Source organism: Agrobacterium sp. ST15.13.013, assembly GCF_027956525.1.
In the GTDB taxonomy this organism is placed as follows: domain Bacteria; phylum Pseudomonadota; class Alphaproteobacteria; order Rhizobiales; family Rhizobiaceae; genus Agrobacterium; species Agrobacterium salinitolerans.
On record NZ_JAQKGP010000012.1, the window covers coordinates 113,892 to 165,854 of the forward strand.

The 51,963-nt window shown below is 58.4% G+C and carries 48 protein-coding genes and 2 pseudogenes (1 of these 50 cut by a window edge); 27 read left to right on the top strand and 23 right to left on the bottom strand.

The genetic code is table 11. The features are described from left to right. Together PL597_RS14145 and PL597_RS14150 are read left to right on the top strand one after the other, a co-directional pair. Positions 1–828: the 3' portion of a glucarate dehydratase family protein gene (locus tag PL597_RS14145; protein ID WP_271365481.1), read on the top strand. 420 nt of this gene lie to the left of the window's left edge; 828 of the gene's 1,248 nt are visible here — the last part of the coding sequence; its start codon lies off the left edge, out of view; its stop codon occupies positions 826–828. A 163-nt stretch (positions 829–991) separates the two neighbouring features. Further along, entirely contained in the window at positions 992–1,690 is a 699-nt protein-coding gene (locus PL597_RS14150) for a glutathione S-transferase (protein ID WP_271365482.1), read from the top strand. Here PL597_RS14150 and PL597_RS14155 read toward each other — a convergent pair. Then, complete coding sequence (locus PL597_RS14155; RefSeq protein WP_271365483.1) at positions 1,642–2,298, bottom strand: helix-turn-helix transcriptional regulator; 657 nt, start codon at positions 2,296–2,298, stop codon at positions 1,642–1,644. The two genes, PL597_RS14150 and PL597_RS14155, sit on opposite strands and share 49 nt — an antisense overlap. A gap of 104 nt (positions 2,299–2,402) precedes the next feature. On the opposite strand from PL597_RS14155, the gene PL597_RS14160 reads away from it, so the two are divergent. Continuing rightward, positions 2,403–2,822: a DUF1761 domain-containing protein gene (locus PL597_RS14160; RefSeq protein ID WP_271365484.1), complete on the top strand. Its 420-nt coding sequence runs from the start codon at positions 2,403–2,405 to the stop codon at positions 2,820–2,822. Positions 2,823–2,912: 90 nt separating this feature from the next. Here PL597_RS14160 and PL597_RS14165 read toward each other — a convergent pair whose 3' ends face one another. After that, positions 2,913–3,620 carry a helix-turn-helix transcriptional regulator gene (locus PL597_RS14165; protein WP_271365485.1) on the bottom strand — a complete coding sequence of 236 codons (708 nt, stop codon included), beginning with the start codon at positions 3,618–3,620 and terminating at the stop codon, positions 2,913–2,915. An 88-nt stretch (positions 3,621–3,708) separates the two neighbouring features. Here PL597_RS14165 and PL597_RS14170 point away from each other — a divergent pair, with 88 nt between their 5' ends. Then, entirely contained in the window at positions 3,709–4,107 is a 399-nt protein-coding gene (locus tag PL597_RS14170) for a VOC family protein (RefSeq protein WP_271365488.1), read from the top strand. Positions 4,108–4,384: 277 nt separating this feature from the next. Here PL597_RS14170 and PL597_RS14175 read toward each other — a convergent pair whose 3' ends face one another. Together PL597_RS14175 and PL597_RS14180 are read right to left on the bottom strand one after the other, a co-directional pair. Next, positions 4,385–4,738, bottom strand: coding sequence for a hypothetical protein (locus PL597_RS14175; RefSeq protein ID WP_271365489.1), 354 nt, complete (start codon positions 4,736–4,738; stop codon positions 4,385–4,387). 30 nt (positions 4,739–4,768) lie between these two features. After that, positions 4,769–5,743 (bottom strand): LysR family transcriptional regulator, encoded by a 975-nt coding sequence (locus tag PL597_RS14180; RefSeq protein ID WP_271365491.1) that lies wholly within the window; start codon positions 5,741–5,743, stop codon positions 4,769–4,771. Between the two features lie 120 nt (positions 5,744–5,863). Between PL597_RS14180 and PL597_RS14185 the strand changes: the two genes are divergently transcribed. From PL597_RS14185 to dld, 6 genes are all read left to right on the top strand, one after another. Continuing rightward, the gene (locus PL597_RS14185) at positions 5,864–7,000 is read left to right on the top strand and encodes an iron-containing alcohol dehydrogenase (protein ID WP_271365492.1); all 1,137 of its coding nucleotides are present in this window, start codon (positions 5,864–5,866) and stop codon (positions 6,998–7,000) included. A 28-nt stretch (positions 7,001–7,028) separates the two neighbouring features. Continuing rightward, positions 7,029–8,543 (top strand): aldehyde dehydrogenase (NADP(+)), encoded by a 1,515-nt coding sequence (locus PL597_RS14190; RefSeq protein WP_271365493.1) that lies wholly within the window; start codon positions 7,029–7,031, stop codon positions 8,541–8,543. Between the two features lie 55 nt (positions 8,544–8,598). Next, entirely contained in the window at positions 8,599–9,579 is a 981-nt protein-coding gene (gene dctP, locus PL597_RS14195; protein ID WP_271365494.1) for a TRAP transporter substrate-binding protein DctP, read from the top strand. Then, positions 9,576–10,067 carry a TRAP transporter small permease gene (locus tag PL597_RS14200; protein ID WP_191218525.1) on the top strand — a complete coding sequence of 164 codons (492 nt, stop codon included), beginning with the start codon at positions 9,576–9,578 and terminating at the stop codon, positions 10,065–10,067. The genes dctP and PL597_RS14200 overlap by 4 nt, the downstream gene beginning before the upstream one ends. Beyond that, positions 10,064–11,341: a TRAP transporter large permease gene (locus PL597_RS14205; RefSeq protein WP_191218524.1), complete on the top strand. Its 1,278-nt coding sequence runs from the start codon at positions 10,064–10,066 to the stop codon at positions 11,339–11,341. Before PL597_RS14200 ends, PL597_RS14205 begins: the two co-directional genes overlap by 4 nt. A 70-nt stretch (positions 11,342–11,411) precedes the next feature. Continuing rightward, on the top strand, positions 11,412–13,106 hold the full coding sequence (dld, locus tag PL597_RS14210) for a D-lactate dehydrogenase (protein WP_271365498.1): 1,695 nt from the start codon (positions 11,412–11,414) through the stop codon (positions 13,104–13,106). Positions 13,107–13,316: 210 nt separating this feature from the next. Here the strand turns inward: dld and PL597_RS14215 are convergent, their stop codons facing one another. Both PL597_RS14215 and PL597_RS14220 read right to left on the bottom strand, forming a co-directional pair. Further along, the gene (locus PL597_RS14215; protein WP_271365499.1) at positions 13,317–14,570 is read right to left on the bottom strand and encodes a type II toxin-antitoxin system HipA family toxin; all 1,254 of its coding nucleotides are present in this window, start codon (positions 14,568–14,570) and stop codon (positions 13,317–13,319) included. Next, positions 14,563–14,877 carry a helix-turn-helix domain-containing protein gene (locus tag PL597_RS14220; RefSeq protein WP_020808313.1) on the bottom strand — a complete coding sequence of 105 codons (315 nt, stop codon included), beginning with the start codon at positions 14,875–14,877 and terminating at the stop codon, positions 14,563–14,565. The genes PL597_RS14215 and PL597_RS14220 overlap by 8 nt, the downstream gene beginning before the upstream one ends. Positions 14,878–15,114: 237 nt before the next feature. Between PL597_RS14220 and PL597_RS14225 the strand changes: the two are divergent. After that, a pseudogene (locus PL597_RS14225) lies at positions 15,115–17,474 on the top strand (hypothetical protein). Positions 17,475–17,616: 142 nt separating this feature from the next. Here the strand turns inward: PL597_RS14225 and PL597_RS14230 are convergent. Then, entirely contained in the window at positions 17,617–18,303 is a 687-nt protein-coding gene (locus PL597_RS14230) for a glutathione S-transferase family protein (RefSeq protein WP_271365500.1), read from the bottom strand. Positions 18,304–18,343: 40 nt separating this feature from the next. Continuing rightward, complete coding sequence (locus tag PL597_RS14235) at positions 18,344–19,021, bottom strand: class I SAM-dependent methyltransferase (RefSeq protein ID WP_217005787.1); 678 nt, start codon at positions 19,019–19,021, stop codon at positions 18,344–18,346. Between the two features lie 109 nt (positions 19,022–19,130). Here PL597_RS14235 and PL597_RS14240 point away from each other — a divergent pair, with 109 nt between their 5' ends. Next, entirely contained in the window at positions 19,131–19,601 is a 471-nt protein-coding gene (locus PL597_RS14240) for an RrF2 family transcriptional regulator (RefSeq protein WP_217005785.1), read from the top strand. A gap of 74 nt (positions 19,602–19,675) precedes the next feature. On the opposite strand, the pseudogene PL597_RS14245 reads toward PL597_RS14240, so the two are convergent. The 4 genes and pseudogenes from PL597_RS14245 to PL597_RS14260 form a co-directional block, all read right to left on the bottom strand. After that, positions 19,676–20,407 (bottom strand): annotated as a pseudogene (locus PL597_RS14245) (SDR family oxidoreductase). Positions 20,408–20,461: 54 nt separating this feature from the next. Beyond that, a complete protein-coding gene (locus PL597_RS14250) occupies positions 20,462–21,010 on the bottom strand; it encodes a flavin reductase family protein (RefSeq protein WP_217005781.1) in 549 nt (182 codons plus the stop codon). Between the two features lie 53 nt (positions 21,011–21,063). After that, positions 21,064–21,813 carry an SDR family oxidoreductase gene (locus PL597_RS14255; protein ID WP_217005779.1) on the bottom strand — a complete coding sequence of 250 codons (750 nt, stop codon included), beginning with the start codon at positions 21,811–21,813 and terminating at the stop codon, positions 21,064–21,066. A gap of 237 nt (positions 21,814–22,050) precedes the next feature. Further along, positions 22,051–22,899, bottom strand: a complete 849-nt coding sequence (locus tag PL597_RS14260; protein ID WP_217005777.1) for an alpha/beta fold hydrolase — start codon at positions 22,897–22,899, stop codon at positions 22,051–22,053. Between the two features lie 110 nt (positions 22,900–23,009). Between PL597_RS14260 and PL597_RS14265 the strand changes: the two genes are divergently transcribed. Beyond that, on the top strand, positions 23,010–23,939 hold the full coding sequence (locus tag PL597_RS14265; RefSeq protein ID WP_217005775.1) for a hypothetical protein: 930 nt from the start codon (positions 23,010–23,012) through the stop codon (positions 23,937–23,939). A 19-nt stretch (positions 23,940–23,958) separates the two neighbouring features. Here the strand turns inward: PL597_RS14265 and PL597_RS14270 are convergent, their stop codons facing one another. Beyond that, positions 23,959–24,867 (bottom strand): helix-turn-helix domain-containing protein, encoded by a 909-nt coding sequence (locus PL597_RS14270; protein WP_254229254.1) that lies wholly within the window; start codon positions 24,865–24,867, stop codon positions 23,959–23,961. 204 nt (positions 24,868–25,071) lie between these two features. Beyond that, a complete protein-coding gene (locus PL597_RS14275) occupies positions 25,072–25,803 on the bottom strand; it encodes an SDR family oxidoreductase (RefSeq protein WP_165225552.1) in 732 nt (243 codons plus the stop codon). A 72-nt stretch (positions 25,804–25,875) separates the two neighbouring features. On the opposite strand from PL597_RS14275, the gene PL597_RS14280 reads away from it, so the two are divergent. From PL597_RS14280 to PL597_RS14300, 5 genes are all read left to right on the top strand, one after another. Further along, complete coding sequence (locus tag PL597_RS14280; RefSeq protein WP_217005475.1) at positions 25,876–26,532, top strand: TetR/AcrR family transcriptional regulator; 657 nt, start codon at positions 25,876–25,878, stop codon at positions 26,530–26,532. A 25-nt stretch (positions 26,533–26,557) separates the two neighbouring features. Beyond that, on the top strand, positions 26,558–27,460 hold the full coding sequence (locus tag PL597_RS14285; protein ID WP_254229202.1) for a LysR family transcriptional regulator: 903 nt from the start codon (positions 26,558–26,560) through the stop codon (positions 27,458–27,460). Positions 27,461–27,618: 158 nt separating this feature from the next. Continuing rightward, complete coding sequence (locus PL597_RS14290) at positions 27,619–28,611, top strand: MBL fold metallo-hydrolase (RefSeq protein ID WP_271365508.1); 993 nt, start codon at positions 27,619–27,621, stop codon at positions 28,609–28,611. Between the two features lie 330 nt (positions 28,612–28,941). Then, positions 28,942–30,882 (top strand): acid phosphatase, encoded by a 1,941-nt coding sequence (locus tag PL597_RS14295; RefSeq protein WP_254229204.1) that lies wholly within the window; start codon positions 28,942–28,944, stop codon positions 30,880–30,882. A gap of 226 nt (positions 30,883–31,108) precedes the next feature. Next, positions 31,109–31,969 (top strand): MipA/OmpV family protein, encoded by an 861-nt coding sequence (locus PL597_RS14300; protein ID WP_271365511.1) that lies wholly within the window; start codon positions 31,109–31,111, stop codon positions 31,967–31,969. Between the two features lie 204 nt (positions 31,970–32,173). Here the strand turns inward: PL597_RS14300 and PL597_RS14305 are convergent, their stop codons facing one another. Further along, on the bottom strand, positions 32,174–33,061 hold the full coding sequence (locus PL597_RS14305) for a LysR family transcriptional regulator (protein WP_217005479.1): 888 nt from the start codon (positions 33,059–33,061) through the stop codon (positions 32,174–32,176). A 156-nt stretch (positions 33,062–33,217) separates the two neighbouring features. On the opposite strand from PL597_RS14305, the gene PL597_RS14310 reads away from it, so the two are divergent. Beyond that, positions 33,218–34,114 carry a DMT family transporter gene (locus tag PL597_RS14310; RefSeq protein WP_217005481.1) on the top strand — a complete coding sequence of 299 codons (897 nt, stop codon included), beginning with the start codon at positions 33,218–33,220 and terminating at the stop codon, positions 34,112–34,114. Positions 34,115–34,266: 152 nt separating this feature from the next. On the opposite strand, the gene PL597_RS14315 is transcribed toward PL597_RS14310, so the two are convergent. Continuing rightward, positions 34,267–34,884 carry a methyltransferase family protein gene (locus tag PL597_RS14315; protein ID WP_217005483.1) on the bottom strand — a complete coding sequence of 206 codons (618 nt, stop codon included), beginning with the start codon at positions 34,882–34,884 and terminating at the stop codon, positions 34,267–34,269. Positions 34,885–35,313: 429 nt separating this feature from the next. Between PL597_RS14315 and PL597_RS14320 the strand changes: the two genes are divergently transcribed. Beyond that, positions 35,314–36,237 carry a hypothetical protein gene (locus PL597_RS14320; protein WP_217005485.1) on the top strand — a complete coding sequence of 308 codons (924 nt, stop codon included), beginning with the start codon at positions 35,314–35,316 and terminating at the stop codon, positions 36,235–36,237. A 152-nt stretch (positions 36,238–36,389) separates the two neighbouring features. Then, complete coding sequence (locus tag PL597_RS14325; RefSeq protein ID WP_217005487.1) at positions 36,390–37,352, top strand: NAD(P)/FAD-dependent oxidoreductase; 963 nt, start codon at positions 36,390–36,392, stop codon at positions 37,350–37,352. Positions 37,353–37,437: 85 nt separating this feature from the next. Here PL597_RS14325 and PL597_RS14330 read toward each other — a convergent pair whose 3' ends face one another. The 5 genes from PL597_RS14330 to PL597_RS14350 form a co-directional block, all read right to left on the bottom strand. Continuing rightward, on the bottom strand, positions 37,438–38,763 hold the full coding sequence (locus PL597_RS14330; protein ID WP_271365515.1) for an ATP-binding protein: 1,326 nt from the start codon (positions 38,761–38,763) through the stop codon (positions 37,438–37,440). 64 nt (positions 38,764–38,827) lie between these two features. Continuing rightward, a complete protein-coding gene (locus PL597_RS14335; RefSeq protein ID WP_217005491.1) occupies positions 38,828–39,550 on the bottom strand; it encodes a response regulator transcription factor in 723 nt (240 codons plus the stop codon). A gap of 162 nt (positions 39,551–39,712) precedes the next feature. After that, entirely contained in the window at positions 39,713–42,775 is a 3,063-nt protein-coding gene (locus PL597_RS14340) for an efflux RND transporter permease subunit (protein WP_217005493.1), read from the bottom strand. Next, positions 42,772–43,911, bottom strand: coding sequence for an efflux RND transporter periplasmic adaptor subunit (locus PL597_RS14345; RefSeq protein ID WP_271365517.1), 1,140 nt, complete (start codon positions 43,909–43,911; stop codon positions 42,772–42,774). Before PL597_RS14345 ends, PL597_RS14340 begins: the two co-directional genes overlap by 4 nt. A 377-nt stretch (positions 43,912–44,288) precedes the next feature. Beyond that, positions 44,289–45,338: a Fic family protein gene (locus tag PL597_RS14350; protein WP_271365518.1), complete on the bottom strand. Its 1,050-nt coding sequence runs from the start codon at positions 45,336–45,338 to the stop codon at positions 44,289–44,291. Between the two features lie 77 nt (positions 45,339–45,415). Here PL597_RS14350 and tnpA point away from each other — a divergent pair, with 77 nt between their 5' ends. The 3 genes from tnpA to tnpC are packed head-to-tail and all read left to right on the top strand — an operon-like array spanning position 45,416 to position 47,883. After that, positions 45,416–45,787 (top strand): IS66-like element accessory protein TnpA, encoded by a 372-nt coding sequence (gene tnpA, locus PL597_RS14355; RefSeq protein WP_137411258.1) that lies wholly within the window; start codon positions 45,416–45,418, stop codon positions 45,785–45,787. Beyond that, on the top strand, positions 45,784–46,137 hold the full coding sequence (gene tnpB, locus PL597_RS14360; protein ID WP_065785967.1) for an IS66 family insertion sequence element accessory protein TnpB: 354 nt from the start codon (positions 45,784–45,786) through the stop codon (positions 46,135–46,137). The genes tnpA and tnpB overlap by 4 nt, the downstream gene beginning before the upstream one ends. Positions 46,138–46,182: 45 nt before the next feature. Beyond that, entirely contained in the window at positions 46,183–47,883 is a 1,701-nt protein-coding gene (tnpC, locus tag PL597_RS14365; protein ID WP_271365522.1) for an IS66 family transposase, read from the top strand. Here tnpC and PL597_RS14370 read toward each other — a convergent pair. Continuing rightward, positions 47,864–48,097 carry a DUF6429 family protein gene (locus PL597_RS14370; protein WP_137411260.1) on the bottom strand — a complete coding sequence of 78 codons (234 nt, stop codon included), beginning with the start codon at positions 48,095–48,097 and terminating at the stop codon, positions 47,864–47,866. The genes tnpC and PL597_RS14370 overlap by 20 nt on opposite strands. A gap of 339 nt (positions 48,098–48,436) precedes the next feature. Between PL597_RS14370 and PL597_RS14375 the strand changes: the two genes are divergently transcribed. From PL597_RS14375 to PL597_RS14385, 3 genes are all read left to right on the top strand, one after another. Beyond that, positions 48,437–50,794, top strand: coding sequence for a hypothetical protein (locus PL597_RS14375; RefSeq protein WP_271365534.1), 2,358 nt, complete (start codon positions 48,437–48,439; stop codon positions 50,792–50,794). 179 nt (positions 50,795–50,973) lie between these two features. Continuing rightward, positions 50,974–51,174, top strand: a complete 201-nt coding sequence (locus PL597_RS14380) for a type II toxin-antitoxin system VapB family antitoxin (RefSeq protein WP_006699143.1) — start codon at positions 50,974–50,976, stop codon at positions 51,172–51,174. Next, complete coding sequence (locus PL597_RS14385; protein WP_271365525.1) at positions 51,171–51,554, top strand: type II toxin-antitoxin system VapC family toxin; 384 nt, start codon at positions 51,171–51,173, stop codon at positions 51,552–51,554. Before PL597_RS14380 ends, PL597_RS14385 begins: the two co-directional genes overlap by 4 nt. 145 nt (positions 51,555–51,699) lie before the next feature. Here the strand turns inward: PL597_RS14385 and PL597_RS14390 are convergent. Continuing rightward, on the bottom strand, positions 51,700–51,963 hold a 264-nt coding region (locus PL597_RS14390; protein WP_271365527.1), incomplete at its 5' end, for a diguanylate cyclase domain-containing protein.

Genomic DNA, 51,963 nt, shown 5'->3' on the forward strand with positions numbered 1-51,963 from the left:
GCCTATCTGTTTTTCAAATTCGCCTCGCATATCGGCGAGGATCCGGACGAATGGGGGGAAATTCTGACACCTGACCAGATGGTTGGCGAAGCGCGCAGGATGGTTGCAAAATACGGTTTCCAGTCGCTGAAAATAAAAGGAGGTGTGCTCCACCCCGACCTTGAAATAGAAACAGTGCTGAAACTTCGGGAAGCTTTCCCGCGCCATCCTTTGCGCATTGACCCAAACGGCGCCTGGACCGTCGAGACTGCAATCTATGTGGCGCGCAAGCTCGAAAACGTTCTGGAATATTTGGAGGATCCTGTCCTGGGCATGGACCAGATGGCGCAGGTAGCCGCCGCAACCTCAATCCCCCTCGCAACAAACATGATCGTACTCGAGTTCGATCACATTGCCACTGCCTTCAAGAAAAAGGCAGTGAATATTGTTCTTTCTGACCATCATTACTGGGGTGGACTTCGGGCCTCGTCTCATCTTGCCAAAATCTGCGAAGTGATGGACCTTGGCCTTTCCATGCATTCGAACTCACATCTGGGGATCACCCTCGCCGCGATGGTCCACACCGCTGCCGCGACACCAAACCTTACCTTCGACTGCGATACGCACTACCCATGGACCGCTACCGACGTAACCGAGGGAACGCCCTTCACTTTCCACAACGGGAAACTTGACTTGCCGGCAAACCCCGGGCTTGGCGTATCACTGGACAGAAAAAAACTCGCGTCTCTTGCTGCACTTTATGAGAAAAGCAGTTCGAAGGAACGCGACGACACGGCATACATGAAGCTGTTTGATCCGCGATATGAGAGACTTGTGCCACGCTGGTGAGGTTGCCTCGGGCTTGCCAGCGTCACGCATCGCAACGAGACATGTCTTTGGTCGCGAACATACAACCATGCTTTTGTGAAACCTGGTGGTTGATTTGACTTTATCTCATCGGAACTGGCGACCGCCTGCTCCGTTAGTGCTTCGCATGAGAGGGGTCCAAGACATGAACAACTTCGAGCTCTATTATTGGCCCGTTCCGTTTCGAGGCCAGTTCATTCGGGGAATTCTGGCGTATCGCGGGTACTCCTGGGTCGAACACGCTGTTGATGCGGTCGAAGAGATGATGGGCCGTGAGCCGGGAAAACAGCCGGTCGCCTTCATGGGGCCGCCGGTATTGATTGACCGCGAACGACGTTTTGCAGTTTCCCAGATGCCTGCGATCGCCATGTATCTCGGTGAGCGGCTGAATCTCCTGCCGAAAACTTTCGAGGGCCGCGCAATCACGGCCAAACTCGTGAATGATGCCAACGATGTTCTTGACGAATTGACGCTCGACGGCGGGCGCGAGATGTGGACGCCGGAAAAGTGGGAGAAGTTTGTTCCGCGTTTGCAGAAGTGGGTGCGCATTTTCGAGGATACCGGAACAAGGCACGGCCTGAGGGCGGATACCGGCTTTTTCCTTGGAACCGAAAGCCTTGGCGTCGCAGATATTGTGACCGCAATTCTCTGGGGGACGATGGCTGCTCGCTTCCCGACTATCGAACGAATTATAGAGGATACTTCGCCAATCATTCGGAGCTTTGCAACACGGGTGGGTAGTACCACGCCTCTCGACGACCTGAGCCGCCGGAGCTTTGAGGACTATGGTGAAGCCTATTGCGGCGGCGAGATTGAGCAATCGCTTCGAAGAGTGGCTGGCTGACTTTCGTATGGCGACGTTGAGCAGACAAGGAACCAGGTTCCATGTCTGCTGGCAATTCTGGGATTGCGGTCTTGCAGGTCACCATCGTTAGAAGGTTTGACCTGTTGGAACTCGATGGACTTGCTGTCTGGATAGTCATTCACGAACGCGGAAAATACGTGCTGCGACCGTGTGGCACCCTGCCGTATCGTTTGCAGATGCGGATGCGAGCCGTAGCGACCACTCAGCCGATAAACATGGGATATTGCATGCAGCAATTGCTGCTCGCGATCATCCGGCAAGGTTGCGGCGACTTTGGCGAGCACAGACTCGGCGGCATGCGCCAGGTCCGGATCGCCCATCTGGCGCACTTCGCCTAGTCCCGCGGTAATCGCCTCGGTTTCCAGACGATCGAATGTTTGCGGCGGCAGAGCATAGTCCTCGATCAACCGATAGCCATAGCCGCGTTCCCCCTCAATTCTGGCGCCCGACAACCGTAACAGGTCGATATCGCGGTAGATCGATCGTACGGACACACCGTGTTCGACCGCCAGGCGTTCCGCCGTGATCGGGGGTGCCATGACGCGCATAAGCTGAAGAAGGCGCAGCAATCTATCGGGTCCGCTCATCGTACAACTGCCGTGAAGTGTCAGTTGAGTGCATCTATACCCGTTTCATTTGTTTCATAAAGCCGCTGGGCGTCCAGCGACGACATTGAGAAAGACAGTGAACCATGGTTTTCAGTGCATTTGCCCAGATCAGTCTCTGGGGCGTTCTTGCGGCTTCCGCGTTCGGCTTCGTGTTCGGGGGCGTTTATTTTGGCGCCTTGGTCCCCAAATATTACGCAATCGCGCTGGGACGTGAGACCATGCCGGCCGCCAATGTGGACATGCTGACCATCCTCGGACCCTTCCTGTGCAATGTTGTTATGATCGTCACCACGGCCGCAATCATGCGCATGATCGGCATTGTCTCCCTTGCCGATGCCCTGTTGCTCGGGCTGGTGATCGGCGTCGGTTATCTCCTGGCGATGTGCATGACGATCGCGATCAATCCCAATTTCCCCAGGCCGTTTTACTACACGATGGTGAACGCGCCCTATTTTCTGGTCGGCAGTCTGATGACAAGCGCCATGCTGTTTCTGTTGCGGTAGACCCATAGCGGCCTTTCCGCTTGTAGGGGCACTACACGAAAGCCGACATCGAAGTTTGTGACGATAAGGTCCGGGATTGGCCCACCGCAGTCATGGAGTGGGGCGCGACCGGGTGAGTTCGGCTTCACGCCACTGCAGCCATTGCTGTCTGAGCTTGCTCTTGGAAACGCCGATACTGTCTTCGAGAACCTCAAGATTGAGAATGCGTTCGGTGCGAAAATGACGAAAATCTTGCTTCGATTCACACCAGGCAATCAAGAGACTATGCGCGTCCGTATAGCCCAAAAGCAGGGGCCAGACGATACGGTGGGTGACCTCGTCATTCGCCGCGCAGTATTCGAGCTTGATCTTTCGCCCCTCCCTGATCGCCCGCCTGAGCGGACGGGTGTCGAAGGTCGAGCCGTCGGTGATCTCGCCGGGTTTCAGGCTGACTCCGGGTTCGTCCATGAAGGGAAGAAGGTCGCTCGGGATTGCGGACGCCATCTTTGCGAGGACATCTCTGGCGGCATTCGTGATGGCGGGGTCCCCCAGCTTTGCCACCATTTGAACGCCGAGCAAAACGGCCTCTATTTCCTCAGGCGTGAGCATCAGGGGCGGCATGTCATATCGCGGATCGAGGACGTAACCGAACCCAGCTTGCCCGTCGATGGGAACGCGCTGCCCAATCAGGTGCGCGATGTCACGGTAGATGGTTCGTCGCGCCACCTCGAGTTCATCCGCAAGCTGCGCCGAGGTGACCGAGCGGCCCGACCTTCGAAGGATCTGGATGATCTGAAAAAGCCGTTCGGCTTTTCGCATAACTGCTGACTCCTGCTGCCACAACGTTGTCAGCAGGACTGTGTCACAAAAGCAGGGAAAGAGATCGTACCGACTGAAGGAAAAGATTATGAAATTTGCATCCACCCGTCTCGTCGCCACAGATGTTAAGAAGATGGTGGCCTTCTACGAACTGGTAACGGGCTTCCGCGCGGACTGGCTTGCTCCCGTTTTTGCTGAAATCGTCACGCCAGGTGCTGCCTTGGCAATAGGGAGCGCGGAGACGGTCGCTCTCTTCAAGGAGGGTAGTGCGGAGCCCGGCGCCAATAAAACGGCCATTCTCGAATTCATGGTATCCGACGTCGATGCGGAATTCGCACGGCTTAAAGACCAGGTCGAGGTGGTTCATGAGCCTAAGGATTTGCCATGGGGAAATCGCACGGCCCAGTTCTCGGACCCAGAGGGAACCCGCGTCGCCCTTTATACACCGGTTACCGAGGCGGCGAAACAACGCTTCAGTGATCGTTGATGGGCTGACACGGTCTGCCAAGGTTCATTGATCGGTCAGGGCCTGCCAGCATGTGGCCGCAGGTGGAGCCCAGGGGACGAGGCCGTATCCGTGACGATGTCCCCTTTACGCGGGTCCGCCGCACCCTGCATGATCGATAACAAGGCACAAAAGCGCTCCAACTTCCGACGAGAGGCCGCTCTCGGCCTCTCGTCGCGTTGAGAAGAATCGGCCTTGCAAGCTTTGGCGACAGAAAAGGTGTCTATGGCAACCTGGCGGTCACACCGCCAGAGACTGTTCAGATCAAAGAAGACAGCATTTCCTCCAGCTTCCTCTCGCCCTCACGCGTTTGCGCTCCTGCTTCCAGGGCGGCGAGAGTGAGTGTCGTCGCGATCGGCGCGGAAAAAGTCTGGCCAAGCAGTTCGTTGTTGGTCGGAAGAGCGGGCGTCAGGTCCTTGGAACTTGCATCGATCACCTGTTTGGCGGCAAGCACCACACCCGGCGCGCGCGAGGCGATTGCCCTGGCCAGACCGTCAATTAACGCATCAAGCTCTCCAAGTGGAAGTGCCCGGCTTATCCAGCCATAACGCTCAGCCAGATCTGCATCGAACAATTCCGCCCCGACAGGATCGAAGACCGTCCTGCCGAACATGTCGTGGGCATCTCCAATAATTGCTGCTGCTCAATGGCAACCCGTCGCTCCGGCCAAGAGATCGTTTATGAAAGCCTGTACATGTGTTGACTGCTCCACGGAGCGGCGAGTTATGACTTCGTAGGGTTCGCTCTTGGAACGAAGATGCATAGGCAGGATACTGGCCATGCCGAAGTTTACGAAAAATTCGGCAACGTCGCTAGAGAGCAGCGCGACTGTATTCGGTTCGGCCTGGATCAGTGAAATCGTGGTCAGTGCGGAGCGCGTTTCCATTAGTCCGGAGGGCATTTGGAGCCCGGCCTGTCGAAACTCCTGCTCCAGCAACAGCCGCATGGGCATCGCCGCAGTATAGACAATCCAGCGGGAATCCTCGAGGTCCGTCAAGCGCACGCGTTTGCGGTCAACCAAAGGGTGAGCGCGATTGGCAACTACCGCCAACCGTTCATCGTGAAAGGCCGTGACATGGTAAAGCTGCGGAGTGGCGATCATGGAGCTGCGCCCAATGATAAGATCGAGCAGCCCTCGATCTAACTGCCTGAACAGTTCTACGCTGGTATCCTCCAGAATCTCGAACGAGGTGCGGGGGAAGCGTCTGAGGAAGCTGCTGATGGTTTCCGTCAAATAGGGAACGGCACCCATGATTGTGCCGATGCGCAACCTAGCCCATCCGCTGTCGGATGCCGTGTTGATCTCCTCCTCCATCGCCTTCAATTGTGACAGCATGGTTTTTGCGTGCCGGATCATGCATTCGCCCGCAGGTGTCGGGTTAAGCCCGCGATTCGTCCGGTTAAACAGTTGCGTGCCGGTCAGTTCCTCAGCCTCCTGCAACGCCTTGGTCGCGCGCGGCTGGCTCATGCCGATCAACTCCGATGCCCGCTTTAGCGAACCGTTGTCGTCAATGGCTGATATCAAAAGCAATTGCCGCATAGAGAGGCGGATCATCGGGTTAGAATAGATGCGCGGCATCGGTTTCAATTTCCATTTTGTTATATCGATATTCAGCAATAGCGGATTTACAGCTATTTTTCTGCCGTTATTTTCCACAGCCGGATGATTTTACAGTCGCTCTCGCGAGAAACTGTCCCAAGACGTTATCAAATAGGAATACCAAGTAGGGGGAGGCGCATGAGCCTGATCAATTATGTGACGCGGGTCCAATTCGGGTACGGGGAGATCGCAACGCTGAAGGGTGAGCTGGAACTTGCCGGGATCCCCCGCCCGGTCATCGTCACCGACAAGGGCGTGCGTGCACTTGGTATTCTGGAGCGCATCGAGACCGCCACTGGCATCACCCCAGCTGCCGTTTTTGACGAAACCCCAGGCAACCCGAACGAAGCAGCAGCCGTGAAAGCGACCGCGCTCTTCCGAGAAGCCAAAGGTGACGGTATCGTTGCCATCGGCGGTGGCTCTGCGCTGGATCTTGCCAAGGCGGTGGCCGTGATGGGCGCCCATGAGGGGCCGCTGAAGACCTATGCCGTGGTCGAGGGCGGCCTCGAAAAGATAACCGCGCGCACATTCCCCACCATCGCCATTCCGACCACCGCCGGTACGGGCAGCGAGGTGGGTCGCGCCGCCATCATTATTCTGGAAGATGGACGCAAGGTCGGACTGCTGTCTCCCTACCTGGTGCCGAAAGCCGCTATCGTCGATCCGGAACTGACGATGAGCCTGCCGCCCATGCTGACCGCCGCTACGGGCATGGACGCGATTTCCCACTGCATCGAGACCTATCTCGCCCCCTCCTTCAACCCGCCTGCCGATGGCATCGCGCTGGAAGGCCTGCGCCGCGGCTGGGCCAACATCCGCCTTGCCGTGGAAGAGCCGAGCAACCGCGGTGCCCGCGCCAACATGGCGATCGTAGCAACCATGGGCGCCATGGCCTTCCAGAAGGGCCTCGGCTGCGTGCACAGCCTCAGCCACTCGCTGGGTGGCCTCAATCCGAAGCTGCATCACGGCATGTTGAATGCCATCTTCATGCCGCCGGTGCTCGCCTTCAACCGCAGTGCAAAGACCTCGGTTGACGAGAACAAGTATGCCCGCCTTGCCGATACCATGGGCCTTGCTGCTGATGTAGACATTGGCGCCGCCATCGAAGATATGACCCGTGCCATCGGCCTGCCCACCCGCCTCTCGCAGCTGGGTGTTACCGCTGACCTGTTTGACAAGGTGGTGAAGGGAGCGCTTGCCGACCACAGCCACCGAACCAACCCGCGTGACGCTACGGCTGAGGATTACCACGCCATGCTGCAGGCAGCACTGTAAGCGAACAGTCCACACTGGGAGTGACAAGATGACCTATACGCTGCACGGCAAACACCTGATCGCCGGCGAATGGGTGGCAACGCCCGATCGTTTTTACAATGAGCCCGTTTCCGGTGAGCCCGCCGCCTTTTCGCTGGGCACCGTCGAGATGGTAAATCGCGCCGCAGAAGCCGCTGAAACCGCCTTCTGGTCCTATGGCTATTCGTCAACCAATGACCGCGCTGCCCTGCTGCGGGCCATTGCGGATGAAATTGAGGCACGGAGTGTCTCCATTACCGAAATCGGCTGCCAGGAAACCGGGCTGCCGGCCGCCCGTCTTGAGGGCGAGCGGGGCCGCACGACCGGCCAGCTCCGGCTTTTCGCCAGCCACATCGAAAAGGGGGAGTATCTCGACCGCCGCCTCGACGCCGCACTGCCGGACCGCCAGCCGGCGCCGCGTCCGGAGATCCGCATGATGCAGCGCCCGATTGGACCGGTTGCGGTGTTCGGCGCCTCCAATTTCCCCCTCGCTTTCTCAACGGCCGGCGGTGACACAGCAGCAGCTCTTGCCGCCGGTTGCCCGGTTGTGGTGAAGGGCCATTCAGCCCACCCCGGCACAAGCGAGATCGTCGCTGAAGCCATTCATGCCGCCATTGGCAAGCTCGGAATGGATCCGGGCATCTTCAGTCTGGTGCAGGGCGGCAATCGGGATGTGGGCAGCGCCCTCGTCACCCATCCGCTCATCAAGGCCGTCGGCTTCACCGGTTCGCTGGCAGGCGGACGAGCGTTGTTCGACCTGTGTGCCAGCCGCCCAGAGCCGATCCCCTTTTTCGGGGAACTGGGAAGCGTCAATCCGATGTTCCTTCTGCCGCAAGCCTTAAAGGCACGTGCCGGTGCCCTTGGCGCAGGCTGGGCAGCCTCGCTGACGATGGGCGCCGGCCAGTTCTGTACCAATCCGGGCATTGCGGTTGTTGTGGCCGGCGCGGACGCGGACAGCTTTGTGTCCGCCGCAAAGGAAGCACTCGCCAAGACCGGCCCGCAGGTCATGCTGACAGAAGGCATTGCCCGCGCCTATCAGTCTGGCCAAGCCCGCTTGCAGAGCCGTGAGACGGTGCAGCCGGTACATGAGACCGTCTCGGAAGGGCGTAGCAGCAATCCGAACCTTTACGAGACGACAGCCAGCCAGTTCCTCGCCTGCCATATGTTGTCGGAGGAAGTGTTTGGTCCGCTCGGTCTTATCGTCCGCGTGGAAACACCGGAGGAGATGCGCCGCATCGCGCGGAGCTTCCAGGGTCAGCTGACGGTCACCTTGCACATGGACGATGGCGACCTTCCTCTGGCCAGTACGCTACTGCCCGTGCTCGAGCGAAAGGCCGGACGTGTGCTCGTCAATGGATTCCCGACCGGCGTGGAGGTTGTCGATTCCATGGTGCATGGCGGCCCCTACCCGGCCTCAACGAATTTCGGCGCCACAAGTGTCGGCACACTGTCAATCCGGCGTTTCCTGCGCCCCGTCAGCTACCAGAATTTCCCGGCGGCCCTGCTGCCGGAAGGCTTGCTTTAACATCAAAAACGGCATGTCCCATCGGGACCTGCCTTCTATCTGGAGGAGGAAAACCATGAACCCGTCACAGTCCACGAAGACAGCCGCACTGACCAGCTTGATACTGGCCGCAGGCATCCTCACGGCGTCGGCCCAGACAACCCTGACCCTAACCCATTCCTCACCCGCGGACAGCCACTTTGGCCTTGCGGCGGCAGCCTTCAAAAAGGTGGCAGAAGAGAAGTCTGGCGGCACGATCAATGTGGTGATCCAGCGCATGGACAACGAGCGCGAAGCACTGGAAAGCGTGCAGTTCGGCTCTCAGGAGTGCGCCATGGGCTCAGCCGGCCCGCTCGGCAATTTCGTGGCCGAGACCCGCGTCCTCGATGTGCCGTTCCTGTTCGACAGTTACAAGCACGCGCGCGGCGTACTGGACTCGGACGTGGGCCAAGAGCTCCTGGCCCTTTTCCCGGCGCATGGTCTTTACGGCGTTGCCTGGCTGGAAAACGGCTTCCGCAATCTGACGACAGGTTCCAAAGCCGTGCATTCGCCGGATGACCTGCGCGGCATGAAAATCCGCACCATGGAAAACCAGGTGCATATGCAGGCTTGGCAGGCCGCCGGCGTCTTGCCGACGCCAATGGCCTTTTCCGAACTGCCTTCGGCCCTGCAGCAGGGCACGGTCGACGGTCAGGAGAACCCGATCCCAGTGATCCTGTCGAACAATCTCGACATGATGCAGAAACACCTCTACCTCACCCGCCACGTCTATTCGCCAGGCATCTTCGTCTGCAACCCGGACTTCATCGCCGGCCTGACGGACGAGCAGAAAACCGCAGTGGAAGAAGGCGGCAAGGCCGCATCCGCCGCCAATCGGGCACGGGTGGAGCAGGACGAAACCGCTGGTATCGAAACACTGCGCAAGCGCGGCATCGAGGTGGTCGAGGTGACTGACCGCGACGCCTACCGCAAGGCCATGGCAGCGGCCAATGCCGGATTCGAAAGCCAGTTCGGCGCCGACCTCCTGAAGCGCATCCGCGACTGGAAAGCTCAATGAGCTCAGCGGCCACTCTGATCCGTCGCACGGACAGGATTGTTGCACGGGGGGTGGCATTTGCCGCCTCCCTTGCGCTGGCCGTCGCGGTAGCGTCCAGCTTCTGGCAGGTGATGGGGCGCTTCCTTTTCCATACGCCTTCCAGCTGGTCGGAAGCACTGACCCGCCTCGCCTTGGTCTGGATGGTGCTGCTCGGGATTTCCGTTGCTCTGCGCAAAGGCGCGCTCGTTGCCATCGATCTGGCGCGAGAGGCTACCACGGGCAGGTTGCGCCGCAGCATCGAAGCCACCACGCTCGTCTCCTGCCTGATCATGTTTGTCACCCTCTTCTGGTTCGGCATCGCAACGGCCCAACGTGTCCGGATGCAGGAAATGGCAGGTCTGGAGATTTCCATGGCCTGGGGCTATGCCGCGATTCCGGTGGGATCGTTGTTCGCGGCACTTGGGGCGATCGTGCAGTTCATCCAGTCCGGAAAGGAGACAGCACAATGACCGGTGCACTCGTCTCCGCAATGCTGGTGCTCTTCGCTATTTCGGTTCCCATCGCCATCGCGATTGGGCTTGCATCGATGATCGGGCTGTTCGGCTTCACCACCCTGCCCGCCATCGTGGTGCCCCAGCAGATTTTTATCGCCCTCGACAAGTTTCCGCTGGCCGCAATCCCCTTCTTCATTCTTGCCGGAAACCTGATGGAGGTTGGCGGCCTGTCCCGCCGTCTCGTCGAGTTTGCACGTGCTTTCGTCGGACAGATTCAGGGCGGCCTTGCGGCCACCTGCGTGCTGACGTGCATGCTATTCTCGGCGATTTCCGGTTCAAGCGTCGCCACAACATTCGCCGTCGGCGTCGTGCTCATTCCCGCCATGCGCCAGTATGGCTATCCGGTCGGGTTCGTCGCCGCCCTCATGGCCACCTCGGCAGAGCTCGGCGTCATCATCCCGCCGTCGATCCCGATGATCCTTTACGGCGTCGCGACCCAGACCTCGATCCCGCAGCTCTTCCTCGCCGGCATTCTGCCGGGCCTGATGATTGCTGGAGCCCTGTTGATGACGGCTGTCATCTGGTGCCGGGTCAAGGGCTGGGGCAAACGCGATGGGGAGGGCAGTCTGCCACGCCTCACGGCCATAAGACGCGCTGTCTGGGCCCTGCTGATGCCTCTGTTGATCATGGGCGGCATCTATGGCGGCGTCACCACGCCGACAGAAGCCAGCGTCATCGCGGTTGTCTATGCCATGGTGGTGGGTTTGTTCCTCCACAAGGAGATGACATGGGCGGATCTGGCCAACGCCTTCCGCAAATCGGTTGTCACCTCCGCCGTCATCATGTTCATCATCGGGACTGCCAGCCTGATGGGTTACCTTCTCAACCGGCAGGGCGTGCCAGATGCTGCGGCGCTTTGGCTGACAAGCACCTTTGACGGTCCGGCGTCGTTGATGCTGGCAATCAATGCCATGCTATTCGTCATCGGCATGTTCATCGAAACAGGGGCGAGCATCATCGTTCTTGCGCCGATCCTCCAGGATGCCGCCGCGCGTGTCGGCATCGAGCCGGTCCACTTCGGCACCGTCATGGTGGTGAATCTGGCACTTGGCATGATCACGCCGCCGCTCGGCGTCAATCTCTTCGCCGCGGCACAGATTGCTGGTTGTTCTGTAACCCAGATGTTGAAGCCGTTGATGGTGTTCGTCGGGGTCATCGTGGTGTGCCTTCTGGTGATCACTTTCGTCCCTGCGGTCAGCATGACGCTGCCCTCCTTGATCGGGCGCTGATGCCCCCAAGCATGCCTGCCCCGGCTGCGGGGCAGGTCCATTTGTCCATCTCTGGAAGAGTTGCTACCTCATGACCGGCTCCCTGATCCAACAGCTGCAGGATATCGTTGGCCGCCGCTATGTTCACACCGGTATCCGGGGCACCCGGCGCTTCCGCAGGGGCTATCGCTATGGCGATGGCGAGGTGCTGGCCGCTGTCGAGCCTGGGACGCTGGTCGAGCAGTGGAAAGTGCTCGAAACCTGTGTTGCGGCCGATGTTGCCATCATTTTCCAGGCGGCAAATACAGGGTTGACCGGCGGATCGACTCCGTTCGGCGATGGATACGACCGCCCGATCGTCATCATCTCGACCCTCCGCAACACGCGTATCGATTTGCTCGACAATGGACGACAGGTGCTGTGCCTGCCGGGAGCAACGCTGGATCAGCTGGAGCGGCGGTTAAAGCCGTTGGGACGAGAGCCGCATTCCGTGATTGGTTCCAGCTGCATCGGTGCATCGGTCACGGGGGGCATCTGTAACAATTCCGGCGGCTCACTCGTACAACGCGGGCCGGCCTATACCCAGCTGTCCCTGTTTGCGCAGGTGGATGCGCAGGGCTGCCTGCATCTCGTCAATCACCTAGGCATCCGACTTGGCGGCAAGCCGCTGGACATCCTGACCCGGCTGGACGCGGGCGATTACTCGGATGCGGATGTGGACTTCCCGCAAGGCGTGCAGGCCTCCGACATCGAATACAAGGAGCACGTGCGCGACATTGCAGCCAGCACCCCTGCCCGTTTCAACGCCGATCCGCGCCGCCACTACGAGGCGTCAGGCTCGGCGGGCAAGATCGGCGTCTTTGCCATCCGGCTGGACACGTTCGCCGTGGCCGAGCAGGAAGAGGTCTTCTACATCGGCACCCGTGACCCCGCCGAATTGCAAGCCATCCGCCGCAATATTCTGGCCAACTTCAAGACACTCCCGATCGCTGGGGAATACATGCATACCGACGCCTTCCGCGCAGCCCAGGTCTGGGGGAAGGATCTCTATTTTTTCATACGAAAATTCGGCACCGTCAACGTGCCTCGCGCCTTTGCGGCCAAGAGTTGGTTTGACGGCCTGACGGAGCGGTTAGGCCTCGGCAAGACCATCTCCGACCACCTGCTGCAATGGGCGAGCCGCTTCTTGCCCGAGCAGATTCCCGAGCGGCTGATCACTTACCGCGACACCTATCCGCACCATCTGATGATCCGTTCAGGGGATGCCTGCATCGCAGAAATGCGGGACTATCTGACGTCGATATTCCCCAGCGCGGCCGGCGATTTCATCGAATGCACGGAAACCGAAGGCAAGGCTGCCTTCCTCAACCGCTTCACCGTAGGCAGCGCGGTGGTGCGTTATCGGGCGGTGCACGGGCGCACGGTGGAAGATATCGTCGCCCTTGATGTCGCGTTTCCGCGTGACACGATCGAGTGGTTCGAGACACTGCCAGAAGAGATTTCGCACAAGATGGCGCTTAAGATCTATGTCGGCCATTTCCTGTGCCAGGTCATGCACCAGGAATATCTGGTGAAAAAGGGTGTGGACTGTGCCGCACTTGAACATCAGATCTGCGCCCTTTTGGACGCACGCGGTGCGGAATATCCGGCCGAGCACAATGTGGGCCATCTTTATGAAGCAAAGCCTGCACTGCGTGATTTCTACCGCGGACTTGACCCCACAAACACCTTTAACCCCGGCATTGGCAAAACCTCAAAGTGCCGTCACTGGCATGAAACGCCTTGAAAGGATCTGAACCGTCGGCGCGCTGTTGTTTAAAGGTATTCTCGCGATGCCATCTCAGAAACTGTGGATGCTGCGGAGCACCATGTCGTGCAGGAAGCGCTCTCGCTCAGAATCGTTGATGATACTCTTTAGCAACGGCTGAAGATGCGCCAAGAGAATTGGCGCACGGGCTAGGACGGAGCTTCGCCGCCACCGCTCGGCCGGACGGCTTTACTCTGCGCACGTGCCAAGGATCGGTGTCATCAGCCTGACATGCGTATCGATACGCTCGAGAACTTTCTGCGGAACGACTTTCCGTTCCGGCAATGACCACCAAAGTTCGTTGACGCGCTCGACCGTCTCGACCACCGCTTTGAGCACGGCCGCTTCCGGCAGCCGCGCACGATTGGCGAAGGCTTTCCATCGCTGCACGTTCAGCGCCTTGAAGGGCCGTTCGCCGGCGAGCGACAGAGCCATGGCATCCGCAGGGATGTAAGGGATCGTCGAGAGCACGTCATAGACGGGCGCGAACTGCGGTTTGTCACCTGCCCCGTTATAGATCAACGACCAGTTCTTCAAGTGCATGTCGCCATTGCCGGTGATGGCTATCAGAGCCAGTCGGCGGACGAACTCAAGAGCAGCGGTGGACGATACGGCAACGTTCAAGGCTGCGGCGATATCATGATAGGCGGCACCTTCGTATTTCCGCGAAGGATAAACGCCGAACACCTGCGCGAAATCCTCAATATGGATGCGCTCGCCGCTTGCGCCGCGATCGAAGCGTTTAACGAGCAGGACTTTTCCATCCGACAGCGTCTCGAACTCCTTCGGTATACCTTCAAACTCCGACTGCTCGACCAGTTCACGTTCCGGCACTTCCATCCCGATCGCTTCAGCTAACGCGAGATTGGCATATTCATTTTCCGACACCCCGGGAAACGAGGTCGATGGAAACTTGGCGATGTAGGATCCCTGGTCGTCGCCGAGCGGCAGAGTTAGTCCACCGCCCTTCCCCGTATTCTTGATGACCGAAAGCTTCATCTGGACGCCGGCAAGCGAGAACCGGGCCTTCGGCTTGGGAGCGGACAGGTTGTCGAAACACACAACCGTTCCGTCACTCGGCACGACGCGGACTGCGCCAGGCAGATCAGACCCAAGCGCGAAAAGCAGGTCGAAATCGTTTCCCGCGCGAACACTCCCCGCGTGGTGTTTTTCCATCGCCTCGCGCAGCTTGTCTTCGGGAAGCAGATTGGCAAAGAACGCCGGTAACGCTCTGGCGACGGGCTTCGGATCCTTCCGCAAGCCGCCAGTGGCTGCGCGAAAAGACAGACTAAGCACTGGAACGCCGCCGGTTGCGCGATAGCTGTCTGCGAAGCTGAAGGCGTTGAAGTCGCCAGGCGTCCGAACAATTGTACCGACCTTCACATCGTTCAGCAGCACGTCGAGCGACGAGATGGATCTCGGATCGGGAGCAACCTCAGACATTCTCACCCTCATCTGGGTGAGCCATGAATGCCGGGAGATCATCCAGATCGTCGTGCGGCCGCAGCAGGGCATCAACAGCCGGAACCATAGCTTGCGGGATGAGCATCAATTCAAGCCCGAGCGCGCGGGCGATGTTGATGAGGGTCGTCGTGCGCGCAGCACTGCTTCCGGTTTCTATCTCACGATAGCGGGGACGCGATATGCCTGCCATCTCGGCAACCTGTTCCTGTGTCAGCTGCCGGACTTTACGGGCAGCTTTCAGCAATTGTCCGATTTCCAGCAGAGCATCTGATTCAGACCGTGCCATATCGCCTACCCAACCACTCTCCCTAGTATAGGAGGAGATATCTTAAACTCATTGCGCAGGTCAATAGAAAAGATATCTTTTAGGATCATTTCCTAACTTATGATCTGTTTATATATCTTTCACGTTATTTTCTCAATTGTCGCCCACCGACGCTGAGATGCACTAACCATACAAGTTTTGTTTACCGCACGACCATATTTCCGCTCGCCCTCGGCACTGGTGCCAGAGAGAAACGGAATGAGCATGCCCAAACACGATCTTTCATCACGTCATTTTCAGCGAAAAATTTCGGAATTTTGCGAGGTGCGTATTGCACCGATATCCTCGAAGCGGGTGCTGGAAAATATCCGCCCTTACCTGACCAGCCTGATCATCTACCGCAAACGGCCGCCAATCCTGAACGGCCATCTCGACTGGACTGCGATCGGAGAGGCCTGCGGTATCGAAGACGACATGACCACTGAACTCAGGAAGCAATTGCGGCCGGCCCTTGATGAGATCATCCGTTGGCTGAAGGCGCCTCCAGTCGCTGATGACATTTCTCCAGCCAAGCCGTCTGCCCGGACAGGTAAGGCTGAAGCGGTCAAAAAGACAGCGGCGACTTCCTCGACCAGAAAACGGCAACGCGCTGCGGCCGACGTTGTTTTTTGTCCGGAACACATCTGCGCAACGCGGTCCTGCGCCAAAGCCGATCAGCGCATTCCCGGATCCGCTATCTGAGGCGACCGACGATCCGGCAAGTTTTCAAGATGCGCTCATCTACCATATGCGCCGGTTTGGCGACAGCTACTGGCAGCTCTACCGCGCGGTGGTTCGCTTGACCGAGACCTTCGACAGCAAAACGCTTCTGTCTTGGATCCAGGGCAAACGTGTCCCGCGGTCGGTTGTGAGTTTCGACATCCTGCGCCGGATCGAAACGCGTTACCGACTGCCGGAAGGGTATTTCAAGAAGAAGCTGCCTCACCAGGCGCGCTCCGTCTACGGTCACGATCTTGGCGATATCAGTCCGGCCGAGCGGCGGCGAATTTCTTTGCATCTGCCGGATGATTTCAGCAGCCTGACATTCACGAAGCGAGAGGAGATCCTCGACTGCGTGCGCCGGGTGATTATCTCCGGTTCGACCGAATATCGCCGCTACCAGGCGGCAGCCAGCAAGCAGCGCTATGCGATCCGCTTTCCCGGCGTCACCTATGGCGGCGGTTCGCTTTCGCCGCACACCCTGGCATCTGCTGCCAATGCCAACCAGCATATGGCCGAGGAGCTTGACGATCCAGATCTGCTGTCCGGTGTCATTGAAGCCCCGCCGCGTCTTGCGATAGAGATGACCGATCTGATCCGGTTCAAGACCTCGACGCTGACGGCGATCGGATTGCACCGCAACGGGGTGTGGGGCGAAGAAACCGCTTCGCAGAAGATCGAGCATCTCGGATTGATGTTCGGCGCGCTGGCCGCCGCCCCGTCAGGCATCATCAAAGGTCGAGGCGTGCCACTCAGTCAGCTAAGCTTTGGTCTACTTGTCCTCCCCGGAGTCTGGGACTGGTATCTGCAATGGCGCGAGCAGCGGCGTGGCTTCTACACAAAGTGGGAAGAAGACATGCTGATGATCGCGCAGGCTCTTACACGAGCGGAGGTGGGCTGGATCCGCCAACACCCGGAGCTTCTGAAAAATCTCAGGCCTATCGAGGGGCTGATCGCACCGGAGGAAATCGAGTTCGCTACCCGCGACTGGAATGGTGCCTGCGATGCGTTTCATCGGCATGCGGCCAACCGATCGAAAGAAATCCAGCGGGTGATGCGGGTGCACCGCGATCCGTTCGAGCCGATCATGTGTATTCTCGAAGCCGACAGCCCGTTGGGGGAGTATCGCAAGATCACCGACGAGATCCTGAAACACATGCCGGACGAAGATCGCTATCCACGGCCGGCAGCGGAAGCCGTGCGATCTTTCTTGCTGCCGCGTCTTGGTCTGCATCTCGGCCTTCGTCAGAAGAACCTTCGACAGTTGCGCATCTGCCCACGCGGGCACATCCCGACATCAGAACGTCGCCTCGAAGATATGAAATGTGGCGAACTGGAGCGATCGTGATGGCGGCTGGGAAGTGCTGATCCCGTCGGTCGCGTTCAAGAACGCCAGTTCATCGTTTTTTGGGCAAAAGCCGTTCCGCTTGATCCTGCCGGACCTGCTTGATCTCTACAAATACCTGGAGGCCTATATCGACAAGCATCGCGGCGTGCTGCTCGGGAGCGCAAAGGATCCTGGCACCTTCTTCGTCAAGACGGTGAAAACGACGAGCATCAACGCGGCCTATGACTCGACGAAATTCTATGAGGCTTGGAGAACGGTGATCCAGCGATACGGCATCTACAATCCCTATACTGGTCGTGGCGCCATTAAAGGTCTGCTGCCGCATGGACCACATAATCTGCGGGATATCCTCGCAACCCATATCCTAAAGCAGACCGGGTCCTACGAACAGGCAAGCTATGCCATCCAGGATACTCCTGATGTCGTGCAGCAGCACTACGGCCGCTTCTTGCCACAAGACAAAGCGGCGCTTGCGGCCAAGATCCTGAACCAGGTTTGGGAAGCGGCATAACGATCGATCCCGTCAGATGCAGAAATTGCAACTGACGGGTCGGCTTCGCCTTGAATGGAATCGAACCAGCGTCCGGTCAACTTAAATGACTGCTTGCAATGTGACTCAGCCACTTGAGCAAGTGGGAAGAACGGCTCGCAGCCTAAAGGCAAACTCCCGTCTGCTCCATCAAACCCAATGCCTTGCGCCGCTGTTGCTCGGGATAGGGTGGCCGCTTGGCGCTGGGGCGCTGGCTGAAGCTATCGAACCACATCTGGAGCTTAACGCACTCGGGAGGGATCGGTACGGCATAGAAATCGCTTGCATATTGCAGCATCGCCATCGCCACGCAGTCAGCCAGCGTAACTAACTCACCGGCAATGAAAGGCTCTTCGCTCATCAACCTTTCGATGAGCCGCAGCTGCCCGAAATACCGGTCGGCGCAGATCTCGGAGACATCCTGGCTCGATCGCACTACGCCTTGTCCGAGCGCACTGCCGTGGCGCGCCCAAAGGCCGAAGAATGTAAGGGCCTCATCGAACATGTGAACGCACTGGCGAACCTTCGCCCGCGCCGCCGGCGTGCTCCCACGCATATTGGGATCCGGAATTGTGTCCTCGATATAGTCGAGGATCGCCAGCGATTGGCCGATGATGGTGCCATTGGCATGCCTCAGGATGGGAAGAGATCCCATGCGAGCAAGAGCCCTGATCTCGGGCGGCGGCGTGTTCGCACGCCTGTCCGGCTCCGCATACCATGTCACGGCGACACCCTCAGGCTGCTTTTCGGCCAAGTAGATGTTCACCCTTTGCGGATAGGGCCCAAAGGCGAAATTGAAGACTTCGATCACGGCTGATCCCTTCTGATCGACAGGTCGTTCTGCGGAGGCTTCAAGCGGTCATGACCCAGCCGCGAAACGAAAGGGCGGCGTAGAACAGGCTTGGCTGCCGGAAGCCCGCTCCGCGAAAACACGCTTCTTCCCGGTCCTGCGAAAGTAGCGGCAGCCGCTCGGCCATCGCCTTGGCAGAGGCTGCGGCCTGGCCAGGCTCCGCATTCAGGCCTGCAGCAAATGCCGCAGATCTCAAAAGCCAGAGATGCGCCTGTCCATTGATCTCAGTGTGATGGGCGGCAACAAACACGCCGCCCGGTTTAAGACGCCTGCGGACCTCCTGGAGCGTCTCCAACCGCTCACGCCAGTCGAGAAAGTGCAGTGTTAGCAGGCATACCGCGCCATCGAAGGGACCAGCAGGTGCATCCGCCGCCGTGCCGCGAATAAGATGTGTTCGCTCGGCACAAGGTGATGTGGTTTGGCGGGCGATGTCGAGCATGGCAGGCGAGGGATCGACGCCGGTAAATCGCCAGTCCGGCCGCATCTCCGCCATGGCCCGGATCTCCAACCCGCCGCCGGCACCGACGACCAGCACATCCGCAGCGCGCGGCGCCTGTTCGGCAAGAAGCAGCGTCGCCATTTTATGAAGGTCGGCAAGACCTGGCACCTTGCGCGGCGTGTCGCGAACATAGTCGCTCACAGCCGCCGGAGTCAGGAAGGGGTTGGGATTATCACGCATGACGAACCATTTATGTATCAGTTGAAGATGCGTAACACGGTTTCGCCTCTTGTATCAAGTGATGCTACATGATGGGCTAGAATGACAGCCGAATGAACCGGGGCGGGCAATGAACAAGGATACGAGACTGTTTGACGTGCTGCATGTGCTCTTGCACATGGCGCAGGTGAAGGAGCCGCTGACATCGGAGGTTCTGGCCCGAAGCATGGGCACCAACCCGGCCGTATTCCGCAGGACGATGGCAGGTTTGCGTCGCGCCGGCCACGTCATCTCGGGTAAGGGGCACGGCGGCGGCTGGCAACTTGCGCGGTCCCTCAAGGAGATCACGCTCTTAGCCGTTTATGAAGCGCTGGAGCGGCCGACGCTCTTTGCTATCGGCTCCCGTGGGAGGCATCCGGAATGCAAGCTCGAAGAAACCGTCAATTCAGCGCTGGCGGAGACGATGCAGCAGGCGGAAAGCCTGCTGCTGGAGCGGTTTAGCCAGGTGACGCTCGATCAATTGATGCCGTCGCAGACAAAAGCGTTATCGCAGACTTGCGGAAGCGCCATGCCCGCCGCCCCGCGCCGAACGGGGGGCTGAGTGGGCGCAGCCCGTTTGCGTCCACCACGGGCCTGCCGCTAATGCGCGGCAAGCCGGGCTGAGGCGCAAGGATGTCAGGCACTGGCCGTCGGTCGAACGACGATGTCGCTCGTGTCCACCCCTTCAGGCTGGCCGATCACATGCACGATGGCCGCGGCAATCGCCTCGGGCTTCAGGGCGATCTGGCGATAACTCTCCATGGCCTGCCCCGCCACTGGATCGGTGATGGTGTTGGCCAGTTCGGATTCCACCACACCCGGATAGATGCAGGTGACACGGAGCTTGTCGTTCTCCTGGCGCAACCCGTCCGAGATCGCGCGAACTGCATACTTGGTGGCGCAATAAACGGCGGCCGTCGGCGAGACGGCAAGACCGCCGATCGACGAGATGTTGATGATCTGACCAGATCCTTGCCTGTTCATCACCGGCAGCACGGCCGCAATGCCATGCAGGACGCCCTTGATGTTGACGTCGATCATCCGATCCCACTCTTCCACCTTCAGGGACGCCATGGGTGACAGCGGCATGATGCCGGCATTGTTGATGATCACGTCAATCCAACCGAACTCCTGGACGGCCGCATCCGCGAAGGACTGGACGCTGTCACGGGAAGTCACATCAAGGCTTCTGTAGATTGCCCTGCCCCCGGCAGCGGTAATTTCCTGGGCAAGCTCTTCGAGGCGATCCGTTCGTCTTGCCCCGAGCACAACGGCAGCGCCGGCAGTGGCGAGAGTGCGTGCGGTCGCTTAGCCAATCCCGCTGCTCGCTCCGGTGATAAGGACGATCTTGTTGTCGATGTTCGTCATCGGGTATTCCTTCCTTGGTGGTTTCAAATGAGGTAACGGCCTCGCGCACGATGCTCACGGTAGGTGACGCCACTTGACCATGCGGTGTTTGAGGTCGAGCGTGCCGTTATCGATGGCAAATGTTCCATCGCCGCGATGGTGCAGGGTTCGCCGTTCCGTCCGGCTTTCGTTGAGCCAGATCCTCTTCGCCTCGAGGATGAAGAGGTTGTAGGGATCGCGCAGCCTGTCATCGACGACGACGCATTCGATATTGGCCAGGCAATCCTCGAGAAGCGGAGCGGAGACCTGCTCCGCGGGCCTGGTCTTCAGGCCAAACTTTTCGAACTTGTCGACATCAGCGCCGGAGCAGTTTCCGATATCGACAACGGTTTCGGCCAGATCCAGTGCGGGCACGGCGATCACGCATTCACCGGTCCTGCGAAGTGCGTGATAGCTGTGATCCCAGGGGCCGATCACACAGCCGATGAGCGGCGGAGCGTGCTGGATCATCATGTGGAAGCCCATCGTCATGACATTGGGCTTGCCGTTGTCACGGGTCGACACCAACACAATCGGGCCCGGTTCGAGCAGGCGATAGGCCTGCGATGCGGGTAGTTCCTTCATCTGGATCTCCTTCAAGGCCCCTGCCCGACGGCAGGGGCCAAAAGGGCGGTACCTCACCAGCCCTGTTCCACGGGCAGGACGAAGAGCTCGGCCACATCGACATGAGCCGGGGCCTGCGCGGCAAAGACGATCGTGTCGCCAATGTCCTCGCCCTGAAGAAAGGTCATCTGGCCGGCGAGGTCGTCCATCTGCTGGCGGTAGCCGGGATCGGTGATGTGATCGTAAAGCTCGGTGGCGACGGCGCCCGGCTGGATGCAGGTGACCCGGATGTTGTGCTTCGGTCCCACCTCCATGCGCAAGCCATCCGAAAAAGCGGCGACTGCATGTTTGGTAGCGCAGTAGACCGACAGCCCCTTGAAAACCTTACGGCCGGCAATCGAGGACATGTTGAAGACATGGCCCGAATGCTGCTTGATCATCTGCGGCAGGACGGCGGCTGTCGTGTTGAAGAGACCCTTCACGTTCACATCCACCATCCGGTGCCACTCATCGACCTTGAACTGGTCGATATCGGAGAGCGGCATCAGGCCGGCATTGTTGACGAGGATGTCGATCGCCCCGTGAGTGTCGACAAGCGTCTTGACCCCGGCTTCGACAGAGACCGGATCGACCACGTCCATCTGCAGGACGAGAGCTTGACCACCCTTGGCTTCGATCTGCCGCTTGAGATCCTCGAGCTTTTCAGTGCGGCGGGCGGCAATGCCGACCTTGGCTCCGGCCTCCGCGAGCCTGACGGCGGTGGCGGCACCGATGCCGCTCGACGCGCCAGTAACGAGTGCAATCTTTCCATTGAGCTTAGTCATCGTCTTCACTCCTTGTCTTGGCCGCCGATCAGGCGGCGGTTGCGTGTTGACATGGAGGAAGATGGGGCGGAAAGCGGCAGTCTTCTCTCGGGCTTTTGCTTCGCCTGTTGCGATCTTGCGCGAAAATTCGGACTCGTCCGGAGATAATGGGGCATCTCGGCCTTCGGGAGAACGCAAGAAGCGTAATGCCCCACAGCCGCCAGGCTGCAGAGTGGCCGGCGTCACCGCGGAGATACCTCAGACCGATCGGATGAACTGCAAGAAAAGCTCCGCGATCTTTTCCGGCTGGTCCTCCGGCGCAAAGTGCCCGCAGTCGTCGAGGATGGTCAGCGTCGAGCCCGGGATGGCTTCCTTCAGTCTGTGCGCCAAATTCGGCACCTGCCACACATCATCGGCACCCCAGATCAGTTGTACTGGGATTTGGCCCAGTTCGTGAAGCCTATCGGCGATCTCAAGCGTATGAACCGGGTCGTAATGGCGGACCTGGTGCTGGAACAGGCTCGGCTGTCCGATTGGTCCGGAGATATAGTCGAGATAGGTCCGGAGTGGGCCGTCCTCGAAACCTCGCTTGTTTTGGACAGCGCTCAGCAACCAGTCTCGGAAGTGGGCGCGATGGTCAGCATCGGCCGTCTTGATCAGGGTTTCGAGGCCCTGCTCCATCTGTTTGCGCGTCCGCGGCGAAGGATAGCTGTTGAAACTGACGACGTCGATCATCGTCAGCGACCTCAACCGTTCCGGGCGAAACACGCCGAACCTCTGGGCAATTCCTCCGCCAATATCGTGAGCGACAAGATGGAAGCGATCGAGGCGCCAATGCGCCAGCATACCCTCAAGAACCGCTACCTGAGCGGTCATCGAGGTATCCACCTCGACCGGATGCGGTCGTTCGGACAGGCCATAGCCGAGCAGATCAAAAAGATGAACCCTCATGCCGGCCTCGACGAGGCGAGGCGCCACATTCCGCCAGATGAGCGACGACGACGGCGTGCCATGCAGAAAAACGACGGGTTCACCTTCCCCGTGCACGCCTGCCGCAATGCGGTGATCATTTACGAGTACATGTTCGGTAATGAGCTGATTGCGCATTCGGTGCTCCCCTGTCGCTTTGCTGTGCCTGCCGCTCAGGCACACCTGCGCCAAATTCGTCGCAGCAGCAGATGTTCCGAGGCGACCCACTAAGACGAGGAAATGAAAGCGTGCAAAATCGACTGTGCCTGACCTGCTATGACACTGCTGCCGGATATCTGAAGGCGTATCATGCAGAATCGACATCCCGGCCGGAGATTGTCTCTTTGGCGCTCCGGCTGATCCGCACTCCCCTGGCATCCGAGATCGTGAAGCTGGACGAGGCCCGCGTCCTATCCCGCCTGGACGCGGCCGATCGCTGTGAGATCTACGTCGACCCCGATCCCAACAGCCAGCTTCTCATGACCCTGCTGCTGACCAAGGCACATGCCGCCGGGCTGGATTGCCGCAAGATCCATCTCCGGAACGGGCCTATGCGGTGGGGCCATGTGGATGCCGGCACTCCTCCGGATACGGTGGCATTGCCGGTCGAGGTGGCAGACGCGCATATAGCGGCCGCAACGGCGATCTGGTCGGCCTATTCCGCTCCCACCCCCGAGGACTGGCTGAACCTGTCGCATGAGGTTCTGACCCATTTTCCGGGCATGTATCGGACACGGGAGGCGCTGCTGGACGATCTCCCACGCCCGGACACCGGTCTGGGCGCGTGCGAGCGTCTGGTCCTGGAAAGCGTCAGCGCCGGTCAGTGCCGCGTCGGTGAAATCGCAGGCGTTTTCGCCCAATCAGCGTTGCCGCTGATCGAGCTCCCGCAGATCGTCGCGCTGATCAGTTCCCTGGCGTCCAGCACGGCTCCGCTGATCGAAGGACTCAACGGGCGTCTTGGTGAAGGCGACTTCGCCGATGACGCTCACGCCTGGGATTCGTTTCGCGACAGCCATCTGGAATTGACGGCTCTGGGCCGCAGCGTGCTCGCCGGCGAAACCGATGTCGTGGACGTGCGCGGCATCGATCAATGGTGGGGTGGAACACGGCTTAAGGGTGACAGTTGCTGGCGGTGGGATGATGGCGCGCACTTGCTGATTTTACCGGCACGGATGTGAGACTGGTGCAGCGATGCGGTCAGCGCTTGCGATACTGGCTCGGAACCAACCCGGTTTCCCGTTTGAACACCTGGGCAAAATGGCTTGGGCTTGAATAGCCGACCGCAATACCGACCCGGATAATGCTGAGATCCGTTTCCTGCAAAAGCTGCTGTGCCCTGGCGATCCGCTGGCGAATGAGATGGCGAGAGGGTGAGACACCGGTTGCCTTCTTGAACAGGCGGCTGAAATGGAACTCACTCATTCCGACTGCAGCCGCAAGTTCCGCCAGGTTGAACGGCTCGGCCAGATGCTCATCGAGATGCGCCATGGCCCGCCGCAGCTTGTAGCCCGGCAACGCGGCCTGCCGCACCTCCCCGCTTTCGCCTGAGGCGTAGTTGCGGATCAGATGCACGGCAAGGCTTTGTGCCAGCCCTTCGACATAGACCTGGCTGCCCTTGCCTTCCGACACAAGCTCATGATGGATCAGCGACAGGAAGTGGGTGAGCTGTTGGTCCTGCCCGCCGGAGATATCACGCAGACCCGGCACTGCCGTGCAGCCGAGAACATCGCAGGCCACGCGCTCGAACAGCGGGACGGACATATAGAGATGCATGACCTGGAACGGATCCGGCCCGACGGATTGCCATCGCATCTCGTAAGGCCGGTCTGTCTTTGTCAAAAAGAAATCGCCGACCCTCACATGGACGGCCTGCCATTCCCCATCGAGATCTCGCTCCTCAACTATGGCCTCGCCCGACATAACCCAGACCACAAGCGGTTCAGCGACGGCCGGGACCAAGAACGGCTCCTGGTTTTGATGGCGCGAGTAAATCTGAACAAAGAGGTCGCTCCAAGCCAAACTGTCTCCGCTCAACAAGGTTCGACCCGCTATGAACTGTTCCAGCCCACGCGATGACGTGCGGTCGGGGACCTCTGGATCCAGCATGGGCGCATATCCGCCCGCGGGAAATCTCTCGTCATCCTCAATAGCGGTCTCGGTCATGGGGTTTCTTGCAGTTCTGGTTGCCTTCGTCAGGGGCCGATGGAAATGTTCCGTATCCCAGATAATGTCCAATAGAGGACGTTGTTTCCCGAGGTCGGAACAGAGATTTGTTTTGGGCCGGCATTCGCCGGCCCACATGACCCGCCACTACCAGGCGACAGGGCCTTCGGGGGCGACAAACTGGCCTGTAACCGCCTCTTTGCCGAGCAGAGCATATTGGACGGGAAGACGTGCGCCCTCTGCGGGCGTCATGTAGCCTTTGCCGCCTGTCAGGCCCGTCTTGACATAGCCCGGCGCCACTGAGTTAACGACAATTGAGGTGCCCTTCAATTCGGCGGCCAGCTGCACCGTCAGCATGTTCAACGCCGCCTTTGAGGCGTTGTAACCAATGAGCCGGGCCTCATAATAGGGTGAGGTCGGATCACTATTGATGCTGAGCGAGCCCAACGTCGTCGCCAGATTTACAATGCGACCGGCACTCGACTTCAGCAAGAGCGGCAACATCGCCTGGGTGACCGCCAGGGTGCCGAGGAAATTCGTCTCCATCAACCTTCTGGCCGCAGCGACTGTTGCCGCCGACGGAGGGCCGTCTTCAGGGTCGACAATGCCGGCATTGTTGACAAGGATGTCGAGCCTGCCATGCCGGTCCAAAATTGCTTTGGCAGCAACTGGGATCGTCTCTTCTCTGTTGAGGTTCATTTCAATGGCCTCTACAGTCAATCCAGCCTGCGACAGTTCACGCGCAGCCGCCTCACCGCGTGCGACGTCGCGGGCGGCCATCAGCACCGTGACGCCCGCCTCCGCCAACTGTCTTGCAATCTCCAGTCCGATACCTTTGTTCGCGCCTGTAACCAGCGCGATTTTCTTTGTGTCAGTCATCAATTCACCTTTGCATTTGGGAAACATGCAACGCTAAATATATGAAGGATAGTTCGACTTTTGGATTCGCATATGGATGTCTCACCTCCTCGCCACCTGAAAGCCCGCAAACAGCCGCGTCAGGCCCGCTCGGCCTCTACGATCGATGCGATTTTCGAGGCGACTATTCAGGTTTTGATTGCCGAGGGAACGCACCGCCTGACCACCACCCGCGTCGCAGAGCGTGCGGGGGTCTCTGTCGGCACTATGTACCAGTACTTTCCGCACAAGCAGTCCCTGCTCTATGCGCTCAACGAACGCTATTTGGACCGACTGGCGGAGCGGATGGAAGTGACCTGCCTTGCGCACCATGGGAGGATGACAGGCGAGATGGTCGAGGCGCTCATCACTGCCTATTGGGAAGCAAAGACCGAGCGCAGCGATGTCACGCGTGCGCTCTACAGCTCTGCGGTCGAACTGGATAATGAGGCGTTGATTGATGCTTTCGCCAAGCGCATGGATGCCGCGACCAAGGCGATGCTGTTAAGCGCTCCAAATGCTCGCTACACCAATATCAGTCTCGTCAACGTCACGCTTCTTTCCGTCATCTTCGGAACGGTCAGAAACGTCTTCGAACGCAATCTCTCCCCATCGGACCAGAATGCCATTCGTGATGAGTTGAAGCACATGTGTCTCGCCTACCTCGATATGGCAGGCGGCGATATCTATACGCCGATCCAAGCCGCCTGAGGGACCCCTGCTGATGCTTCGAGACATGAGCGACACGCTAGCCTTTGTTGAAGTCGTTGAGCGGGGAAGCTTTACCGCAGCGGCAGAGAGCCTCAGAACCTCCAAGGCGCGGATCAGCAAGAAAGTGCAGGACCTGGAGCAGAGGCTGGGTGTAAAGCTGCTTCACCGAACCACCCGTAACATACGTTTGACGGAGGCGGGATCGATCTATTTCGATCGATGCCGCGATCTCGCGCGCCTTATCGGTGACGCGGAGAGCGCGGTCGAGCAAGTGCATGGCAAACCCTCTGGGTGGTTGAGGGTGACGGCGCCGCATTGGCTGGTCACCAAGGCACTCGCCCCGCTCATGGTCGGGTTTCGCGAAGCCTATCCGGAGGTCAAGCTGCAACTGCTTCTCGACCATGATGTAAAGAACATCGTGCACGAGGATATCGATGTCGCCTGTCGCCTTTGGAACGGCCCTATGCCCGATTCCAACCTTGCAGCGCGTCGCCTGGCCGACTTTCAGACCGGGCTTTACGCGTCTAGGAAATACATTCAACAGCACGGAGTTCCAGAACATCCTTCGCAGTTGAAAGACCATGCCTGCCTCGTGACGCAACTGTTCTATGGCAGGCCTCAGCACTCATGGCCTCTGACAAGGCAGAGCGAGGTCATAGATTTCCCGATCAACCCGGCGGTTGTCGCAACCGACCCGGAGGCATTGTTCGAATTTCTGATCCGGGGACAGGGCATACAGCTCACCAATCCCCACCTCGTCCACACTGCCACAGAGGCGGGCGACCTCGTCCGCATTCTCCCCGAATGGTCCGGACCCAGCGCCACTCTATATGCCGTCCGGGCCGGTGGGCGCGTCCAACCTCTCAAGGTGAGATCTTTCATCGACTATCTGAGTGAGAACATGGAAAACGTGCTGCGGCTGACTTGAGCCGCATATCTGCACGATCCCTCATTGTAACCAAATCGCTGACGGCGCGATCGAGTTTCGGTGCCTAATCGCTCGAACGGCCGCCGCTTACTTTCATCCCGTAATCGCCGCGCGCATCGAACTGGCGCCAAGCGGCGCGAATGGATGAAGGATTTATCATGAACAACGTAACACGACGAAACGTCCTCAAGGGGGCTTCAATGCTGGCCACAGCAGCGGCCATTTCAGGCGCCCCTTCGCTCACTTTCGCGGCTGCACCCAAGCAGCACTTTCAGTCCCCCGGTTTCTACAGGATGGCCCTGGGCGATCTGGAAATCACGGCACTCTCGGATGGCACACTGCCGCTCCCTCTTCCGGAAATGTATCGTGACGTGACCGCAGAGCAAGCCGCTCAACTGCTACGCGCAGCTTACCGTGCCATTCCGACGGACACATCGGTCAATGCCTTCCTCGTCAATGACGGCAAGCGTCTCGTCCTCATCGATGCCGGAAGTGGGAGCTACTTAGGCGCGGAGGCCGGGCACCTATTCGCCAACCTGGAAGCGTCGGGCTACAAGGCCTCCCAGATCGATCATGTCATTCTGACCCATGTCCATACGGATCATTCCGGTGGCCTGGTTCGGGACGGGAAGCTCGTCTTTGAGAACGCAACCCTGCATGTTCCCGCGCGTGAACTTGAATTCTGGCTGAAAACCCCGGCAGAGGCGCGACCGGAAGGCTTGAACCAGCAACTGTTTAAGGAGGCGGAGGAGTGCCTTCGGCCGTATCTTGAGCGGGGTCGGGTGGAAGTGTTCCAGGATGATAAGGAGGTAATTTCGGGTTTCCAATCGATCCTGCGCCCTGGACATACTCCGGGCCACAGCTCCATCGTGGTTGAAAGTGGAGGCAAGAAACTGGTGTTCTGGGGCGATATCACCCATGGCGATATCGTTCAGTTCGAGCAGCCTCAGGTGACCATAGAGTTCGACGTAGATCGGTCTGGGGCTGTGCGATCCCGCCGCAAAGCCTTCGCCGAGGCCATCGCAGAAGGTTATCTCGTCGCCGGCGCGCACATCGCCTTTCCGGGGATCGGCAATGTCCTCAAAGAAGGCGAACACTTCGACTGGATGCCGGTGAACTATTCCGACGGTGAAGCTGGGATGGTCAGGTAAGAGCCTGACGACGCAAACAGGTCGGGCACGCGCCCTCACCTGTTTGACCGCAGAGGGGCTGACGTCTCTCTGCGGTCCTTGCACTGACTTGGCTTAATGTTCGCAACACGGCGTTCTCTTGCCCAAATGCGCGACATTTGCGCTCGGCCAATTGATCGGGACCGAGACAATTCTGTCGTCGGGATGCTGAAGACCGAGCCGGGGAAGCCGTAGCACTCGACTGCCAGGCGGCACCTTGAACCCTCCGACGATGTGACCCGTTTGTAACACAGGCGTCACAGAGCATCCGTAAGTCGGGCCCGCATTCCAGTCAGCTTAGGAAAGATTGACGTGACCCTATTTAAGACACTCATACTGTCGACCGCCCTGCTGGGCGCCCTCACCACACATGCAAGTGCAGCCGATCTGCCGGCCCCTCCTCCCGGATTGGGTCGGACCGATACCGCACCGGTTTTGAACGCTGTCCCCGCCTATGCCGATACGGGAGAAACGAACCAGCGTGGCAAGGCATGCATGGCGACGCTGGAGACGAATGCCGCCGTTCGGCTCCTCTCCGGTTTTCTTGATATCTGGACCCCAAGTACACTCTTCGTCGATGCCGATGTCGAAGCTCCCGCCGATGGTAATTGCGCAGCGATCGCGAAGGCGCCGTGGGACGGCATTCCAGGCAGTGCCACCGATGGCCAAGTCATCGACCAGACAGTCCATGCCCACAACATCGCCTATGTGGTTGAAGCTACGCGCGCGCGCACGACCGAGCAGTCGGTCCAGGCCTACCTGGACGATCGGCGTGGCAAGAACGCCTCGCTCATCGATGGTCTTGGACCATTTGCGAACATTTGGCGCGAAGGCGCCAAACAGGTGACTACGATCACGGAAGTCGCCCCTGATGCCACGACCGTAAAATATGAAGATGAGGGCAACAATCGCGGTGTCGGTAGCAAGGCGGACGCTGAAAAGGGCACGCCTGCCAATCCTAATCTCGGCCTGGCGGTCGATCTTCTCGACGCAGTCGGAGTTGACGCGTCGACGGAACCCGCCAAGCGCTATTTCAAATACGCCCGCCCCTGGCGCTGGAGCACCGATGTAGCGGTCCTGCCGACGCTGGAGCCTGCAAAGAGTGGCACTGCTGCGAAGGATGGTGGTTATCCCAGTGGCCACACGGCCGAGGCGTGGCGAGATGGGCTGACCATGGCTTATCTGGTCCCGGAACGTTTTCAGGAAATGGTAACGCGCGCGGTCGAACTCGGTGACAGTCGCATCATCGCGGGCATGCATTCACCCCTTGACGTCATTAGTGGCCGGATGCTCGGCACGGCAGCCGTGGTCTACAACCTTAACCGACCTGAAAATGCCGAGTTGAAGCAGACCGCCCGCGATCAGTCACGCTCTTGGCTTATGAGCAAGACCGGGGCGGAGAACCCGCTCGATTTGGTTCGCCTGGGCCATGCGAGCTCTGCCGAGGAAGACCGCTTCGCCGACTGGTTGACCAATGCCGCCTACATAACTCCGCGCCTTACCTACGCCTTCAATCCGGTCGGGATGACCGACAAGCCCGCTGTCGTTCCGAAAGGGGCAGAGGTGATCCTCGAAACGAGATTGCCCTATTTGACGGCCGAACAACGGCGTGTCGTCCTCAAGACGACCGCCTTGCCTTCAGGCTTTCCGGTTATGGATGATATAGAAGGTTACGGACGACTGGACTATTTCCGAGCTGCCGATGGGTTCGGTGCATTCGACGGCGATGTTACTGTGACCATGGACCAGAGCCAGGGTGGTTTCCACGAACTGGACACGTGGCGTAACGACATCTCCGGTGAAGGCCGGCTGACGAAGGCCGGTACGGGAACGCTCGCCCTTGCCGGAAAGAACACGTTCTCAGGCGGCACGATCATCGAGGGCGGAGTCTTGCTTGCCGCCTCGCCAGCCGCTCTGGGTACCGGTGACGTCTATCTGGCTGATGGCGTACTCGCGGTCGGACCAGAAGGCCTCAAACTCGGTGCCAGGTTCAGTCAGGAAAGCGATGGGACGCTGGCCGTCACATGGAGCAACGTTGAGAGCAGTGGCCTCGACGTCACCGGGGCGGCTTCGCTCGCTGGCGGGCGACTTGAGGTCGTTTTGGATTCGGCGGCCACATCGTCAAAGGGTTCAGCCATGACCGTGATCCGGGCCGACGCAATTGCCGGGAGGTTCGACTCGGTCACACTTGATGGGCAAATTGCCCAAGTCAGCTACAACGAAAACACTGTCGTTGTTTTCGTGCCCAACTGAGCAAGACACGGTAAGGGCCACGCTAGAGTGGCCCTTATTCCTCACATTGTAGAGGACCCCAATGTACATGCGTCGAACCAGAGGTATCGACCGCGAGGAGGCTCCACCGAAACAAACCGTAACATAACGACATGCCCGACACGGGCCGTTCGTGGGATGGAGTCGGTGTATGCACGGTCCAAAGGCGACTGCCGGCGACCCCCCGTGCCAATCCACCGGAGCACTCATGTCTTATCTGAAAAAAATCAATCGACGTTCTCGTTCAAACGTCCTCGTTCCAGGCATGCTGGGGGTCATTCTCGCCGTGGTCGGCACTGGCTCGATCACCCGGGCCGCAGATGATGTCTCAGCAGAGCCCGCCCCAGAACCGCCCTTCGATTCGGAGCGCTTCGACGGTGGGACAGACAGAAACTGGAGCCTGATCATCGGCGCCGGAGGCAGCTTTGAACCGGAATACGAGGGAAGCAAGGATTTCAAGCCGAGTCCATTGCCAGTATTCTTGTTCACCTATGGCGAGTGGCTTGAGATCGACCCCACCGGTGTCTCTATCACCGCATTCGAACACCAAGGGTTCGAGCTTGCCGCACGGGTCGGCTACGAAAGCGGCCGAGACGAAGATGATGGCGACCGTCTCCGTGGACTTGGAGAAATCGACTTTGCCGCAACCGTCGGAGGCAAGGCGTCATATTCGTGGAACGGCCTCGAACTCTATGGAACCATCGACCAGACGATTGACGGAAGCGAAAGTCTGATCGGTACGATAGGCGCTGAATACAAGGCTCCCGTCACCGAACGTCTGATCCTCGGCGCTGGCGTCGAGGCGGTTATCGCAAACGACAAGCATATGGCAGCGTATTTCGGCGTCAATGCGGATCAGTCTGCTAAATCGGGACTTGCGGAGTATGAAGCGAAAGCGGGTCTTAAGCGCGTGGATGTCTCGGCCTCCGCGACGTACCTGTTGACCGAGAATTGGCTGGTAAAGGGGGAAGCCGGGGTCGGATTTCTCACAGGTGACGCAGCCGATAGTCCAATCGTTGAGGAAAAGGTGCAGCCATCGGTGTCGCTTTTTGTGGGCTACAAGTTCTAAGTCCGCCCAACTCTAAACAGAAGCCGGGTTGCCTGCCCGGCTTCAATTCCTTGTGACAGCCATCGCCCTTCATTGGCGGGACGACCGTCTGCGGCAAAACGATACTGCGGTCGGCATTTGCCTCGTATCCGGACCGAACGGCGCATCTCGCGGCACGGTCTCAGGTCGCAGGCGGCACGGCTCCACCTTCGAAGCCTGCTCAGGTCAGCCAGTCAGGGCCAAGCCACCCTGCCGATCGATTTCCCTCCTTATCTCGACGATAAGACTATCGAGAGCCGGATTTCGCGACCTGCGTGCCCTGCGAAGAACGTAAGCCAGGGATGGAGGTTTGGGCAAATGCTCCGTCATGACCTGCATTTTGCCATGCACATGGCGGTCGCTCAGTAACGCGACCCCCATTCCAGCGTTGACGGCCGACACGATGCCTGCAGCGCTCGAACATTCAAATACCGTTTCGAGAAGCGCCTCATCCCGGCCGAGGTCAAATGCCCATTGTCGGTAAAAGCACTCGCCATGGAACGACAGAAAGGGAACTGGTGCATCCGGCCGGATCGTCAGCTCCGGATGTTTCACCCAGTGAAGGGTCTCCTTGTAAAGGATGACATCCGTTGGGCGTACTTCATGGTCGAAGATCTGCACCATGGCGGCGTCCAACTCACCGCGTTCCAGCATGCCGCGGAGGTTCATACTCATATGCACCTTTGTCCGGACGGAGACGTTCGGGTGGAGGCGCCCGAAACGGCCAAGGATGCGCGCAAGGTCGCTACAGGCCGTGTCTTCGGTCAGACCGAGCAGAAGTCTTCCGGCGAGCGGCGTCTTTGACAGGCTCAGCAACGCCTCATCGTGAAGTGCAAGGATTCGGCCAGCATAGTCCAGGAGTTCCTGGCCAGCGGGGGTGAACATGGAAGCGCCCGCCTTGCGGCCCAGCAACTCACAGTCAAGGCTCAGCTCCAGGCGCCGGATCTTATGACTGACCGCGGATTGCGAAAGCCCCAAGGCAGACGCTGCCTTGGTGACACCCCCATGATGCTTGATTGCGCACAAGGCCCTTAGCGCATCAATTTCGAGGCGGCGACTGTTCAACTCGATCATTGTCCCATCCATCTTGGCTGTGGCCCGTCTCAATACCACAGGCGATTGCGATCATGACAGTGGTCGGGAGATTGTCATGCAGCCATCGATATTTGTCATGAGCTTCCGTGCCCCCTTGCCGCTAGCGATGATGGCGGTTCACCTGATCGAGGCACCATGACAGATCCTGCCGGAAGCGCCACGACTGCGCGACACCACCCAATGCTATGGCCAGTGCTTGCCACGCTTTTGATCATCGGATGGAGCTCTGGCTTCGTCGGAATCCGCTATGCCAGTCAGGAGGCGAGCGTCATGCTTCTACTCTTCTGGCGCACATTGATTTCAGGAATGATCCTTCTGCCTTTCGCCCTGGCTATCGGGCCGAGGATCTCGCGCGATGCGCTAAAAGGTCAGGCGCTTTTCGGCATCATGTCGGTCTTCCTTTACCTTGGAGGCTTCGCGCTTGCCATCGAGCAGAAGGTGCCAACCGGGTTGGTGGCCCTGATTGCCGACCTTCTTCCGCTCGCCATTGCTGCCCTTTCACACCCGGTACTCGGCGAACGGCTGACCGCGCGGCAATGGCAGGGCACGGCGATTGCAGTTGCCGGCGTGTTGATTGTGTCCTTGGACAGTCTGAGCTTCGGAACCGCCCCGGCTTGGGCTTATGGACTGACGATCGCGTCCATGATCATCTTCGCAGGCGCCTCCGTTCTCTACAGAAGACGCAAGACACCGCATATGCCCGTCCACCAGAGCCTTTGCATACACATGCTGACGGGTTCCGTGCTCTTTGGCCTTTGCGCTTGGACACAAGGCAGTCTTGTCCCTCCGATCAGCTCAGAATTCGCCATCGGAATGGCGTGGTTGGTGTTGATCGCGACCTACCTCGCCTATGCGGTCTACTATACCAGTCTGCGGCTCTTTCCCGCCGCCAAGGTCAGTGCCGCGATCTACCTCAGCCCGCCTGTCACCATGCTATGGGCCTGGATGCTCTTTTCCGAGCCTTTGACCTTAACGATGCTCACCGGGCTGGCAGTGACATTGGTTGGCGTATGGATGACGTCCCAGGACTGAGGAATGACCGAGAGACACTTCTTAACGCTCGCCGCAAGACGAGCGTGGCGTGCCGCACAATCAGGTCGAGTCAACGGCCAAACTTCTTCAATGCCCCACGGCCAGCCGTCGAACCAGTTGCGCAGGTCCTTTTGCTGCAAGAATGCGGGCCCTCAAAACGGCAAGGTTACGACCACCGGCAATAGACCAGTTTCCTGTCCGACCTTCAGCAATTCAATCCCGATCCAAGCCAGGATGAAGACGACCCCATCTCTCAAGCTTGCCAATGCCCGTCCAGAGCTTAGCGGCAGAGTATCGCTCTCACGCCAAAGAGAAAAATCTGGCCAGAATCGCGGGACGGCCTGCCTGTATGCATGGAAGCGGTGACCGTAACGGCTGGAGAGATAAGTTTCTTCGCCGCGTATTGCCATCTCAAAGGCGAGATACGCACAAAGGACGAAGGCTGTCATCGATATCAGGCTGCCGGTTAGGAGGCCAACACCGGTGATACCTGTAAGGCTGAAGACGTAAAGGGGATTGCGGGTGATCGAATACGGACCGTAGGTGACGAGCTCAGAGTTCTTCCGCCCTCCAATGTAAAGCAGCACCCAGGCCCTGCCCGCTATCGCGACGAAGATCGCGGTAATGCCCCAAATCTCGAAGAACGGGCTCAAAAGCGGCAACGGCGGAGGTGCGGCTGTAACTGCCATGACACCGAATCCTATGGCGGCTGCGACGCGAAGAGCATTGATGCGATAGTGCTGAAGGAAGGGAGGTTGAACATCGTTCATGGCGAGACCTAGAGAATGGGAAAGGAATGCTCACCTCTCATTTCCATCGGCAGTTCGGCGTGACGATATGTTGCCCCATGTTACGTCATGCTGAGAAAAATGACGGGCTTGCCGTGCTGAGCAAAATCGCCGCCGCGCGGGTTGAGCATACGTGTACCGCTCCTGGAAGACATAATCGGGAAAATGCGATGGCCAACCGGCCCGTACACCATCGACCTGACACAGTGGACGAACTGTGTCCCCACCCTCAAGCGCCTTCGCGCCGGCCCGCTGGAGAAGTCCTGGCAGATGAAATCGCACGCGGACTGCGGTTGCCGGGGACCTGCTGACTGAAGCCGGGACAACACGCCGCAACACTTCTTCACAAGTCACAACGCCAGTTCAGCCCTGCCGAACCTATGAATGAAGCAGTTCAACAGGAGCCGCGTCATGGTAGCGATCATCTGCATGAAATGGGGACAGGCGTTCACCGCCCACCACGTCAACACGCTGTTTGCCAGCGTTCTAAGGAATATGGAGGAGCCCTTCACGTTTGTCTGCCTGACAGATGATGACGGCGACCTCGCAAATGGCATCCTGGCATTGCCCATCCCGGATCTCGGGCTCCCAGAACAAGCATGGAAACGGGGATGCTGGCCCAAGCTCGCGGTGTTTGCGCCTCATCTTTTCCCGCATGAGGATGTCGTCCTATTTCTCGATCTCGACATCATGGTTCTGCGCCCCCTTGCGCCATTCATTGCCGTGGTACGTGCGCGTCAGCACCTTGTCTTGCAAAGAGAATGGAACCCCGCCCTCTGGAGCCTTCTCCCGCAATGGCTCCGACCCGATCGCGGTGGTCAATCTTCCGTCTTCGGCTTTTGCCCATACAATGTTGCCCGGATCTATGAGCAGGTTGTGGCGAATGCCGGGACCATGTCGAGCAACTTCAAGAATGACCAGACCTACTTGTCTGAAACCGTGGCCGATCAAAGCTACTGGCCGAGTGGTTTCTGTGTCAGTTTCAAGCGAAGCTGTGTCAGGCTTTTCCCGTTCAATCTCCTGCTCACGAAAGTTCGACTTCCCGGCCAGGCCAAGATTGTTGTCTTTCACGGAACGCCTCGCCCTTGGGAGACGGTTGTCGAACCTGCTAAGCGCTGGGGAACAAAATGGCGCTTCGGGAGAGGTCCAGTTGCTTGGATCGTCAGCTATTTCGCCCAGGCAGACGTCATGTTGAAAGCTCTCGAAACCAGTGGCTCGCAAGTCATGACTAGGCGTCGATGGAGCGCGGGCAGTCGCGCATCGAGCAGAAGCAATGCGATCATCTATTTGCCGGGACCAGAGGCGAACCCGTCTCCGTGTGACCCCGCTGCATAAGCACTCCCATGTCGTAGGGCGCTTAAGCCCGATGGCAAATACCCATCTGCGACCGTGCAGCCCGATAGCTCAAGCAGGTATTGGGCGGCATGCTCGCTCGCCCACCGCAGCTGTGGACGACAATCCCGTTGATTCGAGCAATGGAGCTTTCCATGCAGTATGATGCAATAATTGTCGGCGGCAGCTTCGCCGGGCTGACCGCAGCCAAATATCTGGCCCGTGCGCGCAGACAGGTCTGCGTCCTGGATCTCGGGGATCCCCGCCATCGCTTTTCTGCACAGCCGACAGGTTCGTCGAGGCGGTACGATGACGATCCACACAGTGTCCTGCAATCCATGTGGGACGAAGTCGCGACCTATCCTACTGTCACGCTGCTTGCTGAAGCGGCCGTCAGCGTCCAGGCCCAACTGGGGGATTTTGTTGTCACGAACTGGTCTGGCGAGCACATTGCCGGAAGACGGTTGCTCCTTGCATTTGGCGTCTCCGACATCTTGCCAGACATACCGGGTCTCTCAGAACGTTGGGGTGTATCGGTTCTTCCATGCCCACACTTTCATGGTTTCGAATACGGTCGGAAACCAGTCGGCGTCTTGAACGCCTCTCCACAGTCTCCTCAACAAGCGATGCTCTTGTCGGAATGGTGCCCGACAACCTTCTACCTCGATGGCGGCGAATGCGACGTGTCGATGAGAGAGACCCTTGAAAGCCTCAAGGTCCGTATTGAAGCGGCGCCGGTAAAACGCTTGGCTGGAGTTGGATGCAACCTTGCGCGCATCTACCTTGCGGACAACCAGATTCAGCCCCTCGACACCCTGTTTCTCACTCCGTGCCACCAACTCAACAGCCCGATTGCCGAAGAACTGGGATGCGCGATCGACACCGGCCCACTCGGTCAGACCATCGCAGTCAACGCCCAGCAGATGACCAGCATTCGCCATGTCTATGCTGCGGGCGATATCTGCAGACAAACCGCAAACATCACCCTTGCCTGCGCAGACGGTATGAAAGCCGCGATGGCGATCCACCACTCGCTAGCATTCGATAGGGATAATATAGAGCAACGTGACCGATCGAACGGCGGGTTCCACGCGGGATACGTTAACCTCCTCCGATAGGAGGCCCCGTCTTTCCTGTGACGATGCACTGTCTGCCTTAAAATTCGGCTCCGGCGAAGGTACTATAACCACCGCCGGTCACGTCTCATTTAAAGGGCAGTTCCAGACGAACACGCAGGCCCTGGGGCAGGCAATCAAGTAGATCAAGACGACCACCATAGGCCTGAACGATCTCTGCCACGATCGACAAACCAAGCCCGAAACCGTCATTGGGTCCAGTTCGAGCCGCATCGGCCTTGAAGAAGGGCTCCAGTATCCTTTGCTTGTCTGTCGCCGAAACGCCCGGACCGTCGTCAGATATGTCGATAGTCACGCCATTGCTACTCTGGCGCAGCTCGACCAGAACCGACTGGCCAAATTTGGTGGCGTTGTCACAGAGGTTTGTGATTGCTCTTGCCATAGCAAGGGGCGGGCAATGGACAATGAGCCGGTTCGGCCCTCGATATTCGACATTGGAGCCGATATCGGCGAATTCGGTGCACACGGTTTTCACGAGGCTGGCCAGATCCGTGCGCTCGGTCGCCTCCCTGCGATGGTTATCACGCAGGTAGTCGAGACTTTCCGTCAATAGCCTATTGAGACGGTCTATATCAGAAAGCATCGCATCGCGGGAACTCCCATCGCTAAGCCTTTCAGCCCGCATCCGCAGCCGTGTGAGGGGAGTTCGCAGGTCATGGCTGATCCCTCTCAACATCCTGGTACGCGATTCAATCATCACGGATATCCGGTTGCGCATGTTATTCAAAGCTCTCGCCACAACGATGATCTCGCGGCTCCCCCGCTCCTCGAAAATCGGGGCCTCGTTGTTGAGGTCGGCGTTTATTGCCGCATGAGAGATACGCCGAAGCGGTAGCATGATGGACCAGATGGCGAACGAGCAGAAGAGGAAGACCAGCGTCAGAATTGCCACGACATAGTAAGTTCCCTGACCGATAAAATCGCTGATGAACAAAATGTCGTTTGTTGCGACGGTCGAGACCAGCATTGAGGCGTCATCAATCTGCGTGGCGACGATCCGCCTGTCTCCGAGAAAGGTGCGCCAACCGTCAAGAGGAACAATCCAATCGTCCGGAGGGAAAAGCCATTCGATGATCCTGTCGGAAAGGTGCTCCTTGGACGATGAAAATGCAAATTGGGCCCTTAAAGAGAGCGGCTCGATTGTAGCGTCCCAGCCTGAACGCTGAGTAGCGGCGATGATAGTCTCGCGCTCGTCTGGCGTGGCGCTTTTCAAGACGATAGCGAAGGCATGTAGCCGATCCGCGAGTTGCTCGATATCCGGCGTTTCGTAGTCGTCCCGGAGCCAGCGTTCAACGATCGGCCCAGCGGTCACGACTATCAGCAGTGCCAGCACCACGATTACAACAATCTGCGCAAAGATCGTCTTAGGCGTGACCAAGAAAGGCAGCTTCATGAGACCTCCATCGAGCGTTGTCGTCGCGCCGGGCCCAAAACACCGCTATATCCTTTTTTGCGGCTCATACCTCTTCGACCGAGGCCGTGAACGTGTAGCCTCCCAACCGAACGGTCTGCAACAACAATGGCTCGCGGGGGTCGCTCTCGATCTTCTGGCGCAGGCGGCTGATATGGACATCGATGCTGCGCTCTATCGGTCCGGCGAGACCAGAGTGGGTCAAGGACAACAACTCCTCGCGGGTGATCACTCGACCCGGATTCCGGCAGAAAGCCAGAAGCAAATCAAACTCCGTGGTCGTGAGTGCGACCCGGGCATTTGTGGGATCATGGAGTTGGCGACGCATTGGATCGATCTGCCAGCCATCAAAGCGCAACCTGCGCTGTCCGGTTGTAGATACGAGACCATAGGAGGCGCGTCTGAGTAGGCTGCGCACACGAGCGACAACTTCTCTCGGACTGAACGGTTTGGTGACATAGTCGTCGGCGCCCACTTCGAGCCCGACAATCCTGTCGACTTCTTCGCCCAGCGCCGTCAGCAGAATGATCGGTATCGTCTTCTCGGCACGGATTTTTCGGCAGAGCGTCAGGCCATCTTCGCCGGGTAGCATCACATCAAGAATGATGAGGTCAAATGTATTGCTTCGTAGAAGCGACTGCATGACATGACCGTCCTCCGCAATCGTCGGGGTCATGCCATTCTCCCGCATCGTCATTGCAAGGAGCTTGCCGATGTCGGGATCGTCTTCCACGATCAATACCTGAACATTTGCCGCTGATGGCTGCATGTTTTAGTCCCTCTTGCCCTTGCCTAGAGCATGCATTCGGGGCGCGTTCCTCATATTTCGATTTGTTACATTTTGTTGCGAACCTTGCCAGTGAAGAAGGTCGGACCACGCAGGCCCGACCCCTCTCAGCTTGCGTCGCCGGCCACCGGCGACTCTATGCCCTTAAGCTTCCGCCGACTGGAGGAACGGCCTGCAGCTACGGGCAATGCGATCGCCCAAGTTCGAGACGATGAGATGGAGGGAGGGAATGACAATCAGCGACAACAGTGTGGATACGAGCAAACCGCCAATGACCGCAATCGCCATCGGAGAGCGAAACTCTCCGCCATCGCCCACGCCGAAAGCCGACGGCACCATCCCGCCTGCCATTGCCAGCGTCGTCATGATGATAGGTCTCACTCTTTCACTGCAAGCTTCGATGATAGCCTCGAACCTTGGCAGGCCGTGAGCTTCACGCTCAATGGCAAAATCCAGGAGCATGATCGCATTCTTTGTCACGATCCCCATCAGCATCAAGATGCCGATGACAACGGGCAAGGACATGGCATTGCCGCTGACGAGCAGTCCGGCAGCCACGCCACCAATTGAAAGTGGAAGTGATGCAAGGATAGTCCAAGGCGCCAGCAAGCTGCCAAACAACAGGATCAGGACGACCAGGACGAGCATGATCCCCGAGCCCATGGCGACGGCAAAGCTCTCGAAGACACTGCCTTCCGTGTCAGAATCCCCAGTGGCCTGGATGCGCACGCCATCCGGTAGATCCGTCACGCTCCGAAGTTTCAGCAGCCGCTCCATCCCCTGCCCAGATGTCATGCCAGCGGCCATATCCGCGCCGATTTCCACGAGGCGACTGCGATCTGAACGTTCGATGGCGGAAACGGTCTCGTCAAAACTGACGTCCACGACCGCCGTCAGCGGGATGCGCGTTCCATCAGACCGCGCGACTGTCAACAATTCCAATCTACGGAGATCATCTCGAGATTTGGCATCAAGTACAGTGCGGATAGGGATCTGTCGGGCTCCGTCGAGCATGCTCGGCAAACGGCTGTCGCTATCTCCGACGGTCGACACTCTGATCAGATCGGCAATATCCGCAGGCGACAGCCCGAGCATGGCCGACTTGTCGGTCTGGACCTTGAAACGGAGTTCGGGTCGCATCGCTGCATTCTCTGCTGCGGGGGAAATGAAGGTTGGATCCGTTGCCATTTCGTTGACGATGCGGTTCGCTGCCTCCTGTACCTTGCTACCGTCGGTCCCGAGTACGGCAAAGGACATATCACGCCCGCCGCCGCTGTTCAGAAAGCGCAGCTTGGTATCCGCGATCGAGGCGAGACTATTTTCCATATCGGCTTCGATCTCAAAGGATGACCGGGAACGCGCCGACTTGTGCGTGAGATCAATCAGCACAGTGGCAAAGCGAACGTCCTGCTGACCCGACATGCTGGAACCGGCCTGGACGAATACGCCTTCGACCTCCTCAAATTTGCCTATCCGCCGAGAAACTTCATCGGCGACTTCGCGGGTTTCCTTAAGAGCTGAACCCGGAGGCAGCTCGATCGTCAACGTCAGCTGGCCCGTATCCTCTTCCGGCAGGAAGGCAGTTGGAACCGACATCAGCGCCATCATGGCAAGGGCAAAGGATGCTATTGCCGCTCCGACGGTGATCCATCGCCAGCGCAGGCTGAACCGCAACAGGCGTTCGTAGGCGGTGATAAAACGTCCTTTGGGTGCCTCTACCGGAGGACTGCCTGTCATGAAATAGGCCGCCAGGATAGGCGTAATCAGGCGGGCGACGAGCAGAGAGAAGAAGACGGCAATGGCGACGGTCAGGCCGAACTCACGGAAATACAGACCAACGACGCCGCTCATCATTCCGACCGGCGCGAAAACGGCGATGATCGTGGCCGAGATCGCGATGACGGCTAGCCCGATCTCGTCTGATGCGTCCAGAGCAGCTCGATAGGCTGACTTACCCATGTTGCGGTGACGAACGACGTTTTCGATCTCGACGATGGCGTCATCGACCAGAATTCCGGTCACCAACGTGATGGCAAGTAGGCTCAGGATGTTGAGAGAAAACCCGAGAAACTCCAGAGCGAAAAAGGTAGGAATAATGGAAAGTGGCAGCGCAACCGCAGCCACCACAGTCGCGCGCCAATCCCTTAAGAACAGGAAGACGACGATGATGGAAAGGATCGCCCCTTCCACGAGGGTATGCATCGCAGAGCTGTAGTTACCGGCAGTATAAGCGACATTGTCGCTTACGAGACGGAAGCTGACTTTCGCGTGGGCCGAGCCGAGTTCAAGCACTGCATCCGCTACGGTTGCCGCGACGGAAACGTCACTGGCTCCTTGAGTACGATAAACGGAAAAACCGACGACGTCCTTGCCGTCCAGCGTCGCAAAGGATCTGGGCTCTGCAATGGTGTCCTGAACCCTGCCCAAGTCGATGAGACGGACAGAGGCGCTAGAGGACAGGGCAATGCGCTGATCTGCCAGGTCCGCGGCGGTCCTGGCCGCAGCCATCGTGGTCAGCGCCTGCTCGCGCCCACTGATATCACTTCGACCGCCTGAAGCATCGACCTGCGTTCTGACAAGTGCGTCGTTGACGGTGTTTGCGGACAAGGAAAAGGCGTGAAGCCTGTCGGCATCGAGTTCAATACGGATTTCGCGATCGGCGCCTCCGACACGCTCGATGCGGCCGACCCCCGGTAATCCCTGCAGCTGTCTTGCGACGATGTCATCGACGAACCAAGAGAGTTCAGCGACTGTCATGTCATGGCTGGCGACTGCGTAGGTCACCACAGACTGCCCCTCCTCCTCGACCCGTTCGGTGACGGGTTCGTCGATTGACGGCGGCAGATCGGAACGAATCTTGGCTAGGGCGTCACGCACATCCACCATCGCCCTGTCGGGTGTCACCTCGCCGACCTCGAACTCGACCGAAGTCACCGAGCGACCTTGGCTGATTGTGGACTTGAGCTCTTTCAATTCCGGCAGGGACGCAACCGCATCCTCGACTAGCCGGGTAACTTCGGTTTCCAATTCAGTCGGTGTCGCCCCGGACTGTTCTATGGTGACCTTGACGAGGGGGGTAATGATGGTCGGGAAATAGGTGACCGGCAGGCGCGAGAAGCTGTAGAGCCCCACGATCGTCAGGATGAAAAACAAGAGGATTGATGGCAATGGCTTGCGGATTGCCCAGGCGGATAAGTTGGCGTTCATCTACGAATTCCCTCACCAGCATCGGCCGGCAGCAGAGCCTCGGATAGCTCGCGCTGCGTAGTGACCTCAGCAGAAGCAAGGTCGGGGATAGGGATGACGCGGTCCCGATCCCTGAGAAAACCGCCAGCCTTTAAGACGACCATCTCGCCATCTCCGACACCCTCGAGGATTTCCACCAGGTTGTCGCGCTGCCCGCCCACTTTGACATTTCTCACCGAAACAAGATCATTGTTGACGACGTAGACGCTGTTGACGCCTTCCGCGCTTTTGACCGCCGTTCCCGGCAACAGAATATTGGACCGTTCGGCGGTATCGACCTCGCCGTGGGCATATGCGCCTGGGATGAGTGGGACAGCACCATCAAGTTCGATCCGGATAGAACCGCTCCTCGTCTTCGGATCCAGCCGGGCAGCGCTCAATCGCACAGTTCCGGATACAGGAGTTTCAAAACCGGGCACTGCAATCTTGGCAGTCATGCCTTCCTTAAGGCGAACGAAACTAGCATCGGTCACCTCCGCGACGAACTCGATCACGCCGTCGCGCGCGATAGTGAATAGGGGCTCGCCCGAACTGGACGTCAGGGCCCCGATTGTGGCGCTACGTTCGAGAAGAGAACCGGCAGCCGGCGCCCGTACTGTGCATCGCTCCAGCGTCAATTCGATTTCGCGGCGTTCGCTGGCAATCAACTGTTCGTCCGCTTCTGCCAGAGCCAGGGACGACCGCGCGAGTTCCAACTCCGCAATTGCGCGATCATAGGCGTTTTGATGCTCTTCCAGAGTTTGATCCGATACGGCCCCCTTGGGCCGAAGGGAACGGCTTCGCTCGAGCCTCTTCAAGGCTTCACGTTCGCTCACCAGAGCGATATCGACCTTGCTCCTCTCTGCAGCGATTGCGACTTTCGCGCGCTGCATGCTTACCGTGTTCTTGTCCAGTGCTAACCGGGTCTCCTGGGAGTCAAGAAGCGCCAAGGGTTCTCCAGCCTCTACCCGTTCGCCGACCTCGATGAGGATTTCGGTAATCTCTCGTCCCTCGACAAACGGATGAACCTGGATCTCCTCACGGGCGGCCAGCGTACCGACTAAGGCAATTTGCTCCGTGACAAGCCCTTGGCGGGCAACGACAACCGTCACGGGCATCTGATCCGCCGCTCCGACTGGCATACCGCTAATTGTAAGACCAACACAGCCCGCAAGAGCGAAACTGATACTACGCCAAGCCGCAGGCCGGGCCGGCGATGCTTTCCCATGCATGATACAACCTCATCGTTGGCTGCGGATAATCATGAGCCGCAGACGACCTCGAAGATCGGACACTAGCGATCAGGTCACCCAATGGGGTTTCATCATGTTACCGTATGTTGCGAGACGCGGATGCAGCCGGGATAGCCCCCAGAAGAAACACCCATCAACAAGGAAAGCCTCTAGCATCGCGTCAATTGCGCAGAATCCGGCCGTAGCCTCGCCTTGAGCGGATTCGAACAGCCGTTCACCTTGTTCATTTGCCTTGCGGCAATTTATTTTTGTAGTGACAGCGAGTACCGGGTATGCCGACGTTCGCCCGTACGCGTCAGTGCACCCATCTCCACGAGCTGCTGAAGGTCGCGTGTTGCTGTAGCGCGCGATGTGTCTGTGATCGAAATGTAGTTTTCGGCACTTAGCCCCCCCTTGAAGCCTGCCGTGCCTTCCTTGAAGATGCGCGCGACCACCTTTTCCTGCCGCTCGTTCAGTCGGTCTCTAAAACGGTCGTAGAATTTTGCTTTCTGAATGAAGAAATCTATGCGCTCAAGCGTTGCGCGTTGAGCATCCAGGATCGTCTCTGAAAAGAAAATGATCCAGTCGGTGATATCAAGCGTGCGCTGGTTCCGCTCAAGCTCTGAGTAGTATGCTTTCCGGCTCTTCTCGATTGTGAAGGCGAGAGAAATGAGACTTGGCTGCCCTATGTTTTGGGCCAGGGATTTCTCAGCGAGCGCGCGCCCAACTCGGCCGTTGCCATCCTCAAATGGATGGATGCTTTCAAAATAAAGATGGCCTATTGCTGCGCGTGTCAGAGCTTGAAGCGACGTTTGCCCAACTGGCCCGGATTGATTGAACCAAGCGATGAAAGTTTCCATCTCATCGGTAACCTGGTGAGACGGTGGAGCTTCGAAATGGATTGTCGGCTTATCCAATCGACCTGACACGATCTGCATGGCGTCTTCATGCGTGCGGTAGGCACCAACCGTTTCAATATATCGGTTTCCAGCCATCAGCATTGAATGCCAGTGAAACAAACCCTTATGATGCAGCGGCTTGTGCCAGCTTCGATAGACGTCCGCCATCATCTCGGCGATCCCCCGCTCTTGGGGGCGAACCTGTCTATCATCAGTGTCCAGTCCGAACTGCCGACGCAGTGATGATTGGACACTCATGCGGTCCAAAAATTCACCCTCAATCTCTGAGGTCTTGATCGCTTCGTCACTCAGTAATTCAATGCGAAGTTGGTTGCTGTCATCATCGTTGAAATGCCGGACAGCACCGATAACCTCGCCGGCGGATTGCAAAAACCTCTGCTCCAACGTACGCATCCGAGTAAGGCCGTCTTGTAGTACGTGTCGGATCTGGCACTGACTGTCCTTATTGACGTCAATAAGGACAGTGCGGAATGGAACGGCTTGAGATTATCGATAGCGGGCGGCGGCGACGCTTCAGCAAAGAGATGAAGCTGCAGATTGTCGCTGAGAGCTATTCGGAACCTGGCTTGTGTGCGACGACGGCGCGGCGACATGGGATATCGCGATCGCAGCTATATGAATGGCGCCGGCTCGCACGAGCGTGGCAACTGGATGTTGCGTCGCCTGTCGGCGATTTTATCCCGGCACTCGTTGTTCCAGAGGGAGAGCCGGCAGCAGGGTCATTGCCGAATGCTGGCCGGATGGAGGTTGTCAGCGCCAATGGTCGCCGTGTGATCGTGGGACGCGATGTCGACGTTGAAGCGCTGCTTCGGATCCTGCGCGGACTGGAGGCTCTGCGGTGAATCCGTTTCCGATGGGAACAGGCGTCAAGGTCTGGCTTTCGACGGGGTACACGGACATGCGCTGTGGCTTTCCCTCTCTGGCGCTTCGGGTGCAAGAGGTTCTGAAGCATGATCCGTTGTCAGGGCATCTCTTCGTCTTCAGGGGCCGCAGATCGGATATTTTGAAGATCATCTGGCATGATGGTCTGGGGGCCTGCCTTTTTACCCGGCGGCTGGAGAAAGGCCGGTTCATCTGGCCGAATGTGGAGGGAGGGGCAGTTGCGATCTCACCGGCGCAATTGTCTTATTTGTTGTCCGGGATCGACTGGCGCAATCCGCAGGAAACCTGGCGTCCGACACGGGTCGGATAGCATTATTATATTGAAAATATTGAGTGAATCTGATCGAATGGCTTCATGACTTCGAAGCCTGTGGATCTTCCTGCGGACCTTGCGAGCGCCTATCTGGCGCTGCTTTCCGAGCGTGAGATGTTGCAGGCTGAACATGATGTCGTTGTTGCCGAGCGCGACACCGTCGTCTCCGAGCGGGACATTGCGGTGGCGCAAGCCGCCAATGCGCAGGCCATGCTGTCGGACAGTGAGGCGTTGATCGCCAAACTGGAGCTGGCGATCGAAAAGCTGAGGCGGGAGCTTCGCGGAAAGCGTTCCGAGCGCACCGCGCGATTGCTTGACCAGATGGAATTGCAGCTCGAAGAGTTGGTGATGGCCGCGACAGAGGACGAGGTTGCAGCGCAGGCTGCTGCCGCCAAGACCGCGAGCGTACGTTCGTTCACACGCAAGCGGCCGGTGCGAAAGCCGTGGCCGGAGGATGTCGAACGCAAGCGTGTGGTCATCGATCCTCCCAGCACCTGTGCATGCTGTGGCGGATCCCGGCTTTCCAAGCTGGGCGAGGATATGACCGAAACGCTGGAGGAGATCCCGCGCCGGTTTATCGTGATCGAAACCGTACGCGAGAAATTTAGCTGCCGGGACTGCGAGAAGACCAGCCAGGCGCCGGCACCCTTCCATGCCACGCCGGGCGGCTTCATCGGTCCTCATCTGCTGGCGACGATCCTCTTTGACAAGTTCGGCATGCATAGCCCGCTGAACCGCCAGAGCACCCGGTTCAAATGCGAGGGCATCGGGCTTTCGACCTCGACGCTGGCCGACCAGGTCGGGTATGGAACGGCCGCGCTCCTGCCGATCTTTGAACTGATCGAGGCGCATGTCTTCGCGGCCGAGCGCCTTTTTGGCGACGACACCACCATTCCCATCCAGGCCAAAGACAAATGCACGACCGGGCGAATATGGACGTATGTGTGTGATGACCGGCCCTACGGCGGAGCGGCAGCGCCGGCGGCCATATACTATGCGTCGAGCGACCGCCGTGGCGAGCACCCGCAGAAGCACCTGGCCGGGTTTGGCGGCATTCTGCAGAGTGATTGTTACAATGGCTTCGAACCGCTCAGCGTCGCCGAAAAGAAAGCGGTACCGATCACCTTCGCCTTTTGCCATGCGCACGCGCGGCGCAAATTCTTTGAGCTGGCCGACATCCAGAAAAGTGCCCGCGACCGCAAACGCAAGGGCAAGCCAATCTCGCCGATCGCCCTGGAAGCCGTCCAACGGTACGATGCGCTGTTTGAGATCGAACGCGAGATCAATGGATTGAGCGCCGCAGAACGATTGGCCGCGCGGCAGGAAAAGAGCAAGCCGCTGTTCGATGACATGCACGAGTGGCTGAAACGGGAGCGCGCCACGCTCAGCAAATCGTCCGAGGTGATCGAGCCGATCGATTACATGCTGAAGCGTTGGGATGGTTTTGCCCGTTTCCTCGACGATGGCCGGATTTGTCTCACGAACAATGCGGCCGAACGCGCTCTGAGAGGAATTGCACTCGGGCGTCGAAACTGGACCTTCGCCGGCTCCCAGCGTGGGGCCGATCGTGCCGCCATCATGCTCTCCGTCATCACGACTTGCCGTCTCAACGACGTCGACCCAAAGGCGTGGCTCGCCGATGTGTGCGCCCGCATCGCCGATCTTCCCGTCTCCCGCCTGCACGAGCTACTGCCTTGGCAATGGAAGGCCCACAAAGGGACGGCTATTGCGGCGGCCGCGTAAACAGCTCCTGGAACAACGCTTCCGAACGCGCCAAGCCTTCATCGGTCGGGATCAATGACTTCGACTTGTTGACTGGATCGCCGATCAAGCCCTTCTTGTGAAGCCGATCCGTCGTTGCCCAGTCGAAACCCTTCCAGGCCCAACGCTCGTTATGCAGCGTCAGCCATAGCAGCGCCAAAACGGCATCGTCGATCTTGTCCTCATCGATCTCCATGAACCGACGTTACCACGCGCGGCACCCAAAATCCTGCGGCCCTGCTCGGATGGATACGCTCCAACGGTACCAGACTTGCGGTATCGTACCTGAAGTTTGGCCAATCAGTGTTTCGCCAGTTCCATTTCATGAGTTATAGAATCCTTCTCTATAACTCATAATTATCGCCATATTTGAGCTATTGCAAGTCCGTCTATCGCTCAGCACCCCAAAACTGCGGCTCTCCATTCAAGACGCAGCGATAGACGGGTAACCTCTTGCCCTAAACATACTTTGTTAACGGACGCCCCCTATTTCCGCTCGCCCTCGGCACTGGTAGTCGAGAGAAACGGAATGAGCATGACTAAACACGACATTTCATCACGTCATTTTCAGCGAAAAATTTCGGAATTCTGCGAGCTTCGTATCGCTCCGGTCGCATCCAGGCTAGTGTTGGAGAATATACGGCCTTATCTTTCCAGTTTGATCATCTACCGGAAATCGCCACCGCTTCTGAACGGCCATATCGACTGGACGACTATCGGTAAGGCGTGTGGGATCGAAGCCGAGTTGACGGTAGAGCTGAAAAAGCAGCTCCGGCCTGCTCTGGATGCCATCATCCGATGGCTCGGCGCACCACCGGCAGCCGAAGAGCGACGGCCACCAAAGTCAAAGGCTCGCCCTACCAAAATCGTTCCCGCCAAGAAAGCGGCTTCCGCATCCTCGACCGGAAAGCCGCAACGCGCAGCGACCGACGGCACTTTTGCCCGGTCCGGGTCGACACAGCGCGGCCCTGCGCCAAAACCGATCAGCCCTGTCCCGGAACCACGGTTCGACGCGACAGAAGATCCGTCGAGTTTCCCGGATGCGTTGATTTATCATATGCGACGGTTCGGAGACACCTATTGGCAGCTCTATCGCGCCGTTGTTCATCTGAATGAGACCTTTGACAACAAGACGCTGCTATCCTGGATCCAGGGCGAGCGTGTGCCACGATCTGTAACGAGTTTCGACATCCTGCGCCGCATGGAGCGACGCTACCGACTTCCCGAGGGATATTTCAAAGAGAAACTCCCGCATCAGGCGCGCTCGCTTTATGGTCATGAGCTCGGAGATATCAGCCCGGCTGAGCGGCGCAGGATCTCGTTGCATCTGCCGGATGATTTCAGCAGCCTTCCCTTCACCAAACGTGAAGAAATCCTGGATTGGGTGCGCCGTGTGATAATTTCCGGATCGACCGAATATCGTCGATACCAGGCGGCGGCCAGCAAGCAACGCTATGCCATCCGCTTTCCTGGCGTCACATATGGTGGCAGTGCCCTGCCCTCTCGAACATTGGCCTCAATGGCCGGGGCTAATTTAAACCTCGCGGCAGATTTAGACGATCCAGATCTACTGTCAGGCGTTGTCGACGCGCCGCCAAGGCTTGCAATGGAAATGGCTGACCTCATCCGTTTCAAAACCTCAACACTGACCGCGATTGGTTTCCAACGAAACGGCGTCTGGGGCGAGGAAACGGCCTCTCAGAAGATCGAGCACCTTGGGTTGATGTTCGGCGCACTAGCAGCTTCCCCAAGCAGCGTCGTGAAGGGCTGCGGAGTACCGCTTAGCCAGTTAAGCTTTGGCCTCCTCATCTTCCCTGGCGTCTGGGACTGGTATCTGCAATGGCGGGAGCAACGGCGTGGCTTTTACACCAAATGGGAAGAAGACATGCTGATGGTCGCCCAAGCCCTATCTCGCGCGGATGTCGGCTGGATCCGGCAACACCCGGAACTGCTTAACAACGTCAGGCCGATCGTGGGCTTGATTGAGCACGAAGAAATCGACTTCGCGGCTCGCGACTGGCATGGTGCCTGTGATGCGTTTCACCGACATGCCGCGAATCGTTCCAAGGAGATCCAGCGAGTGATGCGTGTGCATCGCGATCCATTTGAACCGATCATGTGTGTACTTGAAGCGGACAGTCCATTAGCGGAATATCGCAAGATCACGGACGAGATCGTGAAGCGTATGCCGGACGAGAACAGATATCCACGACCGGCCGCCGAGGCCGTCAAATCATTCCTGTTGCTTCGGCTTGGCCTGCACCTTGGGCTCAGACAAAAGAACCTTCGCCAGTTACGCGTCTGCCCGCGCGGACACTATCCGACATCGGAACGCCGGCTTGAGGACATGAAATGTGGTGAGCTACGTTGGAGTGATCGCGACCATGGCTGGGAGGTGCTTATCCCATCGGTCGCGTTCAAAAACTCTGGCTCCTCCTTCTTCGGACAGAAACCGTTTCGGCTGGTACTGCCGGACCTGCTCGATCTCTACGAATACCTCGATGCCTATATAGACCGTCATCGTGGTGTCCTCCTTGGAGGCGCCAAAGATCCCGGAACCCTGTTCGTTAAGACGGTGAAGACCACCAGCATCGACGCAGCTTACAATTCGACCACATTCTACGAGGCTTGGAGGACCGTCATCCAACGCTATGGAATTTATAACCCTTATACCGGACGAGGTGCCATCAAGGGCTTGTTGCCACATGGACCCCATAACCTGCGGGACATTCTCGCGACGCATATTTTGAAGCAGACCGGATCCTACGAGCAGGCCAGCTACGCAATTCAGGATACGCCCGATGTCGTTCAGCAGCACTACGGTCGCTTTCTGCCGCAAGACAAAGCCGCACTTGCTGCCAAGATTCTCAATCAGGTTTGGGAAGCTGCGTAAGATCGAATGAGATGCTCGGCTCAGATCCCCATACCAGGTTGCATCTGGACCGAGCCTCCTCGTCTCGCTCTTGAAGAGATTCGAACCGCGACTGCAATAGGCAAAAAAATGCGGACTTGATGGGCGTAGATTTCCGCACCAATTGGTGCTACATGCATATCAACGTTTCGGAGCTAGTTATGCGATCAACCATCAATCTCGACGACAGCCTTATGGAAAGAGCGAAGTCCCTGACGGGCACGAAGGAAACGGCGGCTCTTGTGCGTCAAGCACTAGAGACTTTGGTGCGAGTAGAGTCTGGCAAGCGGCTAATCGCTCTTGGAGGCACTATGCCCGAGGCTGAGGCAGCGCCTCGCCGCCGGAGCGAAGTGGGGAAGTGATCCTTGTCGACAGTTCAATCTGGATTGATCATTTCCGACACGTAGACCCGGAGCTCGTCAAAATCATCGGAGATGATCAGCTGCTTTGCCACCCTTTCGTTGTAGGTGAACTGGCCTTGGGTAGTCTGCGAGAACGGGATGCGGTGTTAGCGTTTCTCACAGCTCAGCGTGAAGCAGTAGTTGCAACCCATGCAGAGGTGATGACAGTCATTGATCGCCATTCGATATTCAGCATGGGGATCGGCTATACTGATGCACATTTGTTGACTTCAACTCTCCTGGACCGTCGATCCAGCTTGTGGACGAGGGATAAGCGCCTAGCGACCGCCGCTCGGAAGGTTGGGGCGGCGCTTTATCGCTCTCCGCATACTCCTCATTAGAAACGAAGTTACAAACCCTTGAGTGCAATTCCGCTCTTGAACGGATACGAACCGCTGACACATTAGTTCAGCTGCTTGCTGACTTAGCGCAGATCGGACGATTTCCGCTCATAGAATGCTTTCGTCGCCTTTAGTAAGGGCCACTCTACTCCGCCTGTTTAATGCAATCGCGCCCATCGCTTTTTGCTTGGTAAAGTGCGCGATCAGCACGATCCATCAAGGCAGCTAAGTCCTCCCCTGTGTGCGCTACCGCAACCCCAAAGCTTGCCGTTGGGGTGAATTCGTTTGAAAGGATACCGGGCGATATTTCTGCGGATTTCGGATTAACGGGACATCGATTCCGGTAAATCCCGGACAGTCGTTTCACTAAATCGCGGACAGTCTCGCGGGATCGACTTTCGTTCGCCTG

Excerpts from the sequence above, each read along its gene's own strand:
- PL597_RS14345 (WP_271365517.1), bottom strand. The coding sequence starts at position 43,911 with ATGCCCGTGACGGTTGTCGTTGCCCGCCAAGGGCTTGTCACGGAGCAA.
- PL597_RS14215 (WP_271365499.1), bottom strand. The coding sequence starts at position 14,570 with ATGTCTGAGGTTGCTCCCGATCCGAGATCCATCTCGTCGCTCGACGTG.
- PL597_RS14375 (WP_271365534.1), top strand. The coding sequence starts at position 48,437 with ATGACTAAACACGACATTTCATCACGTCATTTTCAGCGAAAAATTTCG.
- PL597_RS14340 (WP_217005493.1), bottom strand. The coding sequence starts at position 42,775 with ATGAACGCCAACTTATCCGCCTGGGCAATCCGCAAGCCATTGCCATCA.
- PL597_RS14190 (WP_271365493.1), top strand. The coding sequence starts at position 7,029 with ATGACCTATACGCTGCACGGCAAACACCTGATCGCCGGCGAATGGGTG.
- PL597_RS14300 (WP_271365511.1), top strand. The coding sequence starts at position 31,109 with ATGTCTTATCTGAAAAAAATCAATCGACGTTCTCGTTCAAACGTCCTC.
- PL597_RS14350 (WP_271365518.1), bottom strand. The coding sequence starts at position 45,338 with ATGCGTACGTTGGAGCAGAGGTTTTTGCAATCCGCCGGCGAGGTTATC.
- PL597_RS14275 (WP_165225552.1), bottom strand. The coding sequence starts at position 25,803 with ATGACTGACACAAAGAAAATCGCGCTGGTTACAGGCGCGAACAAAGGT.
- tnpA (WP_137411258.1), top strand. The coding sequence starts at position 45,416 with ATGGAACGGCTTGAGATTATCGATAGCGGGCGGCGGCGACGCTTCAGC.
- dld (WP_271365498.1), top strand. The coding sequence starts at position 11,412 with ATGACCGGCTCCCTGATCCAACAGCTGCAGGATATCGTTGGCCGCCGC.
- PL597_RS14320 (WP_217005485.1), top strand. The coding sequence starts at position 35,314 with ATGGTAGCGATCATCTGCATGAAATGGGGACAGGCGTTCACCGCCCAC.
- PL597_RS14325 (WP_217005487.1), top strand. The coding sequence starts at position 36,390 with ATGCAGTATGATGCAATAATTGTCGGCGGCAGCTTCGCCGGGCTGACC.
- PL597_RS14305 (WP_217005479.1), bottom strand. The coding sequence starts at position 33,061 with ATGATCGAGTTGAACAGTCGCCGCCTCGAAATTGATGCGCTAAGGGCC.
- PL597_RS14175 (WP_271365489.1), bottom strand. The coding sequence starts at position 4,738 with ATGTTCGGCAGGACGGTCTTCGATCCTGTCGGGGCGGAATTGTTCGAT.
- PL597_RS14250 (WP_217005781.1), bottom strand. The coding sequence starts at position 21,010 with ATGAAGGAACTACCCGCATCGCAGGCCTATCGCCTGCTCGAACCGGGC.
- PL597_RS14290 (WP_271365508.1), top strand. The coding sequence starts at position 27,619 with ATGAACAACGTAACACGACGAAACGTCCTCAAGGGGGCTTCAATGCTG.
- PL597_RS14160 (WP_271365484.1), top strand. The coding sequence starts at position 2,403 with ATGGTTTTCAGTGCATTTGCCCAGATCAGTCTCTGGGGCGTTCTTGCG.
- PL597_RS14380 (WP_006699143.1), top strand. The coding sequence starts at position 50,974 with ATGCGATCAACCATCAATCTCGACGACAGCCTTATGGAAAGAGCGAAG.
- tnpC (WP_271365522.1), top strand. The coding sequence starts at position 46,183 with ATGACTTCGAAGCCTGTGGATCTTCCTGCGGACCTTGCGAGCGCCTAT.
- PL597_RS14280 (WP_217005475.1), top strand. The coding sequence starts at position 25,876 with ATGGATGTCTCACCTCCTCGCCACCTGAAAGCCCGCAAACAGCCGCGT.
- dctP (WP_271365494.1), top strand. The coding sequence starts at position 8,599 with ATGAACCCGTCACAGTCCACGAAGACAGCCGCACTGACCAGCTTGATA.
- PL597_RS14310 (WP_217005481.1), top strand. The coding sequence starts at position 33,218 with ATGACAGATCCTGCCGGAAGCGCCACGACTGCGCGACACCACCCAATG.
- PL597_RS14260 (WP_217005777.1), bottom strand. The coding sequence starts at position 22,899 with ATGCGCAATCAGCTCATTACCGAACATGTACTCGTAAATGATCACCGC.
- PL597_RS14370 (WP_137411260.1), bottom strand. The coding sequence starts at position 48,097 with ATGGAGATCGATGAGGACAAGATCGACGATGCCGTTTTGGCGCTGCTA.
- PL597_RS14170 (WP_271365488.1), top strand. The coding sequence starts at position 3,709 with ATGAAATTTGCATCCACCCGTCTCGTCGCCACAGATGTTAAGAAGATG.
- PL597_RS14200 (WP_191218525.1), top strand. The coding sequence starts at position 9,576 with ATGAGCTCAGCGGCCACTCTGATCCGTCGCACGGACAGGATTGTTGCA.
- PL597_RS14185 (WP_271365492.1), top strand. The coding sequence starts at position 5,864 with ATGAGCCTGATCAATTATGTGACGCGGGTCCAATTCGGGTACGGGGAG.
- PL597_RS14255 (WP_217005779.1), bottom strand. The coding sequence starts at position 21,813 with ATGACTAAGCTCAATGGAAAGATTGCACTCGTTACTGGCGCGTCGAGC.
- PL597_RS14315 (WP_217005483.1), bottom strand. The coding sequence starts at position 34,884 with ATGAACGATGTTCAACCTCCCTTCCTTCAGCACTATCGCATCAATGCT.
- PL597_RS14270 (WP_254229254.1), bottom strand. The coding sequence starts at position 24,867 with ATGCTGGATCCAGAGGTCCCCGACCGCACGTCATCGCGTGGGCTGGAA.
- PL597_RS14205 (WP_191218524.1), top strand. The coding sequence starts at position 10,064 with ATGACCGGTGCACTCGTCTCCGCAATGCTGGTGCTCTTCGCTATTTCG.
- PL597_RS14150 (WP_271365482.1), top strand. The coding sequence starts at position 992 with ATGAACAACTTCGAGCTCTATTATTGGCCCGTTCCGTTTCGAGGCCAG.
- PL597_RS14235 (WP_217005787.1), bottom strand. The coding sequence starts at position 19,021 with ATGCGTGATAATCCCAACCCCTTCCTGACTCCGGCGGCTGTGAGCGAC.
- PL597_RS14335 (WP_217005491.1), bottom strand. The coding sequence starts at position 39,550 with ATGCAGCCATCAGCGGCAAATGTTCAGGTATTGATCGTGGAAGACGAT.
- PL597_RS14165 (WP_271365485.1), bottom strand. The coding sequence starts at position 3,620 with ATGCGAAAAGCCGAACGGCTTTTTCAGATCATCCAGATCCTTCGAAGG.
- PL597_RS14220 (WP_020808313.1), bottom strand. The coding sequence starts at position 14,877 with ATGGCACGGTCTGAATCAGATGCTCTGCTGGAAATCGGACAATTGCTG.
- PL597_RS14285 (WP_254229202.1), top strand. The coding sequence starts at position 26,558 with ATGAGCGACACGCTAGCCTTTGTTGAAGTCGTTGAGCGGGGAAGCTTT.
- PL597_RS14240 (WP_217005785.1), top strand. The coding sequence starts at position 19,131 with ATGAACAAGGATACGAGACTGTTTGACGTGCTGCATGTGCTCTTGCAC.
- PL597_RS14330 (WP_271365515.1), bottom strand. The coding sequence starts at position 38,763 with ATGAAGCTGCCTTTCTTGGTCACGCCTAAGACGATCTTTGCGCAGATT.
- PL597_RS14155 (WP_271365483.1), bottom strand. The coding sequence starts at position 2,298 with ATGAGCGGACCCGATAGATTGCTGCGCCTTCTTCAGCTTATGCGCGTC.